Genomic DNA, 56,117 nt, shown 5'->3' with positions numbered 1-56,117 from the left:
CGGCAGGAACACGGGCTGGATGTCGGCGTAGGCAACGCCGGCCTTTTCCAGCGCTTTGAGTAACAGGTAATGCACGTTCGAGCCCTTGTTCAGGGCGACTTTCTTGCCCTTCAAGTCGGCCAGCGTGCGCAGGCCGGAAACCTTGGGCACGACGATGGCTTCGCTGGCGGGCGACGCCGGCTCATTGCCGACGTACACCAGGTTGGCGCCGGCCGCCTGGGCAAAGATCGGCGGCGCCTCGCCCACCGTGCCGAAGTCGATGCTGCCCACGTTCAGGCCTTCCAGCAGCACGGGACCGGCCGGGAACTCCGTCCACTTCACGCCCACGCCCTGCTCGGCCAGGCGTTTTTCCAGGGTGCCGCGCCCCTTGAGCAAGGTCAATGTGCCGTATTTCTGGTAGCCGATGCGCACCTCGCCCTTGGCTTGCGCCTGCGCCGCGACCGGCATGCCGGCCGCCATCACGCCGGCGACGGCAGAAAACAGCAAACCCAGGGTGGTGCGGCGCGAAAGTCGTTGTGCGTGGCGGTGTGTCATGGCAGTTCCTTGGTCGGTGAATAATCAGGCGGCTTGATACTGCGGCGCGTAAGGCTGGTCTTGCAGCGAACGCACGGGGACAGAAATATCGGCGGGCGCGGGCGGGCGCTGCCCCTGCAGCACGAACAGGCCGGTGGAGAGTTCCTCGATGCCCGCCTGCACGCGTTCGGCAATCGGCGCATCCAGGCTCAGGCCCCGTTCTTCGTGCCACGCCAGTTGCTGCGCATTCGCGTAGATGCTGGTGAAGACTTGCTTGGCGCCCAGCGCATGCAGCACGGGGCGCAGCGCGTAGTCGAGCGCCAGGGTGTGGGCATGGCCGCCGCCCGTGGCCAGCGGCAGCACCAGCTTGCCGGCCAGGCCATCTTGCGGCAGCAGGTCGAGGAAGGCTTTCAGCAACCCTGTATATGAAGCCTTGTAGATGGGCGTGGCGATCACGATGGCGTCGGCGTCGGCCACGGCGCGCACGGCGCGGGCAATCGCCGCATCGTCGTAGTCGGCCAGCAGCAAGGCGCGCGCCGGCAAATCGCGCACATGCAGCTTGGCGTAGCTGTGGCCCTGCAGCGCCAGCTGTTCGCCGATATGCAGCAGCAGACGGCTGGAACTCGATGGGAGTTGCGGGCTACCGCCCAATAACAAGATGCTCATGTGATGCCCGTCCCTGTACGTTGTCGGATTGGAGTTGCTCGGATGCTTGCAGCCTATCGCCATCAGCAGCCGTGTAAAACGAATGCTTTCGCGCTTCGATATGCGTTTTTCGACTATCCGGGCCTGACGCCCCGCAAGCGGAGGCGCCGGCTTCCGCGCGGCTTTTTTCGCATATGCATGCGCGGTTTTCTTCGTGTACGGCGCACGCCTGGCGGTGCAATATCGGCGTCATCGTCTTTCTGGAATGTCACCCATGTCTAGCGTTTTTCTCCATGCCGCCCGTCCCCAGCCGCCTGTGCCGGAACCCCTGCAGGACGCCATCCGCATCGCAACAAAGCTGGCCGCGCGCCTGGCCGAAACGGCCAATGCCCGCGATCAGGCCGGCGGGCACGCGGCGCAGGAACGCGAATGGCTGCGCGAGTCGGGTCTGCTGACTTTGTCCATTCCCGTGGAATTCGGCGGCCAGGGCGCGTCCTGGCCCCTCGTGTACCAGGTAATCCGCATCCTGGCGCGGGCCGACAGCGCGCTGGCGCATGTCTTCGGCTTCCACCATTTGCAGCTGGCCGGCCTGCAGCTGTATGGCAGCGCGCAGCAGCAGCGCCGCCTGCTCACCTTGACCGTCGACGAGCGCCTGTTCTGGGGCAATGCCTTGAATCCCCTCGACAAACGGGTCACCGCGACCGACAGCGACGACGGCTTCACCCTTGACGGCATCAAGAGCTTTTCTTCCGGTTCCGTGGGCTCGGACTGGCTGACCGTCTCGGCCTGGCACGCGCCCACGCAGACGGCGCTGATCGCCGCCCTGCCCACGCGCCAGGATGGCGTGACCGTGCAGGCGGACTGGGACGCTTTCGGCCAACGCCAGACGGATAGCGGCAATGTGCATTTCCAGGCGGTGGCCCTGCCGCGCGAACTGGTGCTGCAGGCGCCCGCGCAGGCCGCCACGCCGCAAGCCACCGTGCGCTCGCAGATCGCCCAGCTGATCATGGCCAACCTGTACCTTGGCATCGCCGAAGGCGCATTCGAGGCGGCGCGTCGCTATACGGACGAACAGGCGAAAGCCTGGTTTGCCTCGGGCGTGGACAAGGCAACGGACGACCCTCTGGTACAGCACCGCTATGGCCAGCTGTGGCTCTTGCTGCGCCCCGCGCAGGTGCTGGCCGACGCGGCGGCGCAGGAACTGGAAAAAGTATTCCGCAAGGGCGCGCTGGTAACGGCGCGCGAACGGGGCTTGCTGGCCGTCGCCGTGGCCGAAGCCAAGTGCCTTGCGCACAAGGCGGGACTGGAAATCAGCAGCCAGATGTTCGAACTGACCGGCGCCCGCTCCACCTCGGCCCAATACGGCTTCGACCGCTACTGGCGCAACGTGCGCGTGCATACCCTGCACGACCCCATCGACTACAAGCTGCGCGACCTGGGACGCTTTGCCTTGAATGGCACCGTGCCCGAGCCGACGGCGTATTCCTGATTCACCCACCAAGGAGCCACCATGACCATCGCCCGCCGCAGCATCCTCCTCACCGCCCTTACCCTGGCACTGTCCAGCGGTTTCGCTCACGCCAAGGACCCGAAAGACATCACCATCGGCACCAGCGCCGGGCCGTACGCGGACCAGATCAAGCTGGGTATCAAGCCTATACTGGAAAAGCAGGGCTACAAGGTCAAGCTGGTGGAATTCAACGACTATATCCAGCCGAACTTCGCGCTGGCCGAAGGTTCGCTGGACGCCAACGTCTTCCAGCACATCGTCTACCTGAAGAAATTCGCGCTGGAACACAAACTGGCCCTGACGGACCTGATCACGATACCCACGGCGCCGATCGCCATCTACAGCAAGAAGCACAAGACCCTGGACGACGTAAAGGAAGGCACGACGGTGGGCTTGCCGAACGACCCGACCAACCAGGCGCGCGCGCTGGTGCTGCTCGACCAGCTGGGATGGATCAAGCTGCGCGCCAGCTTCGACCCCGTGCGCGCATCGGAAAAGGATATCGCCGTCAACACGAAGAAAATCAAGCTGCAGCCGCTGGAAGCGGCACAACTGCCACGCTCGCTGGGCGACACCGATTACTCCTTCATCAACGGCAATTACGCGCTGGCGTCCGGGCTGAAGCTGACGGATGCGCTGGTGGCCGAGAAAATCTCGCCCAACTACATCAACCTGGTGGCCATCCGCACGGCGGACAAGGACAAGCAGTTCGCGAAAGACCTGGCGGCCGCCTACCGCTCGCGCGAATTCCTCGACATCACGAACAAGCACTTTGCCGGCTACTCGAAACCCGATTACCAGCAAGCCTTGCAGACGGCGGCCAAATAAGCCATGGCCAAGTCGATACGCTTCAACGCCTTCCAGATGAATACCGTCGGCCACCAGTCGCCGGGCCTGTGGACGCATGCGCGCGACCGCAGCCACCGCTACACGGACCCCGAACACTGGACGGAACTGGCGCAACTGCTGGAAGCGGGCCTGTTCGACGCGGTTTTCCTCGCCGACGTGCTGGGCGTGTATGACGTGTACCGGGGCAGCCTCGATGCGGCCCTGGAACACGGCGTGCAGGTGCCGCTGAACGACCCGCTGGCGCTCGTGCCCATCATGGCGCAGGCCACCACGCACCTGGGTTTCGGCGTCACCTGCGCCCTCACCTACGAGCACCCGTACACGTTCGCGCGCCGCATCTCCACCCTCGATCACCTGACGAAAGGGCGCATCGGCTGGAATATCGTCACCGGCTATCTCGATAGCGCGGCGCGCAACCTGGGCCTGAACCAGCAGCTGGGCCACGACGAACGCTACGACCTGGCCGACGAATACCTGGACGTCGTCTACAAACTGTGGGAAAAAAGCTGGGACGACGACGCCGTCGTCAACGACAAGGCGCGCGGCATCTATGCCGATCCGGCCCGCGTGCATCCGATCAACCATGCCGGGCGCCACTACCAGGTGCCCGGCATCCATTTGTGCGAGCCGTCGCCGCAGCGCACGCCGCTGCTGTACCAGGCGGGCACCTCGCCGCGCGGCACGCGCTTCGCGGCGCGCCATGCGGAAGCTACCTTTGTCAGTGGCCCCAGCAAGACGGTGGTCAAGCGTTACGCGGACGACTTGCGCGCCGCCGTGCGACAAAGCGGGCGCGATGGCGACGCATTGCTGATCTACGCGCAAGCGCTGGTCATCACGGGCGCCACGGAAGAAGAAGCGCGCGCCAAGCATGCCGATTACCTGCGCCACGTGAATATCGAGGCGGCCCTCGTGCTGCTGTCCGGCTGGACGGGCGTCGATTTCAGCCGCTACCCGCTTGACGCCACCATCGAGTACATCGATTCACCGGCCGGCCGCTCGGCGCTGGCCTCGTTCAGCCAAGCCGACCCGGACCGCCGCTGGACGGTGCGCGAAGCGGCCGAATACATCGGCCTGGGCGGACGCGGCCCAGTCATGGTCGGCGACGCGCGCCAGGTGGCAGACCAGCTGGAAAGCTGGCTCGATGAAACGGGCATCGACGGTTTCAATCTGGCCTTCGCCGTGGCCCACGACAGCATGGCCGACGTGGTGCAATACATCGTGCCGGAACTGCAGCGGCGCGGCCGCTACCGCACCCATTACGAGGAAGGCAGCTTGCGCCACAAGGTCTTCGGCCAGGGCCCGCGCCTGCCCGCCGATCACGCGGGCCGCCAGGTCAGCATCGCCCCCGCCGACGCCGCCCTGGCAGCGGCCTGACGCATCAGATTTCCCACTCAAGGACACCATGAAACGCAGAACCATCTTGCAACTGGCCGCCAGCGGCGCCACCATCGTCGCCTTGCCCGGCCTCGCCCGCGCCGCCACGCAAGCGCCTCTGAAGGAGCTGCGCCTCGACTACGCCTATTATTCGCCCACCAGCCTGGTGCTGCGCCGCTTCGGCTGGCTGGAAGACGCGTTCAAGCCGGACGGCACCAGCATCAAGTGGGTGCTCAGCGCGGGCAGCAACCGCGCACTCGAATACCTGAACGCCAACAGCATCGACATCGGTTCGAGCGCCGGCCTGGCCGCCCTGCTGGCGCGCGCCAACGGCAACCCTATCCGCGCGCCGTATATTTTTTCGCGTCCCGAATGGACGGCGCTGGTGGTGCGCAAGGATAGCCCCATCCGCAGCCTCGCCGACTTGAAGGGCAAGAAGGTAGCCGCCACCAAGGGTACCGACCCGTATCTGTTCCTGCTGCGCGAATTGAAGACGGCGGGCCTGAAACGCGGCGACATCGAACACGTCAGCCTGCAGCATGCCGATGGCCGCGCGGCGCTGGAACAGGGCAAGGTCGATGCCTGGGCCGGGCTCGATCCCCACATGGCCGCCAGCGAACTGGAAGCAGGGTCACGCCTGATCTACCGCAACGTGGCCTTCAACACCTACGGCTTCCTGAACGTGCGCGAGGACTTCCTGGCCAGCCGCCCCGCCGAAGTGGGCAAGGTGATACAGGCCTACGAGCGGGCGCGCGCCTGGATACGCGCAAATCCGGCAGAGGCGGCGAAAATCCTGTCGGAAGAAGCCAAGGTCAGCCTGCCGGTGGCGCTGCTGCAGGTGAAACTGCGCAGTGACTTCAGCAATCCGCAGCCGTCGAACGAGCATGTGAAAGCCCTGCTGGTGGCCGCGCCCATCCTCGCCGAGGAAGCGCTGGTCAAACCCGGCGCCGACGTGAACCGCGCCATCGCGGACCTGGTCGACACGCGCTTCGCCGCGCCCTTCATCAGCAAGGCGTAGACGCTCATGGCCAGAGACACGCTCGCCGCGCCGGCACCGGCCCACGACACGGGCGTCCGGCACAAGCTCTTTCGCCCGCCCTTGCCACGCGCGGCGCTGGGCCTGCTGCTGCCCGCCTTGGCGCTGCTGGCAGCGGAACTGGGCGTGCGCACGGGCGCCATCCCCGCCAACCTGCTGCCTGCGCCCAGCGACATCGGCGCCACCATCGCCGAACTGGCGCACCAGGGCCTGGCCGGCCATGTGCTGGCCAGCACCGCGCGCGTGGCCATCGGCTTTGCGGGCGGCGCGCTGCTGGCCATCGTGCTCGGTGCGGCGGTGGGCTTGAACCTCACTGCGGAGGCGCTGCTCGATCCCACGTTCCAGGCCCTGCGCGCCATTCCCTCGCTGGCCTGGGTGCCCTTGCTGCTGCTGTGGCTAGGCATCGATGAAGCGTCTAAACTGGTCCTGATCGGCATCGGCGCCTTCTTCCCCGTGTACATGGGCGTGGCGTCGGGCATCCGCGACGTGGACCGCAAGTTGATCGACGCGGCCCGTTTATACCGTTTGAGCCGCCCCGCGCTGGCGCGGCGCGTGCTGCTGCCGGCCGCGCTGCCGGCCATTTTCACGGGTTTGCGCAACGGTTTGAGCCTGGCCTGGATGTTCATGGTGGCGGCAGAACTGATCGCCGCCAGCCAGGGCCTCGGCTACCTGCTCAGCGACGGGCGCGAAACAAGCCGCGCCGACATCGTACTCGCGGCCATCGTGCTGCTGGCCGTGCTGGGCAAGGCCAGCGACAGCCTGATGCAGCGCCTGGAAACCCGCTTGCTCGCCTGGCGCGACAGCTATGCCACTTCCTGACGAAAGCCCCCACGCATGACTGCCCTGCTCGACATTGCCATCCATGACAAAGCCTATGGCCTGCGGCGCGTGCTGCATAACCTGCAATTGCAGCTGCGCCAGGGCGAGATCGTCAGCCTGATCGGCGCCAGCGGCTGCGGCAAGAGCAGCCTGCTGTCCATCGTGGCCGGTCTCGATACGGACTTTCGCGGCACCGTGCGCCTCGACGGCAAGCTGCTGGCGGGAGTGCATGCTGACATCGGCCTGATCTTCCAGGAACCGCGCCTGTTTCCCTGGCTGACAGTGGCGCAAAACATCGCCTTCGGCCTCGGTCCCAAAGGCGAAGACGATCCCAGGGTCGCGCAATTGCTGGAGGAAGTAGGCTTGCAGGGCCATGCGGACAGCCTGCCCAAGCAGCTGTCGGGCGGCCAGGCGCAACGCGCGGCGATTGCCCGCGGCCTATTTGGCCAGCCCCGCATCCTGCTGCTGGACGAACCATTTTCCGCCGTCGATGCTTTTACGCGCATGAAGCTGCAAGACTTGCTGACCGCCGTCACCGCGCGCCATGGCCTGAGCGTGCTGCTGGTGACGCACGATATCGATGAAGCGCTGTACCTGAGCGACCGCATCGTCATGCTCGACACGCGCGCCGGACCGCCACGCGCCCAATACGACGTGGCCGCGCCCCGGCCCCGCCTGCGCACACCAGCGGCGCAGGCGCAATTAAAAGAGGCCATCCTCGGCGAACTGCACGCCGCGCACGCGATCTGAGGCTTGCGCGGCGGCGCCAGTGACAAGTCTTGTCATTCATGTTAGCTTGCCATGTTGAAAACATACAGGCGGCGACGTGCACCTTCCTTCCCTTCCCATCCTCGCCATCCTGGCCCTCGGCCACCTCGCTGCGCACGCCGGCACGCAGGCTGACGCGGCGCCGGCGGAAACCGGCCAGTCCATCCACATCAACAGCATCCGCAATCCGGAACTGAAATCGTACCGCGTGATGGCGGCCGGCCTCGATGCCTTCGATGAATACCATGCGCTGGCGCCCGGGGCGCGCGAAGTGCGCTTCAAACTGGTCGCGGGCAGCCGCGCGCCGGCGGACGCCATGCAGGACCTGGCCTTGCGCATCGCCGGCAACGAAACCTCGATTGCGCTGCCCCTGGCCGCCGACGGCAGTTTCACGCTGCCGCGCAGCGCGCAGGCCGACAGCGAGGACGCGGACCTGGTCACCAACAAGAAAAAGGGCAATTACCGCTGGCAGCCGTCCATTCACAGCGACGGCGTGCCGGCCGGCATGCGCCGCCTGGGCGACCTGCGCCTGCAATGCCAGGTGACGATTGCCATCGCCAAGAAAGAGATACCGTTCTGGGTACGCACCCTGGTCGGCACCCTGCTGCGCACCACCGACTGGTGCTCCGCCGAGCAGCTCAAGTTGGGCACCCGCAGCGATGTGCCTCTCGCCAGCGCCACCCTGCTCGATGGCGAGCGCCGCATCGCCCTGAAGGTGGAAAAGGAAGGCCGCTCCTTCCTGTCGCCCATCGGCGACACCCGCTATGCGGACGATACCCTGATCGAACTGGTCTACCAGCAGGATGCCGCCGGCGCGCCGTCCGCCGCCCCTTAGGGTTTGCGTCCAGCCCCGTTCCATGTCAGCATATGCCACCCTGGCACCACGGATAAGGATCGCAATGCCCCCCACTCTTACGCGCGCGCTGGCACTGGCGCTGCTGGCAGGCCATGGCTCCCTGGCATCGGCGCAGGCGCCAGTCACGCCGCCGACGCCTGGCTGCGACATCTGCGCCACCTGGAATGCGGACCAGGCGCCGTTCCGCATCTTCGGCAATACCTATTATGTGGGCGTAAAAGGCCTCAGTTCCGTGCTGGTGACGTCGCCGCAGGGCCACGTGCTGATCGACGGCGGCTTGCCGGAATCGGCGCCCAAGATCATCGCCAATATCGGCACGCTGGGTTTTCGCATCGAGGACGTCAAGCTGATCCTCAATTCGCACGGCCATATCGACCATGCGGGCGGCCTGGCCGAACTGCAGCGGCGCAGCAATGCGCTGGTGGCCGCCAGCCCGTCGGCGGCGCTGGACCTGGCGTCGGGCGAAGTGGGGCCGGACGACCCGCAATACCACGCGCTGCCCAAGTACCCGCCCGTCAAGGACATGCGCCTGGCGCGCGACGGCGGCCAGTTCAACGTCGGTCCCGTCAACCTGACGGCGCACGCCACGCCTGGCCACACGCCCGGAGGCTTGAGCTGGACGTGGCAATCGTGCGACGGCCCCCGCTGCCTGAACATGGTCTATGCGGACAGCCTCAACGCCGTCTCGCGTCCCGGCTTCAAGTTCAGCGCCAGCAGCGAGTATCCGAACGCGGTGGCGGACTTGCGCCGCAGCTTCGAGACCCTGGAAAAACTGCCTTGCGACGTGCTCATTTCCGCGCATCCGGAGGCTGCACAGTTGTGGGAGCGGCTGGAGGCGAGCGCCACGGCCGGCAGCGACGCCTTTGTCGACCCGCAAGCCTGCCGCGCCTATGTGGCGGCGGCGCGCACCGTGCTCGACTCCCGGCTGGAACAGGAAAAGCAGCAGTGAACTTGCCAATGAGCTTGTCAACCGTGCACGCTGGCGCAGCGCCGATCTGCTACGCTGGCGCCATTCATTTAAAGAAGGAACCGCCATGTTCAAACTCGCCAGCCTGATTCCCCTCGCCGCCATCGTCGCCATCACCGCCGGCTGCGCGCAAACACCGGTGCGCAGCGACGCTGCCGCCGCCGCGCCAGGCGCCACCTCGCCAGCCAAGCCGGCACCCAAGCTGACGGGCACGCAGTGGAAGCTGAAGGAATTGAAGGGCAAACAAGTGGTGCGCAAGGCGCCCGAGCAGCGCGAAGTGACCCTGCTGCTGGCTGAAGGCCGCGCCAGCGGCAACAGCGGCTGCAACCAGATGATGGGCGGCTACACCAGCGATGGCGTCAGCACCTTGAACTTTGGACAACTGGCAGGCACCATGATGATGTGCCAGCCGCAGGACATGGACCTGGAACGCCTGCTGCTGACCACCCTGGGCGAAGTCAATGGCTACCGCTACGCCGACCAGGAATTGCTGCTGCTGAAGGATGGCGTGCCCGTGGCGCGCTATGAAGCGCTGACGGTGAAGTAAAACTGCTGCCTTCCCCCAAAGGCAAAGACTGGGGTCGTACCCTCAGGGTACGACCCCGGCATTTGTCAGGGGCTTGCTCCACCTCCACCGCACCTAATCATTGCGCATCTGCGCCTGCGATACATTGCTGTTCGCTGGCACGCTCTGCGTCAGCCACACATTCCCCCCGATGGTCGATCCCGCGCCGATGGTGATGCGCCCCAGCACGGTCGCGCCCGCATAAATGACCACGTCGTCCTCGACGATGGGGTGACGCGGCGTGCCCTTGATCAGCGCACCGCTGGCATCGGCTGGAAAACGCTTGGCGCCCAGGGTGACTGCCTGGTACAGGCGCACGCGCTGGCCGATGATGGCCGTCTCGCCGATCACCACGCCCGTGCCGTGGTCGATGAAGAAGGAGGCGCCGATGTGGGCGCCCGGGTGGATGTCGATGCCCGTCAGCGTGTGCGCGATGTCGGCGATCAGGCGCGCCAGGAAGGGCGCGCCGAGGGCGTGCAGCCGGTGCGCAAGGCGGTGGTACAGGATGGCGATGGTGCCCGGATAGCACAGCATGATCTCGGCCACCGAGGTGGCGGCCGGGTCGCCCGCGTAGGCGGCCTGCACGTCCGACACCAGCAGGGCGCGGATATCGGGCAGGCTGGCGGCAAAGGCGCGCGTGATGTCGCGCGCCCGCTGCGCCAGGGCCGCATCGTCGCTGGCGCCATCGCCTTCATCGCCGGCCGGCACGGAAAAGAGCAAGCCGCGCCGCACCTGTTCGCTGAGGCGGTTCAGGGTGGTGTTGAGGGTGTCGCCGACAAAATAATCGATGCTTTCATCCGTCAGGTTGGGCCGCCCGTAATGCGTGGGGAACAAGGCTGCCGACAGGCCGTTGACGATGGTGGTGAGGGCTTCGCGCGACGGCAGTTCGCGCACCCTGCCGTTATGGCGGATCTTGTGCTTGTCTTCGCGCGAGCTGCGCAAGGCCTGAATCACGGGCCCCAGGTTCCACTGGGCCGTGTCGTCGGCGGGCGCCGCGGGATAAATGCTGTGCATGGCGTATCACTTCCAGAAAAATGGCAAACAGGCCGGGTCGCCCCAGCTTAGCGGTGGTGACAAGCGATGCAAACGAAGAATTTCAAGATTCCATATACGAAAAACGCATATGGATGGCAAAAAGGCCGGCGCCAAACCTGATTCCGGTCACTAGCGTAAAATGACGGACTAACAAAAACACTGTTCAACATGACTAAATTATTAACATGGATTTTGGCGGGCCTGGCGATGGTCGGACCGCTTGCAATTGACACCTATCTGCCGTCTTTCCCCGCCATCGCGCATGATTTCAATGCCAGCCCCCTGCTGGTGCAGCAAACCCTGAGCTTTTTCCTGTTCACGTTCGCCTTCATGATGCTGTTTTACGGCACCCTGTCCGACTCGTTCGGCCGCCGTCCCGTCATTCTCGTCTCACTGGTGCTATATGTGATCGCTTCCGTGGGCGCCGCGCTGGCGCCGTCGCTGGGCTGGCTGCTGGCCTGGCGCGTGCTGCAGGGCCTGTCGGCGGGCGCCGGTTCCGTCATCGGCCGCGCCATCGTGCAAGACCGCTATTCGGGCGCCGCCGCGCAGAAAATCCTCTCGCACATCATGATGGTGTTCGCGCTGGCGCCGGCCATCGCCCCCGTTCTGGGCGGCTGGCTGCAGGTGGGCCTGGGCTGGCGCTGGATCTTCTGGTTCCTCACGGCCTTCGGCGTGCTGATGTTCGTCGTCGTCTGGCGCGCGCTGCCGGAAAGCTTGCCGAAAGAGCAGCGTCACGCCTTCCACCTGAGCGACATCGCCGTCAATTACTGGAAAGTGCTGTGCCACCGCCAGTTCCTGCTGCTGTCGACGGCCATCGGCGCCGCCTTCGGCGGCTTCGCCCTGTACATCGGTTCGGCCGCCTACTTCATCATCAACATCCTGCACCTGCCGGAAACGGCATTCGCCTGGCTGTTCATTCCATTAATTAGCGGCATGGTGTTCGGTTCGGCCCTGTCGGCGAAAATCGCCCACCGCTACAGCCAGCGCCAGATGATCTGGACCGGCTTCATCCTGATGCTCATCGCCGCGCTGGTCAACATCGGCTACAACTACTTCTTTGCCGCCGAAGTGCCGTGGGCCGTGCTGCCATTGTTCTTCTACTCATTCGCCCTGTCGATCGCCATGCCGCCGATGACCCTGATGGCCCTGAACCACTTCCCCAACAACAGCGGCCTGGCTTCGTCGATGCAATCGTTCATCCAGATGCTGCTGTTCGCGCTGGTGTCGGGCCTGGTGGCGCCGCTGCTGTTCGACAGCGCCCTGAACCTGGCGTATGGCGTGATGGCGGGGTTGCTGGTGAGTTTGCTGTGCTGGGTGTTTGCGCAGGGCAAGAAAGCGGAAGTGGTCAAGCAGTAGCTTTTACAGCGGATTTTTCAGGACGGGGGCACCTGAAAAACGTTCAGGACAAGGCGCCGTGCCGCAGGCAGTACGCTAGTACGGCCAGGCGCGGCAACGCAGTCATGGACGTTTTCTCAGGCGCTCCTCAAGGCCACGGCGCTGGCGTCACATCCAGATATTGCTCCCCACCCTGCTCCGGCTCAGCCGCATCGCGCGTAGTTGGCTGGTTCAGGGAACCGGCCGGCGAACGCAGGCTCAAGATTTCCTTGCGCGCCTCGACGAAGTCGGCGGAACTGAGCGGGTGTTCCTGGTCGGGCCAGTGGCTGACGGCCCATTCCTGCAAGGTTTCAAAGCGCCGCCACAGTTCCGCGATGAATTCGCGGCGCGCCTCTTCCAGCTGTTCCGGTGTCTTTTCAATTGCTTCGCTGATATTGACTTCCATGGCCGTTCCCTCGCTGACAAGTTGTCTTGCCAGACTACGCAGGGACCAGCCAGGCGTCTGTTCGCGAACGAACACAGGATTTACTCTGGCATCTTGCGGAAACCCACGGCCAGGCGGTTCCAGGTATTGATGGAGCCGATGGCCAGGGTCACGTTGACCATTTCCGCCGGCGTCAATTGTTCCGCCAGCGCCGCATACACGTCATCGGGCGCCTGGCTTTGCGGCAGCAGGGTCAGCGCTTCCGTCCAGGCCAGCACGGCCCGCTCGCGCGGCGTGAAGAACGGCGTTTCGCGCCAGACGGACACGGCATACAGGCGGCGCTCCGTTTCGCCCGCCTTGCGCGCGTCGCTCGTGTGCATGTCCACGCAAAAGGCGCAGCCATTGATTTGCGAGGCGCGCAGGCGGATCAGCTCGAGCAGCGAGTGTTCCACGCCCAGCCTGGCAATCGCCGCTTCCAGCGCGTACATGGCCTTGACGGCGTCCGGCGAAGCTTGTGTAAAATCGAGTCGTTGCTGTGTCATGATGCATTCCTTGAAGGAGTAGGGATGCACCATTGTAGTGGCCCAGGAACAGCGCGCGGCAGGCCAATCCCCCCGAAAAACAGCAGACCACCAGCAGATACTCCATGGAATTACATATCCTGATCGACGGCACGCGCGACCTGGGCGGCCAGCTGTACCGCCAGCTCAGCGAGGCCATCCGCTCGGGCCGGCTGACGGACGGACAGCAATTGCCGCCCTCGCGCCTGCTGGCCAGCCAGCTGGGCCTGTCGCGCAAGACGGTGTCCGACGTGTATGACAAGCTCGGTTATGAAAAGCTGCTGGTCGGCAAAGTGGGCGTGGGCAGCTTCGTGCAGACGCCGCACGCGTCGCCGCAGCGCCGCCACGCCAGCACGCCCCTGGCCAGCGCGCAGCGCATCGCCCGCTGGGAAGCGACGCCCACGCCCTTGCGCCGCGCCAGCCAGGAAGAGCCGGCGCGCTACGCCTTCATCGGCGGGCGCGCCACGCCCGCGCACTTCCCGCAGGATGAATGGCGTGCCTGCATGCTGCACGCGCTGCGCCAGGGTGGCCAGGCGCGCGGCCGCTATGGCCCTGTCGCCGGCTTGCCGGCCTTGCGCGCGGCGATCGCCGGCCATGCCGCTTTCAGCCGCGGCATCCATTGCACCGAGGAACAAGTGCTCGTCACCAGCGGCGCGCAGCAAGCCCTGCACCTGCTGGCGCTGACCTTGCTGGAAGCAGGCGACACGGTTGCCGTGGAAGAACCCGGCTACCCGGTGGCGCGCGCCGTGTTCGCCAGCCAGGGCGCCCGCGTGGTGGGCATCGACGTGGACGAGGATGGCCTCATCGTCGGGCAAATCCCGGACGGCACGCGGCTGATCTATGTCACGCCCGCGCATCAATTTCCGCTGGGCATGCCGATGAGCATGGCGCGCCGCCATGCCTTGCTGGAGCGGGCGCAGCAGCTGGGCGCCATCATCATCGAGGACGACTACGACAGCGCCTTTCGTTACGAAGGCCGGCCCGAAGATTCCCTGCAAAGCATGGACCGCTACGGCATCGTCGCGCACGTGGGCAGCTTTTCCAAGATCATGCTGCCAGAATTGCGGCTCGGCTATGTTGTGCTGCCGCAAGCTATCGTGGCCGCCGTGGAAACGGTGAAATACCTGAGCGATTGCCACACGGCCAGCCTGGGCCAGCATGCGCTGGCCAAGTTCATCGGCGACGGCCATCTGCTGCGTCATATCCGCCGCTGCCACGATATCTATGCGGGGCGGCGCGAACGGCTGCAGCACTGGTTCAACGGCCCGCTGGCGCCGTGGTTCCGCCTGGTGCCCGCCAGCGCCGGCTTCCACGTGGCGGCCCTGGCCCAGGCGCCGCTCGACATCGCCGAATTGCTGCGCCGCGCGCGCCTGGCCGACATCAGCCTGTATGCGCTATCGGGCTTTTATCACGGCGTGGCACGCCACGCAGGCCTGTTCCTCGGCTACGGCGCCATCGACAAGCTCGATATCGACACGGCGCTGGCCCAGGTGCTGGCGATCCTGCAAGAGATCGCTCCCCTGCCCCTCAGCGCGGTTGCCAACGATAGTGTCCCGTGATGGGATAGCTGAATAGAATATTTTCCTCGCGCGCGCCCTCGCCGATGTTGTGGATGATGAGCGGCACGCCGCCCCACGACTGCTTGTCGCTGACGATGCCGATGTGCGTAAGGTTGCCCGGCAGGCGCCAGGTGACGATGTCGCCCGCGCGGTAAGCGTTCGCTTCCTTGCTTGGCGGCAAGCTGGTGCCATGGCGGGCAAAGTAGGTGCCCAGGTTCGGCACGCGCCGGTGGTCGATATTGCGGTCCGGCCCCTTCATCTGCCAGCGCCCCTGCTGCTGGTACACCTGCCACGCCTTGCGCATGTCTTCGTGCACCAGCACCTGCAAATCCTGCCCCAGCTGGCGGTAGGCGCGCACCACCACGTCCGTGCACACGCCCCGTTCCATCGGCACGTCGCCGCCCGGATAGGCGAGCCGTTCGTAGCGCGAGTCGTACTGCAGGGTCACGCCCACCTGCTTGCGGGCGGCGACGACGAGGGCTTGCGGGGTGGCAGGAATGGCCGAGGCCAGCATGGGAGCCAGGGCAAGCATCAAAATGGACAGCTGTTTGATTGGCATCAACGTCAATGGTCGGATGAAAATGCCAACTTTACCGCAGCAGCAAGGAAAACGGCGTACGCTTAGACCCCGGCCAGTTGCGCCAGGTGGGCAGGAAAATCCACGGCCGGTCCCGCCGCATTGATGGTGTCGAAGTAATCATGCCAGCCCGTGGCGGCGATGCCGGCCAGCAAGGCGTCCAGTGCCGCCTCATCCGGGAAGCGCCAGACGGCATAAAATTGCTGGGCAGCCCCATGCAGCTTGCCGCCATCGACGGCGCCCATGGCCAGCGCTTCCGCGCCCGTGCCGGACAAGGCCGCCATGCCGGTGCCCACCGTGCCGAAATACGCCTGGCGCGCGGCGGCGTCGAGGGCCAGCCAGGCCGGTTTCGGGCTGTACAGTTCCAACAGATAATGCATGGTTTCTCCTTCAGTGATCAATCGTCAGACCAGCGAGCGCTGGGCCCGCTTGCAGATGCGTTGCGTGGCGGCATTGGCACTGTCCAGCAGCCATTGCGCGCACAGGCTGCGCACCCAGTCCGGCTGGCTCTTGGCCGCATCGTTGAGCCAGTTGGCCACGGAATCCTGTACGTAGACGGCCGGATCGGCGCGCAAGGCGTGCAACACGGGCAAGGCCAGCTGCGGCTGTTCTTTTAACCGGGCAATATGCGCGCACCACACGCCGCGCGGACGCAGCGCTTCGCAAGCGAAACGGCGCAGGTGTTCCGACGGGTCAGCCGTCCACGGCGCCAGCAAGGCAATGGCCTCGTCAAGGCTCTCCGCCAGATGGGGCCGCAGCGCCAGCCAGGCCCATTCGCGCACGCCGAAATGCCCATCGTCGGCCAGCGGTCGCATGGCCGCCAGCCGTTGCGGCAAGGTCAAGCCGGTTTGGGCGGCGATGGCAAAGCAGACCCAGCCCCGTACCGTGTCGGAAGCATGGGCTTGCAGCAGCGCCAGGTCGGCGTTGGCTTCCAGCAGCAATTGCGCCGCCAGCGCCATGCGCCGGGTGATACCGGCTGCGGCATGCTCATGCATCCGATCCAGCCGAGCGGCGCCAATAGCGGGCACGGCCGCAGCCAGCAGCACGCTGAAATCGATGGCCAGCCCTTCCGTCAGGGTGGTACTGGCCACACTTCCCTCGTTCAGCAAGGCCAGGCGCGCGGGAGCGATGTCGGCGACGCCGCGGCTCATGGCGCGCCCTGCATTTCACCTCTATCCGTCTTGCGCCAGGCTTTTTCCAGCAGCGCACTCAGCAACTGCATTTCTTGCTGCGTGAAGTCGGCAAACAGGCTGGCGATCCATTGCGCGTGCTCGTCGACCAGGGTGGCAGCGGCTGCTTCTCCCTTGGCACTCAGGCGCACCAGCAGCTTGCGCCGGTCAGCCTGGTCCGCGTGGCGCGCCAGGAAACCATCGCGTTCCAGGCCGTCGAGCAAGCCCGTGATGGTGCCGCGCGTCACGCCGGCCCGCTCGGCCAGCTCGTGCGGCGACAGTCCGCCGGGCACGTCGCGCAGCAGGGACAGCAAGACGAACTTGCCTTCCGATAGTCCATGCCGGCCCAGGCGCGCGGCACAATCGCCATCGATGGCGGAGGCCAGGCCCAGCACTTCAAAGCACAGGCGCAAGCGCGCCGTGGACTGCGCCATGTCGAGACCGCTGGCGCGGCGCTGCACGTCGCCCAGCAAGGCCGTGTATTTCTGTTCGAGCTTTATCATATGGCGCAATATAATATGGCGCCATATTAAATGTCAAATGGAAAACTGTGATGGTTTTCCTGTGCGTTTAGAAACGCGCCTTGTCGCGCGCCCAGGCGATGATGGCTTGCGCATCGATGGCGCCCGGCTGGCGCGCCACTTCCACGCCCCTGCGGAACAGGGCCAGCGTGGGAATGCTGCGGATATTGAAACGGCTGCCCAGGTCCGGCGACGCTTCCGTATTCACCTTGACGACGCGAAATGCGGGTTCCAGGGTCTTGGCGGCTTGCACATAGAATGGCGCCATGCTGCGGCACGGACCGCACCACGGCGCCCAGAAGTCGACCAGCACGGGAATGTCGCTGCGTTCGATATGCTTGAGGAAGCGGGCGCTGGCCAGGTCCACGGGCTGGCCCGTAAACAAATCCTTCTGGCACTTGCCGCAGGTGGGCTGTTCAATCAGGCGTGCCGCCGGCAAGCGGTTGACGGCGTCGCAATGGGGGCACACGATGTGCAGGGAGTCTGGCGTGGTCGAGGTCATGGCGTTCCTGGAAAGAGTAGCGTACAGTTGCCGGACATTTTACGGCGTATCGTGCAGCGCCGTCGGCACGCTGGCGGCACTTGTCCGCAGAGTCCACTATAGTGTGCTGAAACGTGTGATGAAACGGCGCGCACATTGCCGGGCCTGCCAAGGAAAACAATGCCTGATGTCGCAGAAAACATGGAATTGAGCACCGAACTGACTGCCGCCCTGCGCTTGCAGCGCGCCGCCTGCCTGGCCCACCCCGTGCCGACCCTGGCCGAGCGCAAACGCGACCTGCACACCTTGCAGCGCTTCATCCGCGACCATAAAGACGCGCTGTGCGCGGCGATCAGCGCCGACTACGGCAACCGTTCCCGGCACGAAACCTTGCTGGCGGAGATTTTTCCCGCCATCGACGGCATAGCCCATGTATTAAAACACTTGAAAAAATGGATGCGGCCGCAGCGCCGCGGCGTGGACTGGCGCAGCTTTCCCGGCGCCCGCAACCGCGTGATGCCGCAGCCGCTGGGCGTGGTGGGCGTCATCGTGCCGTGGAATTTTCCCGTGAACCTGAGCCTGGTGCCCTTGACCTATATCTTCGCCGCCGGCAACCGCGCCATGGTCAAGATGAGCGAAAACTCGCGCCACCTGGCGCGGCTGCTGATCGACACCATGCCTGCCTACTTTCCAGCAGAAAAGCTGCAGTTCTTTGACGAAACGGGCGGCGTGGGTATGGAATTTTCGCAACTGCCGTTCGACCACCTGCTGTTTACGGGTTCCGGCCAGACGGGCCGCGCCGTCATGGCGGCCGCCGCGCGCAATCTGTGCCCCGTCACCTTGGAGCTGGGCGGCAAGGCGCCGGCCATCGTCTGCGCCGATTTCGACGTGCGCACGGCAGCCGAGCGCATCCTGTTCGTCAAGTTCCTGAACGCGGGGCAAATCTGCACGTGCGTCGACCACGCCTGGCTGCCCGAGGCCAGCATTCCTGCCTTCGTCGAACACGCACGCGCCATCGTGCCCACGCGCTACCCGCGGCTGGACACGCCCGACTACACCTCCATCATCGACGAGGCCGCCTTTGAGCGCCTGCTGCAGGCGCTCGACGAAGCGCGCGCACGGGGCGCGCAAGTGATTTCGCTGTTGCCGGGGCCCGCCTACGACCGGGCCACGCGCAAGATCGCGCCGCACATCGTGCTCGACGCGCCCGAGGACAGCCTGCTGCTGACGCGGGAAATCTTCGGCCCCATCCTGCCGCTGCGCGGCTATGCCAGGCTGGACACCGTGATCGACAGCATCAATACGGGACCACGGCCGCTGGCCATCTATCCATTCAGCAACAAAACAGACACGGTGCAGCTGCTGATCGACCGCGTGATGTCGGGCGGCGTGTCCGTCAACGACGCCCTGTACCACGTAGGCCAGCACGACCTGCCCTTCGGCGGCGTGGGCGAGTCCGGCATGGGCCACTACCACGGCGTCGAAGGCTTTCACACCTTCAGCAAGCTGCGGCCCGTGTTTTACCAGGCCCGCTACAGTGCGTTGAAACTGCTGTGGCCGCCGTATGGCCAGCTGGCCAGCCGCGTGCTGGCCTTCCTGACCCGCTGATTACAGAAACAGCGAGGCGGCGATGGCCCACATGACGAGAGCGATGATGCCGTCGAGCACGCGCCAGGCCATGGGCTTGGCAAACACGGGCGCCAGGTAGCGGGCGCCAAAGCCCAGCAGGAAGAACCACAGGGCCGAAGCCATGATGGCGCCGCCGGCGAAGTAAAAGCGTCCCACGCCTTCATGCTGGCCGCCGATCGAACCGAGCAGGATGACCGTATCGAGGAAGGCGTGCGGGTTCAGCAGGCTGAACGCCAGCGCCGCGCCGATCACGGCCCAGTAGCCTTCCGGCGACTTGGCGGCCGACACCGTCAAGGCCGTTGGGCGCCAGGCGGACTTGGCGGCACGCAAGCCATACGCGATCAGGAAGGTGGCGCCGCCGGCCTTGGCCCACAGCAAGAAATTGGGGTTGTCTGCAATGAAGGTGCCCATGCCGGCCACGCCGGCCGTGATCAAGATCGCATCGCACACCAGGCAGACCAGGATGCAGGTAAGCACGTAATGGCGCTTCAAGCCCTGTTTCAGCAAGAAGGCGTTTTGCGTGCCGATGGCAACGATCAGGCTCGCTCCGAGCCCCATGCCTTTCAAGAAGATTGCGCTGTCCATATCGATTCCTTTATTGCTTTCCATCACGCGCACGGCCGCCCACGCTCTGCCGGCAACGGCAAAGTCATCAAAGGTAGGTGGAGGGTGTAGCGGTACCAGCAGGACCGCGCGGGAGAGTGGAGTTGTTACCCTATTTCAACAGTGTAAAGAAAAAGTAAATATAAGTATAATGAATGATTCTAACCATATATAAGAGAAACTTATGCGCGTCGTCGATTACCGTGGATTGGCCGCCCTCGACGCCGTGATCGGCCTGGGCAGCTTTGAAAAGGCCGCGCAAGCGCTGGCGATCAGCCAGCCGGCCGTGTCGCAGCGCATCCGCACCCTGGAAAACCTGGAAGGCACTTTATTGATCATCCGCAGCCACCCGCCCCTGCCCACGGAAGCGGGCCAGCGCCTGATCGCCCATTACCGGCAAGTCAAGCTGCTCGAAGCGGCGCTCGACGCCCAGCCCGGCCCCACCACGCATTTGCCGGAACTGGCCATCGCCGTCAACGCCGACAGCGCCGCCACCTGGATCCCGGAAGCGCTGGGGCCGCTGCTGTCGCCGCCGTCCTGCCTGCTCGATATCCGCCTCGACGACCAGGACCACACCCTGAGCCAGTTGCGCGAAGGGCGCGTATTTGCCTGCGTCACCAGCGCCAACGACCTGGTGGCCGGCACCACGGCCACGCCGCTGGGCGGCATGCGCTACCTGTGCGTGGCCTCGCCCGCGTTCGCGCAGCAATGGTTTCCCCATGGATTTACGGTGGATGCCGTCAGCCAGGCGCCCGCCATCACGTTCGGCAGCAAGGATGCGCTGCACGAGCGCTACCTGCAGCACCGGCTCGGCTACACGGGCCGCTATCCGCACCACGTGCTCGGTTCGGCGCGCGACTTCGTGCGCTTCATCGAAGCGGGCTATGCTTACGGCATGGTGCCCCTGCTGCAGGCGGAAACGGCGCTGGCCGCCGGCAGGCTGGTCGACGTGGCGGCCGGACAGGCGCTCGACGTGCCCCTGACCTGGCATGCCTGGGATATCCAGACCCCGCTCACGCGCACCCTGTCGGACGCCGTCATCGCCACGGCGCGCAAATGGCTATTGCAGGATTGATTGACGCATGCCACATTTATCTATGCTATACAGCAACTTCCCCGTGTGCGCCCTGCCCTGCCTGGCCTACACTGCAAGCATCAACCCTCACCATCAGGAGCTGGCATGACGATCCTGCGCACCACCCTGCTCGGTTTGCTGGCGGCCATCCCGCTGGCTGCCGGCCTTGCCGCCTGCTCGCCCTTGATGGCCATCAATGCCTTTTCGTCCGGCAGCGCCTCGCACGTGACGCGCGGCCTAGCTTACGGCCCCCTGCCACGGCAAAAGCTCGACGTGTACGCCCCCAAAATCCGCACGGGCCCCGTGCCCGTGGTGGTGTTCTTTTATGGCGGCAACTGGACAACGGGCGAGCGCGCCGACTATGCCTTCGTGGGCCATGCGCTGGCGGCGCGCGGCTATCTGGCCGTGATCGCCGACTACCGGCTGTATCCGGACGTGCACTATCCCGAAATCCTGCAGGATGCGGCCCGCGCCGTGGCCTGGGCCGCGATGGAATCGAGCCGCCACGGCGGCGACCCGACGCGCCTGTTCGTCATGGGCCATAGCGCCGGCGCCTACAATGCGGCGATGGTAGCGCTCGACGCCAGCCTGCTGGCGCGCCATGGCATGCACCCGCACGACTTGCGGGGCTGGATAGGCCTGGCCGGCCCCTATGATTTCTTGCCGATCGAAAACACCACCACCCGGCCCGTTTTCTTTTACCCGGACACGCCCGCCGCGTCGCAGCCCATCCACCACGTGACGGCAGAAGCCCCGCCCGCCCTGCTGATCGCCCCCCTGCCCGGACAGGATAAACTGGTCGATCCGCGACGCAACACGGGCGGTCTGGCCAAGGCCTTGCGGACGCTTGCCAGGCCCGTGACGGAAACGTATTTCGACCACGTGGGTCACGCCACCCTGGTCGCCACGCTGGCAGCGCCCTTGCGCAGGCTGGCGCCCACCCTGGACGCCGTCAGCGCCTTCATCGACGCCAACAGCGGGAGCGGTGACGCGGTCTTGTCCGCCGTCTCGCCGAAGACAGCCGTGCCGGCAAGCATCACCGTGCCCACCCGCTCACCTGGCGCGGCCACGCCGGCCTCTGAACTGCACGCATACGACAAAACACCCGCCCCGTGAAGGGCGGGCGCTCTGCCCAAACCAGGAGGCACGATGCTGCGTACCGGCTGGCCGCAGCTCAAGGCTCGGCCCTCGCGAAGCGGCTCAGCCGCAAGCAGCCGCGTGCTTACTCTTTACGGCTGGCGCTGCTGCTCTTGCTTTGTGCGGAACCCGCTTGCGATACGCTGCCGCTGGCCGAGCCTTCGCTGCCGGCCGACTGCTGGCTGCCCTGGTGGCTGCCGCTTTGCAGGCTTTGGCCGTCACGGCTTTGCGCGCCCCGTTGCTGGTCGCGGCTGGCGCCGTTTTGCTGATAGGCCTGGAACGGTTCAGCGATGCGCTGCATGGCTTCCTGCTGCTTGCGCACGTTTTTCTCCGTTTCTTCCGACGCCGTGCGGGCCACTTCTTCGGCCAGCGCCTTGGCAGTACGGCTCGTTTCATTCACATGACGCTCTGCCACGTTGGCCAGTTCGACCTGCGTATCGGCTGCCAGGCGCGACACCTGTTGCTGGTACTTGCGCAGTTGCTCGGCGGCTGGCTGGCCCGCCGCGGCAGCCACCTGGAACACATCTTCAGCGCGCTCGACCGTCAGCAGGTTCTGGCTGGTGACTGCGGTTTCTTCCAGCAAGCCTTGCGCCAGTTGCATGTTCAGGTCGCTGAAGTGCTGCACCGACTGGAACAGCGACTTCGACAGTCCATTGAAAAAAGCCAGTTGCGCTTCCAGGTGGTTTTTGGCGGCGGGGGTAACACTACGGGAATATGGATACATGGAGTTCCTCATTAGATAGCGGTTGGGTGGACATAAACAGATGGCGACACCACCGGCTGTCGAACGGTGAGGAAGACGGCCGGGCTACGCCACGAAACGCGAAAAAACATATCCGATTGGTGGGACGATGCTTTGCAACGCGAGTCCCAAGGCTACGTGAGCACCGCAGTTGAGGGATGATCTGGATCAAAGGTGCGCTAGGCTGCGCAGAAAGTTTTGGCTGGACGGCTTGCCTTTGGCAAACGTCAGTGACGTGACGGGAAATCTGTGCCAGGCACGCTCAGCCCGGCAAGACGGGCTTGTAGCCACGGCTGCGCAGCGAAGCTTCCAGCCAGCGGTTGCCATACCAGCCGCGCGCCAGCAGGTAACTGAGCTCCGCGGCAGCCATCAGCAGCATCATCGGGCCGATGCGCAGTTCGGTGGCCAGGTGGCTGCCAAACCACAGGCAGGCATCCATGACCAGCATGAGCAGCAACAGCCACCAGCGGCGCTTGGCGACGGCCCAGAACGAGCCCAGCAAAAGAGCCGGCCAGGAAAAGCCCGCTTTCACGTAGGCATAGTGGCCGGCATCGTCGGCAAACAGGGTGGCGCTGTGCTTCATGCTGCTCTCTTCAGGTAATGACCGGCGTCAAGGTTCGGGACGGTGGCAGACGGCTTCGACATTGTGACCGTCGGGGCCCAGCACGAAGGCGCCGTAGTAATTCGGGTGATAGATTTCGCGGATACCGGGGGCGCCATTGTCCTTGCCGCCCGCGGCCAGCGCGGCCTGGTAAAACGCGTCCACCTGGGCGCGGTTGTCCGCCGCGAAGGCGAGATGCATGCCGGCATGCGGCGCGCCGCCCACGCCGAACCAGAAATCGGGCTTGCCATCCTTGCCCAGGCCGACCCAGCCCTGCACTTCCATCACCACCGATACGCCCAGAGGCGCCAGGGCGGCCGAAAAGAAGGCCTTGCTGGCCTGTGCATCGCTGACATTCAAACCGATGTGATCAAGAATCATGCTGGTGCTCCCTGAAGGTAGTGGAATGGGGAATACAGTATGCGCCAACATTGCTTTTTAGGCAAGCATAACTGCAGACCCGGCACCGCGGCTCCAGGGAGCGCCACGCGCCTCGCCTAGCGCAGGTTGCCAGTATGGCCCAGCGAATAGCGGCCCGGCTGCGGCCACACGGTCAGGCCGTGCGGCTCCTGGCCGACTTTCACTTTGGAAACGTCGCCACTGTTGGTATCGATGCGGTACACCACGTCGTCGAAACGGCCGGACAGCCACAGGTATTTACCATCGGCACTCACATTGCCCATGTCGGGGCTGCCGCCGCCGGGGATCGGCCAGTTCGACACGACTTTTTCCGTGGCGAAGTCGATCACGCTGACGCTGCCCTTGCCCTTCGGCTTGCCATGGATGCGGTGCGTGCCGCGGTTGGCCACGTACAACTTTTTACCATCACGGCTGGGGTACAGGCCGTGCGCGCCCACGCCCGTCTGGATGAAGCCGATTTCCTTCAGGGTGGCGCCATCGACGATGTGTACGCCGTCGGCGTCCATGTCGGCGATAAAGAATTTCTTGCCGTCCGGCGAGATGCGTATGTCTTGCGGCATGCCCTTCTTGACGCTGCAGATTTCATTCGCCGGGCCGCCCACGGGGCCGGACTCGGCAAAGCGCTTGGCCGGCATCTGCAGTTTCAAATAACCGTCGACCTTGCGGCCCACCAGGTCGATCTTGGCGATGGTGCCGTCGAATTCGCAGGTGAACATGGCGTAGCGGCCGTCATTGGAAAAATCGGCATGGTTGATGCCGCCGCACTGGGGCGTGTCGATCGAATACTGCACGGCCATGGTCTTCGGATCGCGGAAATCGAGGCGGTGGCGCGCTTCGGCCACGACGATGGCCGACTTGCCGTCCGGCGTGTAATACATATTGTAGGGATCATCGACGGGCACTTCCTTGCCCGGCTTGCCCGTCAACGGGTCGATCGGCGTCAAACTGCCCTTGTCCGTGCGCTCGGCATTGTTCGCCACCCACAGGGTGCGCAAGTCCCACGACGGCACCACGTGCTGCGGGCCGCTGCCGACCTTGAACTTGTCCACCACTTTCAGGCTGTCCTGGTCGATCACATACACGTCGTTCGAGCGCAAGTTGGGCACGTACACCCGACGCAAGTGATCCTTGACGACGGGGCTCATATTGCTGCTGGCAATGCTGCCATACACGTTTTTCGGGTCCACCAGCGGCGGCATGCCCGGCAGCGGCGAATAGGCGGCGGCCGGCGCTGCGGCGGCCGGGGCCGGCGTACTGGCGCCGATGACCTGGCTGGCCACGCCCAGGCCGGCCAGTGCGGCAGCCAGGGCGGACAAGGTGACGATGGTGCGTCGTTGAGATTTTTTCATGTGATTTCGCGTCGTTTCGTTGCAAAAGCCGGAAGTTCAGCACTTCCAGCGGAATTATTTAGGTCGTTGCAGCAGTTGCCTGATGGCAGCCACCGAGGTGTCCACCTGCAGCTTGATACCGATCTGACCCAGTTCAGCCGTGGCACGGGTCGCGTCGCCGCGCACGCCGTCCGCCACGCCAGGCTTGGGTCCGTGGGCCATGGCCTCGCTGCGCACGAGCGACGGGTCCGTCGCCAGCATCAGCGCCGCGTCCGCCAAACCGGCATGCAGGCCGATCTCGGCGCTGCTGTGGCCGCGCTTCTGCAATTCGGCAATATAGGCCGATTGCGTGATGTCATAGTAATCGAGCAAGGCATAAGCGCGCGCTTCCTTGCCGGTGGAAGCCTTGCCCCAGGCGCGGTTGAGCTTATTCGCCACGTTCTGCTCGTTCTTTTGATAGCCGCCATGGTCGCCAAGAAAAATGATGTCGCGGAAACCATGCTGGCGCAGGCTGGCGGCCGCCCCTTCCAGCACGGCTTCGAAGGCGGCTGGCGGTATCGAGATCGTGCCGGCAAAGCGCATGTGGCCGGCCGGCGGAGCAATACTGCCTTCCGGCACGTAGGAAACGACGGGCGCGACGATGGTATTGCCCAGCTTTTGCGCAATCTGCCGCGCCAGCAGCCCGGCGCGCACATTGTGCTTGCCCAGCGCGATGTACGGCCCGCTCTGCTCGACGCCGCCAATCGGCACCAGCACAGTGGTGGCGCCATGGTCGATACGGCTGCGCAACTCCGTGCTGGTCAGTTCTTCCAGCATGACGCTGCCGCTGGCTGGCGTGGCCGCCGTGACGGGCGCCGTAAGCAGCAGGCACGAAAACGTCAGGACGAACAGGGAAACGAGGGGCTTGCGTGAAAGGCGGAGCGTGGATGGCGCGCAAGGCGCCGTTCGCTGGGGGAACTGCAGAGTCATAAGCCAACATCTTTCCGAGGTCAAAGCGTGGTGCCGTGCCCGGCCTTGCCAGGCAAGCTGGCTGCCACGCAAGAATTGTATTCCATCATGACGGGAACGGCACGTTAATTTGCTGCAGTGCTTTGCAAGGAATTGACGAGGGGAAACTATCTATCAGGCTGTAGTCGCATCCGCCCTGCCCGCCTCGCCATCATGGAGTGTTTCGTTGCGCTTCTCGGCATAGGCCTTCAGCGAAAGCATCGTCTTGGGAAGCCCGTCCCTGACTTGCCTGGCAACGCCTGGTCCGAACAGAAAGGCAAGCGCTCCCGTAAACCACACGCGGTGAACGACTTCCGATCCGCCATTGACGGCGGCAACCGTGTGTTCGAAGTGGATGCGGAACAGGGGGATGTGGCCCTCAACGGTGAACGAGCGGCCGGCAGTGCGCTCCGTGACCAGCAGCGGAATGCCCATGCCCTTGCTGGGAACGATCCTGCCATGCGTCCCCACCGCGAACGGCCCATTAAGCCGGGCTTGCTTTGTGTCCGGATCCCACAGGTGCCATCGGTCGACCTCGCTCCAAATCTGGTCGACGACCTTGGGCGGGACTGCAATGTGGATGCTTTCTTTGATTTGCATCAATTGGGAATCTCCCTATCATTGTGTAAAAGTAACTGGGTCTGCTATCCGGCGCCGCGCGGTGTCTGCATATTGGCCTGCGGCATAGCATTCATCACGCAATATCGCCATGCCATTGCGCCAATTCAAAGATACTCCGCCAGCAGGAACAAATGCCGCAGCTTTTTCTTTGCCTCGACAAAAAATATATCTGCTGGAATTGAAGGATACACTGTTTTTTTATCATGCCAATAGAATTAGATTCTGGTTATACTGGTCGCAGATAAAGCCGGGCCATGACGACAGCCTTGTTTGGTGCCAGGATCAAGCGATGCACCGGATTCGACCGCGCTGCTCGCCATAACCACGAGCATATGAAACTTTGAGAAATGATGAACACAGCACATTGGCGGGTTCAAGAACTACAGCATCACTCAGCGGATATCGCCTGGCTGAATGCCGAGGATGCCCGCCGCGCCTATGAGATAGCAGGCCTTCACGACTCGAAGACGCATCTCGGCCTGAACGCTAACACCGTTGACGCGATCGAGCGGTTCGCATCCGGAGAGGATGCGGCCATCGCAAGCAAATGGTTACGTGCCCGTGTGCCGGGAAACCAGCAAGTCGTGGTGGTATTTGGAGAAGACGAATGTTTCTTGTGCAGCAGTGTGTTCCTGGTCGAGAATTGGTCGGATATTTTTGTCCCTTCACGTGACGACGCGATGGTTTATTCGAACGACACGCCGCTTATCCTGTTTTACTGCCACGAAAATGAATTCGAAGTGGGACAGCGAATTATCTTTGATTAACAACCGAGTCAGGCCAAGAGCAGCCTCTCAAAATTGAATACGAAAAACACATGGAACCAAAAGCTGCCACCACCTTATTAATGTTTCTGACGCCGTTTGTTGCATGGGCCTTCCATGGCTTGGGAGAAGTGCTAAACAAGCACTTGGGAAGAAACGCTGTAAACGGCGCCTCTGTCTACAACTGGCTATCGCTAGCCATTGCCGCTCTGCCAGCATTGGCAAATAACCCTCAGGCCTTTGGAAGGCTTTTAGCGGCATTTTCCATATCCTGGATTGTGGGTGTGTCGCTCTCAAAAAAACATAAACGAAGCCACTTGGCAAATGCTGTGAAGACAACTGACGCTTAGAACTATGCCGCCTTCGGGTGATTCAGTCAGTAACCGGCCAAAAGCGGCCATTCACGTTGCGGTGACAATGCGTGATTTTTTCCACTTGGTAATTTATTATTCTATTGGACTGCTGTTGGCGATCACCACCGTTCATTCATCTCGTCAGCAGGTTAGCTTGACATCAACTGGACAGGCGAGACTAATCTCGGGAAAGTATGATATTTTTTAAAATTGCTGTGTTGTTGTTTGCTATCGTTTTTGGAATACCGAACCAAATCATCGACTACAAGCATCGAAAGAAAAAGGCATATGAACCAGGCGATGCCTGGGCATATTATTCGAAGCTCAGCAAGGAAGGGAGCGCTGAGGGCAAGTTCATGATGTACTCAACTTACTGTGGAATCGGCCTCATCGTCGCAGTCATTGTATTCCTCGCATATCGGCTGTTCACGGCTTAGGCGCTCGTCCGCAATCGGCCACAAGCGGTCATTCACGGCAGCGTGACAATTTGTGAGTCTTTCTGCTTAGCAATCCGCTATGCTCTGGTGCCGCTATCATCCAGAAGCAACCGTTCAGGAGCATTAAAGTAGGTTGCTCGGACGTATCGCTAAGTCGACTTCCCAACGTATTTAAACCATCCAACCTAGATAAAACTCATGGAAAACAACGCCCCAAACGTGCTTGTCTCATTTCTTCCGCTAGTATTCATGTCGCTAATGATGGCAGTTTCTGCTTATCTTCTAGCAAAGGATAAAGGACGGAACGCAGTGCTTTGGACAGTTCTATCGTTGATTCCAATCGTGAACTTCGCTTGCATCTGGTATTTCATTGGGGCGTCTAATTTGAAGCTTGAGCGTAAGCTCGATGCATTGATGGTCCAGCTCAACGGAACGGCGATGAAATCGTAGGTGTGGAATCGGCCAATACCAGACGTTACGTGATGGAGAAATACACTCATACGCTTGTGACTGGGCTATTCGTAGCTGGCTTTTTGACGTTGGGGCAAGCTACAAGAAGTTGGTAGTAGGCCCACTAGATGTCTCAATCCGCTTCAATCCAACATTCAAGACAGAAATGCGAAAAATAAATTTGCCTATGGCCTGCATCAAGTTGATAAGCCTCCTGCTTTTGGCCGCCGTTGCCAGCTGCGGCGGCGGTGGTTCCGCTCCCACCAATACCCCCGCGGCGTCAAACGCGCCATCTATTTCTGCCCAGCCATTGAGCATTTCTGCCCCTGAGGGCGGCAGTGTTACTTTTTCCGTGACTGCCACCGGCACAGCGCCCCTTAGTTACCAATGGCAGCGTAACGGTAGCAACGTGGTTGGCGCCACCTCCGCGCAATACATGCTGCAAGTGCAGGTGAGTGATAATGGCACCCTGTGGACGGTTATCGTGCGAAACAGCGCGGGAAGCATCACCAGCTCCGCCGCCAAACTGACCGTGGCAAGCAAGTCATTGCTGGCGGGCGCCATAGCAGGTAACAGCTTCAATGACCACGTCGAGATCAAAGGTATCGCTGTGGATGACAATGGTGCCATCTACTTATCCGACCGAGCAGACGACAGTCATTTGCGGGTGGTGACACAACAAGGCGTGTCACACATGCTGACATTGACAGCCGCCGCCGGTGATGCCACTGCGCAGCTGTCGCGGGTGGTCTCGCTGACACGTGATGCCATGGGAAACTTTTACGCGACCGACCAAGGCTGCGCGATACACAAGATCAGCCCCGCAGGTCTGTTGACTACGCTGGCCGGCAGTTCCAGCTGCGGCGCGGCAGATGGCAAAGGAACAGCCGCCAGCTTTGACTCCATGCTGGCGATTACTGTGGATGCCAGCGGCAGTGTCTATGTGGGCGGAGGGACCTCCATCCGCAAAATCACTCCTGACGGCACTGTCACCACCTTGGCTGGCATCTCGCGGACATATGGTACGTCCGACGGCGATGCCAAGTCCGCGCGTTTCGGCGGCATCAGTGGCATCGCGGTGGATACCGCCGGAGCGATTTATGTCGCCGATGCCGGCAGCAATATCAATGGCATCGTTGGCAGCCGGATCCGCAAGTTGACCCCTGCCGGGATCGTATCTACGCTGGCTGGCGGCAGCGCCTACGGCTTCGCCGACGGCGCGGGTGCGGTGGCCACCTTCAGCTCCCTGAACGGCTTAACCATCGATAAGCAGGGCAATCTGTTTGTCGCTGACGAGGGAAATCATACGATCCGAAAAATTACCCCGGCAGGCGTCGTATCGACGCTGGCAGGCACCGCCTCACAACTGCGTCCTGCCGTGGCTGATGGCATCGGTGCGGCTGCGCGATTCAACTTGCCATACGGGCTGGCCGTGGACGGCGCTGGCAATGTATACGTGTCAGATTCCAATCCCGGCCTGCAGCTCAATGGCGTGCGTAAGATTACCCCAGCGGGGGAAGTCACCACCATCACCGGCAGCAATGCTGGCATTGGAGTCACAGACGGCTTGGCCAGCGAGGCCCGCTTCGCCGGGCCACAAGCGATCGCTTTGCACAGCGACGGCACCCTCTTTGTCGCTGATACCGGCAATCAGTTGATACGCAGGGTCAGCGCTGTCGGGGTCACTAGCACCTTGGCAGGCAACCCGGGCCATGGCTCCTTCCTGAGTTCGGGCGATGGCACCGGCGCGCAGGCGACATTTGCACAGCCCGCCGGTATCGTTGTAGGCAGTGATGGCGTCGCCTACATAGCCGACGCCATTCGTAACACCATCCGCAGGGTCGGCAATGACGGAGTCGTGACCACTTTGGCCGGTAGTTACGAAAACAGGAGCCGGCCCACTGATGGCCAGGGCGCCAAAGCAGGATTCTCCAGCACCAACGGGATTGCGATTGATGGCAACGCTACTTTATACGTCGCAGACTATCAATCCGTCCGCAAGGTCGATGCCAACGGCAACGTCACTACGCTGACAGGCACTCTGGGGAGCGGGAGCGGAGGCACTGCCGACGGCAGCTTGGCACAGGCGCGCTTCGGCTACCTGAGGGCGATAGCCTTTGACGCCAGCGGCAATTTGTACCTGACGGATTCGCTCAATCACAATGTGCGCAAGATCACGCCAGCCGGTGTCGTGACCACGCTGGCCGGAACAACTGGCGTCGCCGGCGACGCGGACGGCAGAGGCAGCGCTGCAAGCTTCAACGGGCCGCATGGCATCGCACTTGATAAGGCTGGCAATGTATATGTCGCCGATACGAAGAACAACCTTGTACGGAGAATTAGTACCAGCGGCGAGGTCACCACGGTGGCTGGCACGCGTGGATTGACCGGCAACACGCTCGGCACCTTCGCTGGTGCCCTGAATCGGCCGATGGGGCTGGCATTCGACGCCAACGGTGCCTTGCTGGTGACATCAGCGAATGGCGTCTTCAAGCTGCCACTTTAAGGAAGTTATAGGGCCGCCGCCCTTGTGCATTGGCGGCGTCAGGTTCGGCCTTAAAAGGTGGCGTTGCGATCATTTTGACACGCGGGACAGTGTCAGCTTCGAAGGATACGCGACAGGCGGCTTTTGGGCGGCTTCAGGCGAGAGTGAGAGTCTGTGATTTTTGCAGTTGGACAAGCTGCTATGCTGAGCGCTGTCGACCGAGTTCGGCCAAAAGCCGACATTGGCGAGTGCAAGACACATTGCAAGACTAGTGCAAATAAGGCAACCTTAGTAAATCTTTGCGCTTCATGTTTATTTGCTTCAATTGGTTGCCGCGCGAACGTTCCTTCTATCCAATCCCGTGGAACCTGATGAAGAAAATACTGCTGTCCATTGCACTACTGTTCTTTTCCTGTACCGGCAACACACAAGAACCTCGTCCTTTGACGATCGGTTTTACCCAAACGATTCCCTCCGCCATCCTGAAGGCCGAGCGCACGATATGGGTTCATCTACCTGAAGGCTACAAGGCCGATGGCGCCGAACGTTATCCGGTGATTTATGTGCTGGATGGGAAGGATCAATTTCAAGCACTGGTAGCGGTGATCGAACACCTGAGTGGCGAAAACCTGATGCCCAAGATGATTGTCGTTGGCATCCTGCAGGACGACAGGCTGGCGGAGCTTACTTTCGGCAAGGATATGGAATTTCCGGACTCCGAAGGCAAGGGGGAGCAATTTCTCGACTATATAGAGAAAGAGCTGATCCCCCATATTGACGCGAAGTTCCGTAGTGCACCGTATCGCACATTTGTCGGGCACTCCGTGGGCGGTTTGACTGTGGTGCATACTCTGGTGCATCGTCCGCAGCTGTTTAACAGCTATATCTCGCTGGAAGGCGCGCTCTGGTGGAACAAACATCATGTTGTTAAAGAGGCAAAAAACGTGCTGGGCCAGCCGTCCTACGAAGGCAAGACCCTGTTCATTGCCATGGCCAATCATCTGGAAACCAAACCCAGTCTCCAGCAGGTGCGCAGGGATAAAAGCAGCGACACCGAGCTGATTCGGGCCAATCTCGAACTGATCGATGATTTTGCCAAACACAAAGGTACGGCTTTGCGCCTGGGGCAACAGTATTATCCGGACGATTCACACAGTTCCCTGACGCTACAGGCGCAGTATGATGCCTTGCGATTCACTTTTGACAACTACCGCTTGAAATTCTATAGAAGCCAGGTAGACAATCCTGGCTTTGACGTGGTACAGCGCCACACCGCCCATTATCAGGCGCTGGCGAAAAAGATGGGCTATCGCATCCAACCGGACAGTGCTGAGCTGGTCAAGAACGGATATGCTTTCTTGAATCGCAAACAATATGAGCGAGCCGCCTACTTTTTCCAACAGCTGGAGCAATACTATCCGAATGATCCCAATACCTATGACTGCCTGGGCGATCTATATTCCGCCATGGGCGACAAGCCAAAAGCCGTCGAAAGCTTCAGGAAAGGGCTGAGCCTGGGTGACATGAAGGAAACTCGGGACAAGCTCGGCGCGCTGCTGAGCGGGAAATAATCGTTTGAGGCGGCATGACCCCAACAACGTTGACCTGGGGTTGGCAGAGTAACGCGGCCGACTTCGGCCAAAACCGGACGTCCTTTAAAAGCATAGTCTTACAGACGTTTCTGAATACTTCCGAGAGATACTGATGGGTAGTTCACTACATGAAGAGGTCGCTCGATTTAAGGCATGGGCCGCCAATTATCATCCTATCGAAGGGCGATCCGGTGAATGGGAATGTAACTATGCCCATTGGCAACAACTGAACCAGTCTTTTACGACTCATCTGGACTCTTGCCCACCACAAACGTCGGGCGCTACAGACATCTTAGACATTCTGTATGCAATCGGTCGCGATAATGAGATGGAAGAACTAGTCGAGGAACTGGCCAACCGCAGCGAATGGTTTATGTTCTTGCTTCCCCATGCGCTGTTGTCTGACGACGCTGACGTTAGGTGGCAGTTTGCGAAACAGTTGGGTAACGGCAATTTCGAATTTATTGACGCTGAGTCAGCTTTGATGAAGTTTGTCGAGGACGATAAGGAATACGTCAGCCGCATGGCTCTACGGGCGTTGGGTCAGATTGGATCCAGCCATGCGGAAGACCTATGCGAGCGTGCTTGGGAATCCGGCCATGAGTATCAAAGAATCATGGCACTTTGGGTGCTCAAGGATATCAAGTCACCCAAATTGGCAAGATATCTTTCTTACGCAAAGGAAGATGGCCGAAATTATGTTGTCAGTAACGCCGCCGAGATCGCCCAAGGTACTGTTGCGTCCTAATGCATACCTAGCCCGTTGGTTTTGCTTCAAGCTGAACGACCGCAATGGGGCGAAAGCAGACTCACACTCGTAAAAGGCAAGCATACTCCCAGACTGCCGCGGAACCAGGCGGCGCCCTGCCCTTGCCATCCCAACATCAACATTCCCCATGGAACAGCACCGTCACCTAAGAAAAACCCCGGCGTACCGGGGTAATTTCCAAGCTTAAGCGCGGGCGCTGCGGCCTGGCAGCGCCAGGCGCCGGCTGGCTGAGGCGGAAGCCGGGGCCGGCAAGCCGCCTGCCACTTTCAACGGTTTTGCCTGGGCGTCGCCACGCAGGCGGAACACGGCCACCACGTCGACCAGCTCGACGGCGCGGTCTTGCAGCGAGGAGGCGGCGGCGGCAGCCTCTTCCACCAGGGCCGCGTTCTGCTGGGTGACCTGGTCCATTTGCGAGATGGCCTGGTTCACTTGCTCGATGCCGGCGCTTTGCTCGTGGCTGGCGTTGGCGATGTCGCCCATGATGTCCGTAACGCGGCGGATGCTGGCGACGATTTCTTCCATCGTCGCACCCGCCTGGTCGACCAGCGCGCTGCCCGTGTTGACCTTGTCGACGGAATCCTCGATCAAGCCCTTGATTTCCTTGGCGGCAGCCGCCGAGCGCTGCGCCAGGTTGCGCACTTCCGTGGCCACCACGGCGAAGCCGCGGCCTTGTTCGCCCGCGCGGGCCGCTTCGACGGCCGCATTCAACGCCAAAATGTTGGTTTGGAAGGCAATGCCGTCGATCACGCCGATAATGTCGGCGATCTTCTTCGCCGATTCGTTGATCGAGCCCATCGTGCCCACCACTTGCGCCACCACGGCGCCACCCTTGCGGGCCACGTCCGAAGCGGACACGGCCAGCGAGTTCGCCTGGCGTGCATTGTCCGTATTCTGGCGCACGGCCGAGGTCAGCTCTTCCAGGCTGGATGCAGTTTCTTCCAGGGAAGACGCCTGCTGCTCCGTGCGCACGGACAAGTCCGCGTTGCCGGCGGAAATCTGCGCGGCCGCCACGCTGACCGTATCGGCCGACGTACGCACGGTGGCGATCACACCGACGATGCGCTCGAGGAATTTGTTGAAGGCGGTGGCCGTGCGGCCCACTTCATCCATGCGCTCGACGGGCATGGCGGCGGACAGGTCCAGCGAAGCGCTGACACGCTCCAGCGTGTGTTCGATATCGCCCAGGCCGCCGCTGATGGTGCGGTAGATATGCCAGGCCAGCGCGCCCGTCAGCAGCACGGCCACGCCCAGCACGGCCAGCATGGTGTTGAACGCCGTATCGTAGGCTGCCAGGCTTTCCGCCTTCACATCATCGACCAGCTTGTTGTTGTAGGCGATATGGTCATCCATGCTTTTCTTGGCGGCCGCGGCAGTGATGGCCAGCGGCGTGCCGGCCAGCAAGGTGGCACGCACGCCATCCATGTCGCCTGCGTAGGCGGCGGCAAAGAATGGCACGAGCGCGCGGCGGTAGGCTTCCATGGCGGCCTGGTCGGCATCGAGCATCTTGCTGTCCGTCGCGTCGTACAGGCGCTCGGCGCGGTAGGTGGTGATGACCTTGTCGAAATTCGTGTTGGCATCGGCCACGGCCTTGTCCAGCGCCGTCTTGTCGGCCAAATTCGAGAACACGGACAGGCGGTAGCCGGCCAGACGCGAATCGGCCAGGAAACCCTTGGCCGCATTCAAGCCCTGGATGCTGGGAATGATGCGGTTTTGCACCGTGTCAAAACGCTCCTGGGCGCGCTGCAGCTGGATGGCGCCGCCGGCGCCCAGCAATAGCAGGGCCAGCAAGGCGATGGTGAGAGTCAGAATTAATTGCTTGGTGATATTCATGGTGTTTCACAGTAAAAAGAGTGGCCTGGCAAGGCCAGGCAGGATAAATAGCTGCCGATCAGGTGGCCGGGGATCGGTGGCTAGGCCGCCAGCGGGGAAGCGTCAGGCGTGCGGCGCAGCAAGTCGCCATGCTGGCGGCAAAACGCCAGGCCCGCCTTGTGGCCCACGTCGAACAGCAATTGCATGTTCGAACTGGACCAGTCCAGGGTATCGGGCCAGTGCTGTTCCGGGATGCCGCCCATCAGGTCGAGCTTGAGCAAGCGCCGCTTGGGCTGGCCCGTGCGCGCGTCCGTGTTGTGCTCGAGTTCGAACAGGCGCAGCTCGCTCTTGGAAATCTTCACCAGCGGCGTGATGATGGAGCGCACCCAGGCGTCGTACAGGTTGCGCGGCTTGCGCAGCAAGCGCTCGTCACCGAGGATATCGAGGATGACCAGGGTGTCGGCGTCATGGTGCTCGCCCTTGCCTTCGATAAACGGGTCGAAATTGAGCGTGTCGAGCGCCGCGCCTTCGATGTAATCGTCGCCCGCGATGGTCGTGGGCGCATACAGAAACGGGAACGACAACGCGGCGCGCACGTGGATGGCTTCGATTTCGTGCTTGCCCCAGATTTGCATGCGATGTTCGCTGAGGTTGTAGGCATTGATGTAGAAATCGGGGCGCATGCGGGCCACGCCCGAGAAATCCACGGCCTTTTCCAGGAAGGGCAAGTGCGCGCACAGGCCCAGGCTTTTCGCCGACAGGTCCGACGGCGACAGCGACGACACCATCAGCTTGCCCCAGTCCGACCAGGCCGTGGGCACGCCCGCAAACGTTTGCTGGAACGCCTGAAAAAAAGGATTGTTGGCCGGCGGCTGGAAGGCGTCGCGGAAAGTACTCGCGTGCATGCCCGGCTTCTGGAACACCTTGTAGTTGATCGGGATCATCTTGTAAATGCTGTCGGCCACGCCCGTGTCGGCCCAGCTTTGCAAGGCCTGGCGCGGCGTCGCCTCGTGCGGCGTCGTGTAAAGCAAACCCATCAACACACCGGCGCCCGAGGCGGAAATGACGTCGAACTCGATGCCTTCGTCGAGGAAAGCGGCCAGGGCGCCGGCGATCAAAGTGGAATTTGGTGCGCCGCCACCAAGCAGCAGACCCGTTTTACGGGCCGGTTTCGCTGGCGCGGCTGGCGCCAGATCCGGCGATGTCGTAGTGACTGTCTTCATGCACACTCCCTGAACGGAACGGGGTTACCATCCCTTAATTGTTGGTTACTACACGCTTATGGCGCCTAATCCTGCACATGTTCCCGCAAGCGACCAGCCGATGCAATGTTGCAGAAACAGATATGAAATTAACATAAATAAATTCCTTATGGCAATTTCCATAACGAATGACCGGTATTCAGGAAGGGTATAAGTTGATGCCGTGCGGCATTGCCTGATGCGGTGCAGCAAATATAAATTCCGCGGTGTTAGGAATAATCTCTTTGGGGTAGGAATATTCCCCAACCAGCCGCCGGCGCGGCGGCCAGGGGCATCAAGGGAAAGATGCAGGGTCGGCAGGGGGCGCGGAAAAATGCAGGTGGGTACACAAATGGTCAACAAAGACGCGAATTTTGGGCGACAGGTGGCGGCTCGATGGCCACAGCACCCAGAACTTGCTTGAGTGCAGCAGGTAGCCGGCCAGCACGGCTTGCAATTCGCCGCGCGCGATGGCGTCGCGCACGATAAAGTCAGGCAGGTAAGCGAGGCCCACGCCCTGCGTGGCGGCGCCGATCAAGGCTTCGATGTTGTTGCAGGTCAAGGCGGTCGGCAAGCGCAACTCGCCGCCGCTGTCGCCCCCGGCCCGCTGCAGCGCCCATTCCTGCAGTTTTCCCGTGGTGGGGAATTTATAGCGCACGCAAGCGTGCCCTTCCAGCGCGCGCGGCGTGGCCGGCACGCCATGGCGGGCGAAATATGCGGGCGAGCCCACGATGGCGAAGGCAAACGGCCCCAGCTCGCGCGCCATCAGCCGCGAATCCGTCAAGGTGCCGCTGCGCACGGCCACGTCGACGCCTTCTGCCACCACGTCGACGAGGCGGTCGTTGAAATCGAGGTCGAGCTCGATTTCCGGATACTGGCGCGTAAAGTCGGCCAGCAGGGGCAGGATGATGCGGTAGCCGATCACGGGCAGGCTGACCTTGAGCTTGCCGCGCGGCGCCTCGGCCAGGTGCGACAGTTCCGCCTCGGCATCACCGAGGTCGGCCAGGATGCGCTGGCAGCGTTCGAAAAACAGCGCCCCCTCGTTGCTCAGGCTGATGCGCCGCGTGCTGCGGTTGAGCAGGCGCACGCCCAGCTTTTCTTCCAGCCGCGCCACGCTCTTGCCCACGGCCGAGGCCGACACCCCGAGCAGCCGCCCGGCCGCCACATAACTGGACGTTTCCGCCGCGCGCACGAAGGCGGCAATGCCGTTCAGATTATCCATGTCATCTCGCCATCCTGATTGGGGAATATTTGTCCGTTATGAGTGGATTTTGAGCCACTTTTTCATTGATTACGTCCATATTATCATCGGATTCCCTCTTTCTGGAATCATTCCCATGGATACCAATCAACGTATGAAGCCGGCCTCCCCGGCCCGGCGCGCCTTCGTGCTGGCGGCCGTCTGCCTGGCCGCGCTATGCATGCCGCTCAGTTTTACGGGGCCGGCCATCGCCATTCCCGCCATCGCCGCCGACCTGCACGGCACGCCGCTGGCGCTGGCGTGGATCACGAATGCCTTCATGCTCAGCTTTGGCGGCTGCCTGATGGTGGCCGGCGCGCTGGCCGACCGCTATGGCCGCAAGCGCGTGTTCTTGCTGGGCATGGGCGTGTTTTCCGCCGCAGCCCTGGCGCTCTCGGCCGCGCCCGGCATCCTGTGGCTCGACGTGCTGCGCGCCGTGCAGGGCCTGGGCTGCGCCATGGCCCTGTCGAGCGGACTGGCGGCCCTGGCGCAGGAATTCGACGGTTCCGCCCGCGCGCGCGCCTTCAGCCTGATCGGCACGGCCTTCGGCGTGGGCCTCGCCTTCGGTCCCTTCCTGGCCGGTACCTTGATCACACACACGGGCTGGCGCGCCATTTTTGTCGCCACGGCCGCGGCCGGACTGGCCGCCCTGCTGGCCGCCGCGCGCGCCATGCGCGAATCGCGCGACCCGCAAGCGCAGGGCGTCGACTGGCCCGGCGCCCTGACGTTTACGGGCGCATTGTCCCTGTTTACCTATGGCTTGCTGCAGGCGCCCGACAGTGGATGGAACAGCGCCGCCAGCCTGGGTTTGTTCAGTGCTGCGGCCTTGCTGCTGGCCCTCTTCATCCGCGTGGAGCGGCGCGCGGCGCGGCCCATGCTGGATTTATCCCTGTTCCGCCTGCCCGCCTTTGCCGGCGTGCAACTACTGGCAGCCGCGCCCGCGTTTTCCTTCGTCGTACTGCTGGTGCTGCTGCCGGCCCGCTTCATCGGCATCGAAGGCTACAGCGCGCTGGAAGCGGGACGCATGATGATCGCCCTGTCGGCACCCATGCTGGTGCTGCCGATCCTGGCCGGCATGGCGGCGCAGCGCCTCGCCGCCGCGCACATCTGCGCCAGCGGATTACTGCTGGCGGCGGGTGGCTTGCTGTGGCTCTCCACCTGCGCGCCGGGCCAGTCGCCCGCCACCTTGCTGGGGCCGCTACTGCTGATCGGCTGCGGCATCAGCCTGCCCTGGGGCTTGATGGACGGCCTGGCCATCAGCGTCGTGCCCGTCGAACGGGCCGGCATGGCGGCCGGCATCTTCAATACGACGCGCGTGGCGGGCGAAGGGCTGGCGCTGGCCATCGTCAGCGCGCTGCTGGGCACCTTCACCATGGCGGCGCTGGGCGGCGCCGGCCTTGCTGGCATCGGCGCGGAGCAGGCGGCGCCCTTCCTGGCGCTGGGCGAGCTGCGCCATGCGGGCGCGTTGTTGCCGCAGGCCGGCGCCGCCGAACTGGCGCAAGCCTATGGCGCCGCCTTCCGCCACTTGCTGTATGTTCTGGCCAGCATCACCACGGCGTCGGCCCTGCTGATCCTCGCCTTCCTGCGCCATCCGGCGAATGCAGCCGACGCCGCGCGGGACACGGCCGCCCTGCCCGCCTGCAAGACGCCAAACTAAGCGGCCCGGCTTTCCCACGACAACCATCTCCTTCCCCGCCATACCCGGCGGCGCCCACGCGCCGCCGCCCGCCTTTGATGCTTCTCCGCAACACCTAAAAAGTTTTCAAAGATAAAACTAGTTTACTCATCAAAGCGCTTTGAACTATACTCAAAGCGCTTTGAACCATAACTAAAGCGCTTTGGTTGTGCGAAGTTATGCGCACCGATCCCACACCTATAAAAACACTGGAGACGCAATGAACAAACATTTCTTGAAAACTTTGCCTGCCGCCGTGGCGTTGGCCTTGAGCGCTTCGGCCGCCCAGGCCGCCCTGCCGATCGATTTCGGCGGCTACATCCGCTCGGGCTTCGGCACCAGCAGCGAAGGCGGCAAGGAAGCGTGTTTCGGCCTGGCCGGCGCCTCGTCCAAGTATCGTCTGGGCAATGAGTGCGAAACCTACGGCGAGCTGAAATTCGGCGGCGAAGCCTTCAAGGCAGCCAACGGCACCACCTTCCGCATCAATACCCTGGTGGCGTTCTCCGTCAACCAGAACCAGGACTGGGAGCAATCTGACCCGTCGTGGCGCGAAATGAACGTCGTCGCCGACAAGATCGGCACGGGCGCCTTCGCCGAAGCGCGCGCCTGGGTCGGCAAGCGCTACTACGACCGCCAGGACGTGCACATCACCGATTACTACTTCTGGAATAACAGCGGCCCTGGCGCCGGCCTGGAAAACATCGACCTGGGCGCCGCCAAACTGGCCTACGCCATCGTGCGCACGGCCGATGACGGCGACAGCAAGCGCATGGGCCTGTCCCACGACTTGCGCTTCTCCGGCATCAAGGTCAACCCGGATGGCGAACTGACCCTGGGCCTGCAATTCAACCAGAAACGCAATGCGCAAGGCGCGGCCCCCATCGCCAGCGGCCACTTGCTGACCATCATGCATACGCAAGGCAATCTGCTCGGCGGCTTCAACAAGGTGGCATTGCAGTACGGCAAGGGCAGCGCCGCCAACACGGGCGGCTTCAGCCTGGGCGCCAACAAGGATGACAAGGTCGTGCGCCTGACGGAACAGATCATGATCCAGCCCAAAGGCGCCTGGTCGGGCATGGGCACCTTCGTCTACGAAGACAAGGAATCGGCAGGCGTGAGCAGCAAGTGGACGTCGATCGGCGCGCGTCCCGTCTACCACTTCACGGACAACTACAGCCTGGCCGTGGAACTGGGCCATGACATCGTCAAGCCGGAAGGCGGCGAAAGCCGCAACCTGACCAAGCTGACCTTCGCGCCGCAACTGTCGGCCGGCAACAGCTTCTGGTCGCGCCCCGTGCTGCGCGCTTTCTACACCTACGCCAAATGGAACAAGGCAGCCCAGTCGGCCGCCGCCGCGGAATCGGCGCTGTCGTCGACCGGCGTGTTCGGTGGCAAGACCAACGGCAGCTCCGTCGGTTTCCAAGTGGAATCCTGGTGGTAATCGCAGGCCGCTAGAACGTTGGCAAGCGTCCCCGGACGCTTGCCGGTGGCAGCAACACCGCCCGCTTATCCAGGGGCAAGTAATATCCGGACCCACCATTTCGCCGCTGCACGCGATGGCCGGCAGCTTCAATGTAGTGATTCAGCAGTATCCTCTTTTAGCGCGGGCGCCCCTGGGTTTGCCCGCGTATTTTTTTGGGCGCCGCCGCCGCTTGTCATGACCCTGATCAATCCGGCATTTATCAGATAAACTACCCGTCATCGCACGGCACCGCTCCCGACCCACCCTGGATAGACCCCAACCGCAGCATCCATGAACCTCAAAAATCTCGCCAAAACGCTAGGAATATCCGAAACCACCGTCAGCCGCGCCTTGAATGGCTATCCGGAAGTGAGCGAACGCACGCGCGAGCGGGTGCTGGCCGCCGCGCAGGCGGCCGGCTACCGCCCCAATCCCATGGCGCGCAGCCTGGCCGTGGGACGCACGAATATAGTCGGCATCATCTACCCGCTGATGCCGAACGACCTGGCCGACCCCATGTTCATCGACATCGTGGGCGGCATGTCGGAAGCGCTGGAAGCGCAGCAGATGGACATGATGATCGCGCCCGCCTCGGCCACCAACGAATTCCACACCTATGAACGCATGGTCAAGGGCCGCCGCATCGATGGCCTGATCGTCGGCCGCACCAAACCGTTCGACGAGCGCATCGCCTACCTGGCGCAGCAGGGCATGCCGTTCGTCGCGCATGGCCGCACCCAGCTGAACCAGCCGCACGCGTGGTTCGACTACGACAACGAGGCCGGCATGCGCCTGGCCGTCGAGCGCCTGGCGCAGCTGGGTCACCAGCGCATCGGCCTGATCAGCGCCACGCCGGACCTGAACTTCGTGCGCCAGCGCGTCGAGAGTTTCCAGCACGCCATGCAGGCGGGCGGCCTCGCCGTCGACCCGGACAACCTGGTCGACAACGCGCACGACCGCCGCGCCGGCTACCAGGCCATGCAGCGCCTGCTGGCCCGCTCGCCCCGCCCCACGGCCGTCATCGTCGACAACCACATGTCGGGCGTGGGCGCCGTGCGCGCCCTGCTCGACGCGGGCATCGCCATCGGCCGCGACATGTCGCTGATCGTCTGGGGCGTGATGGAGGATTCCCTGGCCGGCCACAACGTCACCACCGTCGTCCAGCCCGACCCGCGCGGCGCCGGCGCGAAGATGATCCACATGCTGCTGGCCCTGATGGATGGCACGCCCGTCACCGACCTGCAGGAACTGTGGCCGTGCGAACTGTTACCGGGCGAGTCCGCCGGCCCCGTGCCGCACTAGACGTTTTCCGCTGTCCCCATGCCGCCGGCCGCCTGGCCGGCGCTCGCGCCTCGCCCTCCTGAATCACCCTCATAAAAAAATCGTATGTCTGGCGCGTGTATCGCTTTACTTTTCAAAGCGCTTTGAACTATACTCATTTCATACCCAAAGCGCTTTGAATTTTAAAATAAGACGTTCGCCTACCAACCAGCAGCGCCGCCCTGATAGCCAAGGCTACAGGCAACTTTTAAGAAATCATTCATGCCGACCATCCAGAACAATCTCGCCCACCTGCCCGCCGACTGGTGGCGCAGCGCCGTCATCTACCAGGTTTATCCACGCAGCTTCCTCGACAGCAATGGCGACGGCATCGGCGACTTGCCTGGCATTACTTCCAAGCTCGATTACATCGCCGCCCTGGGCGCCGACATCGTGTGGATTTCCCCCTTCTTCACGTCGCCGATGAAGGACTTCGGCTACGACGTGGCCGACTTCTGCGACGTCGACCCCATGTTTGGCACCCTGGCCGATTTCGACCGCCTGGTGGCGCGCGCCCATGAACTGGGCTTGAAAGTGATGATCGACCAGGTGCTGTCGCACTCGTCCGACAACCACCCGTGGTTCGTGGAAAGCCGCTCCAGCCGCGACAATGCCAAGGCCGACTGGTATGTGTGGGCCGACCAGAAACCGGATGGCACGGCGCCGAATAACTGGCTATCCGTGTTCGGCGGTTCCGCCTGGCAATGGGAGCCGCGCCGCGGCCAGTATTACCTGCACGATTTCCTCGCCAGCCAGCCCGACCTGAATTTCCACAATCCGGCCGTGCAGCAGGCGCAGCTGGACAACCTGCGTTTCTGGCTCGAGCGCGGCGTCGATGGCTTCCGCTTCGATTCCTGCAACTTCCCGTATCACGACCAATTGCTGCGCGACAATCCCCCCGCCGCCCAGCGCGACGCGAGCAGCGTGTCCGCCATCAACCCGTACGGCATGCAGGCGCACGTGTACGACAAGACGCAGCCGGAAAACATCGCTTATTTGCAGCGCGTGCGCGCCATACTTGACGAATATCAAGCCATTTCCATCGGCGAAGTGGGCGACGATAATGCGCTGGCCACCATGGCTGCCTACACGGGCGCCGACAAGCTGCACATGGCCTACAGCTTCAATTTGCTGACGGCCGAGTTTTCGGCCGCGCACATCCGCACGCAAGTGGAAGAGTTCGAGGCGCAAGTGGCCGACGGCTGGGCGTCCTGGTCCGTGGGCAACCACGACAGCGTGCGCGTCATGACGCGCTGGGGCGGCGAAAACCCGTCGCCATCGCTGGCCAAGGTGGTGCTGGCCGTGCAGGCGGCGCTGAAAGGCACGCCGTGCCTGTACCAGGGCGACGAGCTGGCCCTGACGGAAGCGGATATTCCTTTCGAAGCGCTGCAAGACCCGTACGGCATCCCGTTCTGGCCCCAGTTCAAGGGCCGCGACGGCTGCCGCACGCCGATGCCTTGGGTGGCCGACGCGCCGCACGGCGGTTTCAGCACGGCAAAACCTTGGTTGCCCGTGCCGCCTGAACACCTGGCGCGCGCCGTTGATGTCGAAGAAAACGATGCCGCTTCACCATTGCAGTTTGCGCAAAACATCCTCGCCTGGCGCCGCACCCTGCCGCAATTGTTGCGCGGCGACATCGTCTTCTTCGATGCGCCGGAACCCGTGCTGGCCCTGCGCCGCGACTTGCCAGGCCAAGCGCCCGTGCTGGCCGCCTTCAACCTGGGCACGCAAGCCGTCACGTTTGCCTGGCCTGATGCGGCGCCCGCGGCCGACCTGGCCGGTCACGGCTTGCCAGGCAGCAAGGATGGCCAACAGCTCACCCTGCCCCCGCATGGCGGCTGGTTCGGCACCCTGGCGTAAATCGCAGGCTTTGGCGGCCATGCCGCCAATTACAATAACGAGCCCCGCGCATCAGCGGGGCCGAACAACAGAGTATCAGTGCTTGGCAAAATCGTAGCGAGCGGATGAAAGTTGTGGCTGAGAAGCGCAGCTGTGCGAATGCACAGTGAGCATCGCCAGCCGCAAGTTCGACGCGCAGTAGATTTGGCCAGGCACATTCAGTGAGAATGAGGACGACAGACATGGCTGGACTGAAGTTAACAGGCCTGAAGAAGGCATATGGCGACGTGCAAACCCTGCACGGCATCGACCTGGAGATCGCCGACGGCGAATTCATGGTCTTCGTGGGCCCGTCGGGTTGCGGAAAATCCACCTTGCTGCGCAGCATCTGCGGCCTGGAAGAAATCAGCGGCGGCGACTTGTATATTGGCAAGACCCGCATGAACGACGTGCCGCCCGCCAAGCGCGGCATCGCCATGGTATTCCAGAGCTACGCCCTGTACCCGCACATGAGCGTGGCGCAAAACATGGCCTTCGGCCTGAAACTGGCCGGCATGAACAAGGTGCAGATCGCCGACGCCGTACAGCGCGCCGCGCAAATCCTGCGCATCGAACCTTTGCTGGAACGCAAACCAAAAGACTTGTCGGGCGGCCAGCGCCAGCGCGTGGCCATCGGCCGCGCCATCGTGCGCAAGCCCGACGTCTTCCTGTTCGACGAACCGCTGTCCAACCTGGACGCCTCGCTGCGCGTGCAGATGCGCATCGAACTGGCGAATCTGCACCGCGAATTGCGCTCGACCATGATCTACGTCACGCATGACCAGGTCGAAGCGATGACCCTGGCCGACCGCATCGTCGTGCTCAACGCGGGCCGCATCGAGCAAGTGGGCGCCCCGCTGGAGCTGTACCACCACCCCGCCAACCTGTTCGTGGCCGGCTTCCTCGGTTCGCCCCGCATGAATTTCCTCAAAGGCAAGATCCACAGCTATGCGGACGGCGTGGCCACCATCGCCACCAACGCGAAAGGCATGCTGCAAGCCGTGTTGACGCAGCCGCTGGCCAGCGGCACCCCCGTCACCGTCGGCGCGCGTCCAGAACACGTGCAGGCGTGCGCACCCGGCGCCACCGCCGCCCTCACGGCCACCGTGCAAGCGGTGGAAAAACTGGGCGACATCAGCTATCTGTATGTGCAGGTACCGGGCGGCGACGAGCCGCTGGTGGTGCGCGCCGATGCGGAAACGGACTGGGCCATTGGCCAATCCGTGGCGCTGCAGGTGGCGCCCGCCCGCGTCCATGTGTTCGACGAGCATGGCCAGACGCGTACCTGATTCCGGATTTAAGGGCCAGGCGCTACAGGCGCCGCCTGGCCTGGTTGCATCGTTTCAGCCTTGATATTCAACATAAACTTAGCATAAAAAAAGATACTGGAGATTGACATGTCCTTCACGCACCCGAAACGCAGCTTCATCAAAACCAGCCTGATCGCCGCCGCCCTGGCCGGCATCGGCAACCTGGCCGCCGTCAGCATGGCGAACGCGGCCGAAGCAGGCACCCTCTTGATCTGGATCAACGGCGACAAAGGCTACAAGGGCCTGGCCAAGGTCGGCGAGGAATTCACCAAGAAGACGGGCATCAAGGTCGTCGTCGAGCACCCGGAAGATGCGCCAAACAAATTCCAGCAGGCAGCGGCCGCCGGCAAGGGCCCGGACATCTGGATCTGGCCGCATGACCGCATCGGCACCTGGATCGACGCCGGCTTGCTGCAACCATTGACGCCAAGCAAGGAAGCGCGCGCCGCCATCCTGCCGCTGGCCTGGAACGCCTTCACCGTGGGCGGCAAGACGTGGGGCTACCCGATCTCCATCGAAGCCGTCGCCCTCGTCTACAACAAGGACCTGGTGCCGACCCCGCCAAAAACCTTCGAAGAAATCGCCGCACTGGACAAGAAATTGTCCGCGCAAGGCAAGAAAGCCATCCTGTGGGATTACACGAATACCTATTTCACCTGGCCTTTGCTGGGCGCGGGCGGCGGCTTCCCGTTTGAAGTCAAGTCCGACGGCCGCTACGATGCGGCGAAAACGGGCGTGAACAATGCCGGTTCGCAGGCTGGCGTGAATGCGCTGATGACCCTGATCAACAGCGGCGCCATGCCGAAGGGCGCGGGCTATGCCGAGATGGAAGCCGGTTTCAACCAGGGCAAGATCGCCATGATGATCAACGGCCCATGGTCGTGGGACAATGCGCGCAAGTCGAAGATCAATTTCGGCGTGGCAACGATCCCTACCGTCGCCGGCAAGACGGCCACCCCATTCGTGGGCGTGCTGGGCGCGATGATTTCGAAAGCCAGCCCGAACAAGGACCTGGCCACGGAATTCCTGGAAAACCAGATGCTGCAGATCAATGGCCTGAAAACCATCAACGCCGACGTCCCGCTGGGCACGCCAGCCAACAAGGTGCTGTTCGCGGAATTGAAAGCCAATCCGAACATCCAGGCGACGATGGAAAGCGCGCAGGCGGGCCGCCCGATGCCGAACAACCCGGAAATGGGCCGCTTCTGGTCGTCGATGCAATCGGCGCTGGAAAACATCACGCAAGGCCGCCAGACGACCAAGGATGGCCTGGATGCGGCGGCAAAGCGGATTACGACGGCGAATTAATAAACGTTGGTTAGGCGAAATCTAATTTCGACCATCAGCAGAAATCTGGGGTCAGACCCGGCGGGTCTGACCCCGGCTCTCCGTTGCGTCCATCCCGACGCAAACAGCACCATTTTCACAGGTATCCCATCGTGCGCAAGTTTATCGGCCCTACGGTATTGACCATCAGCATGGCGCTGGGTCTGTATCTGCTCTTCATGTTGTACATTTCCGGCCAGACCATGCTGGCCGCCGTTTTCCTCGGCTTGCTGACCCTGACGACGTTTGTCTTCACGTCGCCGCGCGCCTATGCCTACCGCTATCTGTTTCCCGGCATTACGGCGGTGATCGTCTTCGTGCTGCTGCCGATGGTGTACACGGTGTCGATCGGCTTTACCAATTTCAGTTCGCGCAACCTGCTCACCTATGAGCGCGCCACGCAATACCTGCTGGACGAGACGCAGCGCGTGGAAAGCGCCGGCTATGCCATGACCGTGCATGCCGACAACAAGGAATACCGCTTGCGCCTGGAAAGCCCGGACACGGGCGAAGTGCTGCTGACGCAGCCGCTGGCCCTCAAGCGCGCCGTGCCCCTGAACGTGGAAGTGACGCCGCTCGACCCCGTGCAGGCGCCCGTGCTGGCTCCGCCGCTGCCCATCAAGGACATCATCGCCCTGCAAAAGGATTTGAAGTTGCTCACCTTGATCTTGCCGAACAGGATAGAGCTGCGCATGGTGGGCTTGCGCGAATTCGGCCCCGTCGCGCACGTCTACAAGCAGTTGCCGGACAAAACGCTCAAGAAAATAGCCACGGGCGAACTCGTGACACCGAACTTCAAGACGGGTTTTTATGAAATGCCGGACGGCACGAAACTGGAGCCGGGCTTCAAGGTCAACGTCGGCTTCGCCAATTTCGTGAAAATCTTCTCCGACGAAGCGTTCCGCGGCCCCTTCCTGCGCATTTTCGTGTGGACCATCGTTTTCGCCCTGATCAGCGTGGCCACCACGACGGGCCTGGGCATGGTACTGGCCGTGCTGCTGAACTGGGATGCGCTGCGCTTCCGCGGCCTGTACCGTACCCTGCTGTTCCTGCCGTACGCCGTGCCTGGATTCATTTCCATCCTGGTATTCAAAGGTTTATTTAACAACAACTTCGGCGAAATCAACCTCGTGCTCGACGCCTTGTTCGGCATCAAGCCCGCCTGGTTCTCCGACACCACCCTGGCCAAGGCCATGATTTTGATCGTCAACACCTGGCTCGGCTACCCCTACATGATGGTGGTGTGCATGGGCCTGATCAAGGCGATTCCATCCGACCTGTACGAAGCGTCGGCCCTGGCCGGCGCGGGACCGCTGACGAACTTCTTCAAAATAACGTTACCCCTAATCATCAAACCGCTGACGCCGCTGATGGTGGCCAGCCTGGGTTTCAATTTCAACAATTTCGTGCTGATCAGCTTGCTGACGGGCGGACGTCCCGATTTCCTCGACACGACGTTACCGGCCGGCACGACGGACTTGCTCGTGTCCTACACCTACCGCATCGCGTTCGAGGATTCCGGCCAGAACTTTGGCCTGGCCGCCGCCATCTCGACCCTGATCTTCTTCCTCGTGGCCGCGATTTCGCTGGTCAACATGCGCCTGACGCGCATGAACAAAGCATAAAGGACCGACCATGGCTATCGTTGTCGACCGTTCCAACCGCTGGCGCATCCTGGCGGCCCACGTCGCCGTGATCGCGCTGATCGCGCTGGTGATGTTTCCCTTCCTGATGATCTTGTCGATCTCATTGCGCCCTGGCAACTTCGCCTCGGGCAGTTTGATACCGCCCGAGATCAGCTTCGAACACTGGCGCCTGGCGCTGGGCATGTCTTACCAGGCGCCCAACGGCACCCTGGTCGAGCCGGACTTCCCCGTGCTGCTGTGGCTATGGAATTCCATCAAGGTGGCCAGCATGAGCGCCACCGTCACCGTGCTGCTGTCGACCACCTGCGCGTACGCATTCGCGCGCATGCAGTTCCGCTTCAAGTCGCAGACCCTGTCCGCGCTGATGCTGCTGCAGATGTTCCCCGCCGTGCTGGCCCTGGTAGCCATCTACGCCATCTTCGATGTGCTGGGCAGCTACGTGCCGTGGCTGGGCATCGACCACCACGGCAGCCTGGTGCTGGCCTACACGGGCGGCATCGCCCTGCATATCTGGACCATCAAGGGCTACTATCAAACCATCCCCATCGAAATCGAGGAAGCGGCCAAGGTCGACGGCGCCACGCAATGGCAAGCGTTTGTCTATGTGCTGCTGCCGATGACGGTGCCCATCCTGATGGTGGTGTTTTTGTTGTCGTTCATCGGCGCCATCATCGAATACCCGATCGCTTCCGTGCTGCTGCATGAACAGAACAACCTGACCCTGGCCGTCGGCTCGAAACTGTTCCTGTACGAGCAAAAATACCTGTGGGGCGACTTCGCCGCGGCAGCCATTTTGTCCGGCTTGCCCATCACGGCCGTGTTCCTGCTGGCGCAAAAATGGATGATCTCCGGCCTGACGGCTGGCGGCGTGAAAGGCTGACCATGCGACGCTCCCTGACTGCGCTGGCCGCCCTGTTACTCAGCGCTTCGGCGCAGGCAGGGAGCGTCAGCTTCGCTGACAACCCCATCGTCTACTTCGCCGTGACGGACCGTTTCGCCAACGGCAATCCCGGCAACGACCACAGTTATGGCCGCGCCGCCGACCCGCAAGGCGGCGACGTCGGCAGCTTTCACGGCGGCGACATCGCCGGCCTCACGCAGCAGCTCAAAGCTGGCTACTTCAAGGAACTGGGCGTCAACGCCCTGTGGATCACGGCGCCGTACGAGCAGATCCACGGCTGGGTGGTGGGCGGCAAGCAGCAATTCCAGCATTACGCCTACCACGGCTACTGGGCGCTCGACTACACCACGATGGATGCCAACATGGGCACGCGCGAGGAATTGCGCGAAATGATCGATATTGCCCACGCGCAAGGCATCCGCGTGCTGTTCGACGTGGTGCTGAACCACCCGGGTTACGCGGACTTGCGCACCCTGTCCGAATATAAAGTGCCCGTGCTGTGGCCAGGCCATGAAAAAGCCACCCTGCGCGACTATCATAGCTACATCGACTACAACAACTTTGATTTCGCACAATGGTGGGGTCCGGACTGGGTGCGCGCCGGCTTGCCAGGCTATCCCGACGGCGGCAAGGACGATTTCACCATGCAACTGGCGTATCTGCCCGACTTCCGCACGGAAAGCAGCAAGGCCGTGGGCTTGCCGCCCATCCTGCAGCGTAAAAGCGATACGCGCGCCGTGGCCCTGCCCGATGCGACTGTCCGCACTTACCTTGTCCACTGGCTGGTCGACTGGGTGCGCGAATTCGGCGTCGACGGTTTCAGGGCCGACACCGTCAAGCACGTGGAGCCGGCCAGCTGGCTGGCCCTGCGCGCGGCAGCCACCGATGCCCTCAAGGATTGGAAAACCCGCCACCCGCAGCAGAAGATCGACGACGCACCGTTCTGGATGACGGGCGAAGCGTGGGGCCATGGCCCCGAGCGCAGCAGCTGGCATGACGCGGGCTTCGACTCGATGATCAATTTCGATTTCCAGAATCGCGCGGGCGGCGACTGGAAAAGCATCGATGGCGTGTACCGCCAGTATGCGGGCTTGCTGGGCAAGCGCATCGGCAATGCACCCCGCTACGACATCCTGTCGTACATCTCCTCGCACGACACCAGCCTGTTCCCGCGCGACCGGCTGAAACATGGCTTGTCCGCCCTGCTGCTGGCGCCCGGTGGCGTGCAGCTGTTCTATGGCGATGAAAGCGCGCGCCAGCCTGGCGCGGCGCCCGTCGGCGACGAACAGCAGGCCACACGCTCCGACATGAACTGGTCGTCGCTCGATGCGGCCACCCTCGCCCATGCGCGCAAGCTGGGCCAGTTCCGCCTGCGCCACCCTGCGCTGGCGCGCGGCGAACACCGCTTCATCGACGACAAGCCGTACGCGTTCGCCCGCGCGATGGATGGCGACGCCGTCATCGCCGTGCCCGAAGCGCAAGGCGCGCTCGAACTGAAGGTGCACGGCGTCTTCGCCGATGGCGCCCTGCTGCGCGACGCCTACACCAATCACACTTACACCGTCAGCAATGGCGCCGTCGCCGTGAATGCGGCCGGCACCGTCCTGTTAGAAAAGGCAGCACCATGAGCAGCTATGACATTTTAGTGGTCGGCGGCGCCGGCATCGACACCATCGTGCGCGTCCCCGACCTGCAATTGCCCGTCACCGATTCGCTGCACGTGCCGCCCATCCGCGACTACGTGGCGCACACGGGCAATGGCGTGGCGCTCGGTTGCCACGCGCTGGGACTGCGCTGCAAGTTCATCGACTTCATCGGCGACGATGCGCAAGGCGCGGCCATCCTGCAGCGCTACAAGGATGCCAGGCTCGATTTCTCGCACATCGTCGAGCCGTCCGGCACGCGGCGCAGCGTCAACCTGGTCGACCCGCAAGGGCGCCGGCTGTCGCTGTACGACGGCCGCCACCCGGAAGACGTGCGCATGCCCGCCGCTTTTTATCTTCCCTACCTGGGCCCGGCGCGCCACGCGCACTTTTCCATCATGGGCTGGGTGGCCGCGCTGTTTGATGATGCGCAAGTGTGCGGCACCACCGTGTCGACCGATTTGCACGACTGGGATGGCGTCAACCCGCACCACAAGGTGTTCGCCCTGCGCGCCGACCTGGTCTTCCTCAGCACGGCGGCGCTGGGCGAGCGCACGGAGTCCGTCATGCGCGCGATTGTCGCGGAAGGCCGCGCGCAGGCGGTGATCGCCATGGCGGGCGCGCACGGCGCCTACCTGCTGGAACGGGGCAGCGAGACCGTGCGTCACACTCCGGCGGCTGGCTTGAAGCTGCCCGTGGTGGACACGAATGGCGCAGGCGACTCGTTCGTGGCCGCCTTCCTGCACGCCTGGCTGGGCGGCGCGGGCCTGGACGACGCCATGCGCCGCGGCGCCATCGGCGGCGCGTTTGCCTGCGCCCAGCATGGCACGCATGAACGGTTTATCGGCAAGGCAGAGCTGAATGACTTATATCAAGACAGCACTAGCTTATGACTTAAAATTCTATCAAGCGTGATAACTTGGTAACGGGCGCATGGCACAATGGCTGCGGATTTCACCATTGCAGACCATTCGAACCGGAGACCACATGAGAATCGAAACCCTGGCCGTGCACGCCGGCTACACCCCCGACCCGACCACCAAGGCTGCCGCCGTCCCCATCTACCAGACGGTGGCCTACGCCTTCGACAATGCCCAGCATGGCGCAGACCTGTTCGACCTGAAGGTCGCCGGGAATATCTACACGCGCATCATGAACCCCACGCAGGACGTGCTGGAAAAGCGGGTCGCGGCGCTGGAAGGCGGCGTGGCCGCGCTGGCCGTGGCGTCGGGCATGGCGGCCATCACCTACGCGATCCAGACCATCGCCGAAGCGGGCGACAATTTCATCTCCGCCAGCCAGCTGTATGGCGGCACCTACAACCTGTTTGCCCACACCCTGCCGCAAATCGGCATCGAAGTGCGCTTCGCCGACGCGCGCCAGCCCGAGACCTTCGCCGCGCTGATCGATGCGCGCACCAAGGCCATCTTCTGCGAATCGATCGGCAACCCGCTGGGCAATGTGACGGACGTGGCCAAGCTGGCCGAAATCGCGCACGCTCACGGCATCCCGCTGATCGTCGATAACACGGTACCCAGCCCCTACCTGTTCCGCCCCATCGAGCATGGCGCCGACATCGTCGTGCACTCGCTGACCAAATACCTGGGCGGCCACGGCACCACCGTGGGCGGCGCCATCGTCGACAGCGGCAAATTTCCATGGGCCGAACACAAGGAGCGCTTCAAGCGCCTGAACGAACCGGACGTGTCGTATCACGGCGTCGTCTACACGGAAGCGTTCGGCCCCGCCGCCTTCATCGGCCGCGCGCGCGTCGTCCCGCTGCGCAACATGGGCGCGGCCATCTCGCCCTTGAGCGCCTTCCAGCTGATCCAGGGCATCGAGACCCTGGCCCTGCGCATGGACCGCATCTGCGACAACACGCTGGCCCTGGCCAAACACTTGAAAAACCATCCGAAAGTCGCGTGGGTCAATTACGCGGGCCTGGAAGACCACCCGGACCACGCGCTGGTGAAAAAATACATGCACGGCCGCGCCTCGGGCATCCTGTCCTTCGGCCTGAAGCTGGCTGCAGGCGAAGACCCGCGCGCGGCCGGCGCCCGCGTGCTCGACGCCCTGCAACTGTTCACGCGCCTGGTCAACATCGGCGACGCCAAGTCGCTGGCCACCCACCCGGCCTCCACCACGCATCGCCAGCTCAATCCCGAAGAACTGGCCAAGGCGGGCGTGTCCGAAGACATGCTGCGCCTGTCCGTGGGCATCGAGCATATCGACGACTTGCGCGAAGACCTGGAGCAGGCATTGAACGCGGCGTAAGCCTCTTTTCCACGCCGGCCGGAGGGGACTTCATGCCATAATCGGCGGCATGTCTTCCCCTCCTACTCCCCCTGAGCAGCCGGCATCCGGCCATTTCCGCGCCGAATACGCGCGGCGCATGAATGCCGTGCTTGACCATATCGACCGCCACCTCGACACGCCGCTGGAGCTGGCGCAGCTGGCCGACGTCGCGCATTTTTCCCGTTTCCACTTTCACCGCGTGTTCGCCGCCTGGATGGGCGAGACGCTGGGCGACTATGCGCGCCGCCGGCGCCTGGAAACGGCCGCCCTGCGGCTGGCCTGCCGCCCCGGCGAAGCGATACTGGACATCGCGCTGGCGACGGGCTTCGGCTCCGGCGAAGCGTTCGCGCGCGCCTTCAAGCTGAAATTCGGCTGCACGCCGACGGCCTGGCGCGCCGGCGTCGCCGCAAAAAACGCTGCCATGCTCGCAGCCATGCGCCTGCGCCGGCAAGATAGCAATCCAGATCAGGCCATGCGCAATCCCGGTCAGGAAAACGGGCCGAATTTCCAGCACCATGGGCACTCCAATCCACTTCATAGAGAGAGTCCCATGCAAGTCACCATCCTCGACCTGCCGCCCGCCACCGTGGCGTGCCAGCGCCATATCGGCCCTTACGGCCCCGCCATCGGCGCCTTCTGGCGCGACACTGTCGCGCCATGGATGCAATCGCACGGCCTGGACGACGCGACGTGCTACGGCATCGGCCATGACGATCCCAGCATCACGCCGCCAGAAAAATGCCGCTACGACGCCTGCGTCGCCGTGCCCGATGCATTCCAGTCGGGCGGCCGGGCCAGCATCACCACCCTGCCGGGCGGGCGCTATGCGGTGGCGCAATTCAAGGGGCCGTCCGGCGCCATTGCCGAAACGTGGACGCGCATGACGCGCGAATGGCTGCCGGCCAGCGGCCTGCAGTGGGATGAGCGCCCGTGCTTCGAGCGCTTTTCCGCGGCCACGGCGCTGGATCCGGCCACCGGCGAATTCTCTTGCGACATCTGCATCCCCGTACGGCCGCTGTAGCTTCCTCTTTCGCGTGTATCAGCCCGCGATACCATAGCGCGATGCCGGCTTGCCGCGCATCGCGCCTGCGAACAGGGCCAGGCGGGCAGAGTCAAACTGCTCCCACAATGCCTGGTCTTCGACGGAAGGCAAGGTCACCAGTTCGCCCTGGTCCAGGCCCGCCAGCGCCGCATCGACACAGTCTTCGGCGCGCATGATGGTGGCCTGGTCCAGCTGCGCCAGCGGCACGCCGCTCAATTCCCAGATTTCCGTCGCCGTCGATGCGGGCAGCACCAGCTGCACCACGATGCCCGTGCCGGCCAGCTCCTGCTGCAAGCCGCGCGTGAAATTCATCACATAGCCCTTGGTGGCGCTGTAGATCGTGCTGACGGGCAAGATGTGGAAGGACAGCACGGAGCCGATATTGATGATGGTGCCGCTGTTGCGCTGCTTGAACTGCGGCAGCACGGCGTAGCTCAGCTCCGCCACGGCCGTCACGTTGACCTTGTCCATGGTGGCGATGCCCGCTTTCGGCGTATCGACGACGGGCGCCAGGGTCGACGCGCCCGCATTATTGACCAGCATGGTGATGGCCGGATTGCTGGCCAGTTCATCGGCCACGCGCTGCAGGTCGGCCGGTGCGGACAAGTCCGCCGCCATGGCGCGCACGGACACGCCATACTTTTCCGCCAGCGACCTGGCCAGCACATCCAGGCGTTCAACCCGGCGCGCCACCAGGATCAAATCGAAGCCGCGGCTGGCCAGGCGGTCCGCATATACGGCGCCCAGGCCCGACGACGCGCCGGTGACGAGGGCCGTGCCCGGTGTATTGACTGTACTCATGATGGTTCCTTTGCAATTGGTAAATTCGAATGAATGGCTTTCAGCAGGACGGATCAAACATGACAGCCATCATGTTTTGACGCGACGCTAAACATGACGATCATCATGCTTAGCGTCGCAAGCATGACGCACGTAATGTATGATGTCAACAGAAATTATTTGATGATCGGGAGAACACCATGCGATACCCTGCGGCCGAGACGGCAGAAAAACACCAGCGCATCCTGCAGGAAGCGGCGCGGCTGTTCCGTGAACAGGGCTTTGACGGCGTCAGCGTGGGACAGATCATGAAGGCGACAGGACTCACGCATGGCCCCTTCTACAACCACTTTGCCTCGAAGGAAGCGCTGATGGCGGAAAGCACGCTGCACGGCTCGGAGCACTCGCGCGCGGCGCTCGATGCGGCAACCATCAGCCCGGAAGCCATGCGCCAGTATGTGCGCGACTATGTGAGCGCGGCCCACCGCGATGCGCCGGGAAACGGCTGCTTGCTGGCGGCGCTGGCCGGCGACGCGCGCAAGCAGCCGGCAGTGCTGCCCGCCTTCACCTTCCACCTGAAATCCATCATCGGCAAGCTGACCACGCATTTTCCGTGGCAGAAAAAACGCCCCCCCCGGCAGGAAGCCATCGTCATGCTGTCGGCCATGGTGGGCGCCGTGGCGCTGGCGCGCGCCGTCGACGATGCCGCGTTTTCGGACGAGATACTGGCGGCGGTCAGCACGGCATTCGCGCCGCCAGCACTTGCGCCACCTGCCTGATCCTGTCGTCCACCGAACCTGACACATCGACAAAGGCGATCCCCCGCCGCGCCAGCTCCGCCTGATACCACGCATGCTGGCGCGCGCGGAAATCCTCGTCGCGGCGCGTGCCGTCCTGGATGAAGGGAAAATCAGGGGCGCACAGCAGCACCAGGTCGTAGCCGTGCTCGGCCAGCCGCGCCAGCTCCGGCTCGGCCTTGCCAAACATCTCGAC

General features: G+C 63.0%; 54 protein-coding genes (2 of these 54 only partly in view). 32 read left to right on the top strand and 22 right to left on the bottom strand.

Translation table 11 applies throughout. The annotated features are described in order from the left end of the window. Window positions 1–534: the 5' portion of a sulfonate ABC transporter substrate-binding protein gene (locus O3299_RS03170; RefSeq protein ID WP_305061489.1), read on the bottom strand. 465 nt of this gene lie to the left of the window's left edge; only the first 534 of its 999 coding nucleotides appear in the window; it begins with the start codon at window positions 532–534; its stop codon lies off the left edge, out of view. A 24-nt stretch (window positions 535–558) separates the two neighbouring features. Continuing rightward, window positions 559–1,179 carry an NADPH-dependent FMN reductase gene (gene ssuE / locus O3299_RS03165; protein WP_099664566.1) on the bottom strand — a complete coding sequence of 207 codons (621 nt, stop codon included), beginning with the start codon at window positions 1,177–1,179 and terminating at the stop codon, window positions 559–561. 253 nt (window positions 1,180–1,432) lie between these two features. Between ssuE and O3299_RS03160 the strand changes: the two genes are divergently transcribed. The 9 genes from O3299_RS03160 (at window position 1,433) to O3299_RS03120 (ending at window position 9,884) form a co-directional block, all read left to right on the top strand. After that, on the top strand, window positions 1,433–2,647 hold the full coding sequence (locus O3299_RS03160; RefSeq protein ID WP_305061488.1) for an acyl-CoA dehydrogenase family protein: 1,215 nt from the start codon (window positions 1,433–1,435) through the stop codon (window positions 2,645–2,647). A 21-nt stretch (window positions 2,648–2,668) separates the two neighbouring features. After that, window positions 2,669–3,496: a MetQ/NlpA family ABC transporter substrate-binding protein gene (locus O3299_RS03155; protein WP_305061487.1), complete on the top strand. Its 828-nt coding sequence runs from the start codon at window positions 2,669–2,671 to the stop codon at window positions 3,494–3,496. A gap of 3 nt (window positions 3,497–3,499) precedes the next feature. Then, entirely contained in the window at window positions 3,500–4,891 is a 1,392-nt protein-coding gene (locus tag O3299_RS03150; RefSeq protein ID WP_305061486.1) for an LLM class flavin-dependent oxidoreductase, read from the top strand. Between the two features lie 28 nt (window positions 4,892–4,919). After that, window positions 4,920–5,909, top strand: coding sequence for an aliphatic sulfonate ABC transporter substrate-binding protein (locus O3299_RS03145; protein WP_305061485.1), 990 nt, complete (start codon window positions 4,920–4,922; stop codon window positions 5,907–5,909). 6 nt (window positions 5,910–5,915) lie between these two features. Further along, window positions 5,916–6,746 carry an ABC transporter permease gene (locus tag O3299_RS03140; RefSeq protein ID WP_305061484.1) on the top strand — a complete coding sequence of 277 codons (831 nt, stop codon included), beginning with the start codon at window positions 5,916–5,918 and terminating at the stop codon, window positions 6,744–6,746. Window positions 6,747–6,761: 15 nt separating this feature from the next. Continuing rightward, window positions 6,762–7,496, top strand: coding sequence for an ABC transporter ATP-binding protein (locus O3299_RS03135; RefSeq protein ID WP_305061483.1), 735 nt, complete (start codon window positions 6,762–6,764; stop codon window positions 7,494–7,496). 76 nt (window positions 7,497–7,572) lie between these two features. Beyond that, complete coding sequence (locus O3299_RS03130) at window positions 7,573–8,349, top strand: hypothetical protein (protein WP_305061482.1); 777 nt, start codon at window positions 7,573–7,575, stop codon at window positions 8,347–8,349. 64 nt (window positions 8,350–8,413) lie between these two features. Continuing rightward, window positions 8,414–9,319 carry a subclass B3 metallo-beta-lactamase gene (bla, locus tag O3299_RS03125; RefSeq protein ID WP_305061481.1) on the top strand — a complete coding sequence of 302 codons (906 nt, stop codon included), beginning with the start codon at window positions 8,414–8,416 and terminating at the stop codon, window positions 9,317–9,319. An 85-nt stretch (window positions 9,320–9,404) separates the two neighbouring features. Next, entirely contained in the window at window positions 9,405–9,884 is a 480-nt protein-coding gene (locus tag O3299_RS03120; RefSeq protein WP_289915858.1) for an META domain-containing protein, read from the top strand. A gap of 93 nt (window positions 9,885–9,977) precedes the next feature. On the opposite strand, the gene epsC is transcribed toward O3299_RS03120, so the two are convergent. Next, a complete protein-coding gene (epsC, locus tag O3299_RS03115; RefSeq protein ID WP_305061480.1) occupies window positions 9,978–10,916 on the bottom strand; it encodes a serine O-acetyltransferase EpsC in 939 nt (312 codons plus the stop codon). A gap of 189 nt (window positions 10,917–11,105) precedes the next feature. Between epsC and O3299_RS03110 the strand changes: the two genes are divergently transcribed. Continuing rightward, a complete protein-coding gene (locus tag O3299_RS03110) occupies window positions 11,106–12,293 on the top strand; it encodes a multidrug effflux MFS transporter (protein ID WP_305061479.1) in 1,188 nt (395 codons plus the stop codon). A gap of 127 nt (window positions 12,294–12,420) precedes the next feature. On the opposite strand, the gene O3299_RS03105 is transcribed toward O3299_RS03110, so the two are convergent. Next, window positions 12,421–12,717 (bottom strand): hypothetical protein, encoded by a 297-nt coding sequence (locus O3299_RS03105; protein WP_305061478.1) that lies wholly within the window; start codon window positions 12,715–12,717, stop codon window positions 12,421–12,423. Between the two features lie 80 nt (window positions 12,718–12,797). Continuing rightward, on the bottom strand, window positions 12,798–13,238 hold the full coding sequence (locus O3299_RS03100) for a carboxymuconolactone decarboxylase family protein (protein WP_035817618.1): 441 nt from the start codon (window positions 13,236–13,238) through the stop codon (window positions 12,798–12,800). Between the two features lie 104 nt (window positions 13,239–13,342). Between O3299_RS03100 and O3299_RS03095 the strand changes: the two genes are divergently transcribed. Then, window positions 13,343–14,815 (top strand): PLP-dependent aminotransferase family protein, encoded by a 1,473-nt coding sequence (locus O3299_RS03095; protein WP_305061477.1) that lies wholly within the window; start codon window positions 13,343–13,345, stop codon window positions 14,813–14,815. On the opposite strand, the gene O3299_RS03090 is transcribed toward O3299_RS03095, so the two are convergent. From O3299_RS03090 to trxC, 5 genes are all read right to left on the bottom strand, one after another. Next, window positions 14,784–15,374 carry a DUF1287 domain-containing protein gene (locus tag O3299_RS03090; RefSeq protein ID WP_305061476.1) on the bottom strand — a complete coding sequence of 197 codons (591 nt, stop codon included), beginning with the start codon at window positions 15,372–15,374 and terminating at the stop codon, window positions 14,784–14,786. The genes O3299_RS03095 and O3299_RS03090 overlap by 32 nt on opposite strands. Before the next feature lie 62 nt (window positions 15,375–15,436). Continuing rightward, window positions 15,437–15,772 (bottom strand): DUF6616 family protein, encoded by a 336-nt coding sequence (locus O3299_RS03085; protein WP_305061475.1) that lies wholly within the window; start codon window positions 15,770–15,772, stop codon window positions 15,437–15,439. 24 nt (window positions 15,773–15,796) lie between these two features. Beyond that, window positions 15,797–16,543, bottom strand: coding sequence for a HEAT repeat domain-containing protein (locus O3299_RS03080; RefSeq protein WP_305061474.1), 747 nt, complete (start codon window positions 16,541–16,543; stop codon window positions 15,797–15,799). Then, window positions 16,540–17,061, bottom strand: coding sequence for a MarR family winged helix-turn-helix transcriptional regulator (locus tag O3299_RS03075; protein ID WP_370385296.1), 522 nt, complete (start codon window positions 17,059–17,061; stop codon window positions 16,540–16,542). The genes O3299_RS03080 and O3299_RS03075 overlap by 4 nt, the downstream gene beginning before the upstream one ends. Window positions 17,062–17,131: 70 nt before the next feature. Next, entirely contained in the window at window positions 17,132–17,584 is a 453-nt protein-coding gene (trxC, locus tag O3299_RS03070; RefSeq protein WP_099664582.1) for a thioredoxin TrxC, read from the bottom strand. A gap of 159 nt (window positions 17,585–17,743) precedes the next feature. Here trxC and O3299_RS03065 point away from each other — a divergent pair, with 159 nt between their 5' ends. Then, the gene (locus O3299_RS03065; protein ID WP_305061472.1) at window positions 17,744–19,171 is read left to right on the top strand and encodes a coniferyl aldehyde dehydrogenase; all 1,428 of its coding nucleotides are present in this window, start codon (window positions 17,744–17,746) and stop codon (window positions 19,169–19,171) included. On the opposite strand, the gene O3299_RS03060 is transcribed toward O3299_RS03065, so the two are convergent. Beyond that, the gene (locus tag O3299_RS03060) at window positions 19,172–19,777 is read right to left on the bottom strand and encodes a LysE/ArgO family amino acid transporter (protein WP_034785705.1); all 606 of its coding nucleotides are present in this window, start codon (window positions 19,775–19,777) and stop codon (window positions 19,172–19,174) included. 202 nt (window positions 19,778–19,979) lie between these two features. Here O3299_RS03060 and O3299_RS03055 point away from each other — a divergent pair, with 202 nt between their 5' ends. Then, window positions 19,980–20,870, top strand: coding sequence for a LysR family transcriptional regulator ArgP (locus O3299_RS03055; protein WP_305060071.1), 891 nt, complete (start codon window positions 19,980–19,982; stop codon window positions 20,868–20,870). Between the two features lie 105 nt (window positions 20,871–20,975). Further along, window positions 20,976–21,986 (top strand): alpha/beta hydrolase, encoded by a 1,011-nt coding sequence (locus O3299_RS03050; RefSeq protein ID WP_305061471.1) that lies wholly within the window; start codon window positions 20,976–20,978, stop codon window positions 21,984–21,986. A 106-nt stretch (window positions 21,987–22,092) separates the two neighbouring features. Here the strand turns inward: O3299_RS03050 and O3299_RS03045 are convergent, their stop codons facing one another. The 6 genes from O3299_RS03045 to O3299_RS03020 form a co-directional block, all read right to left on the bottom strand. Further along, window positions 22,093–22,731 (bottom strand): phasin family protein, encoded by a 639-nt coding sequence (locus tag O3299_RS03045; protein ID WP_099664585.1) that lies wholly within the window; start codon window positions 22,729–22,731, stop codon window positions 22,093–22,095. A 280-nt stretch (window positions 22,732–23,011) separates the two neighbouring features. Further along, on the bottom strand, window positions 23,012–23,332 hold the full coding sequence (locus O3299_RS03040; protein ID WP_305061470.1) for a hypothetical protein: 321 nt from the start codon (window positions 23,330–23,332) through the stop codon (window positions 23,012–23,014). A 27-nt stretch (window positions 23,333–23,359) separates the two neighbouring features. Then, window positions 23,360–23,731, bottom strand: coding sequence for a VOC family protein (locus O3299_RS03035; protein WP_289905571.1), 372 nt, complete (start codon window positions 23,729–23,731; stop codon window positions 23,360–23,362). 116 nt (window positions 23,732–23,847) lie between these two features. Continuing rightward, a complete protein-coding gene (locus O3299_RS03030; RefSeq protein ID WP_099664588.1) occupies window positions 23,848–25,119 on the bottom strand; it encodes a YncE family protein in 1,272 nt (423 codons plus the stop codon). 54 nt (window positions 25,120–25,173) lie between these two features. Further along, window positions 25,174–26,067: a creatininase family protein gene (locus O3299_RS03025; protein ID WP_305061469.1), complete on the bottom strand. Its 894-nt coding sequence runs from the start codon at window positions 26,065–26,067 to the stop codon at window positions 25,174–25,176. Window positions 26,068–26,220: 153 nt separating this feature from the next. Beyond that, window positions 26,221–26,685, bottom strand: coding sequence for an SRPBCC family protein (locus O3299_RS03020; protein ID WP_289911657.1), 465 nt, complete (start codon window positions 26,683–26,685; stop codon window positions 26,221–26,223). Window positions 26,686–27,056: 371 nt separating this feature from the next. Between O3299_RS03020 and O3299_RS03015 the strand changes: the two genes are divergently transcribed. The 5 genes from O3299_RS03015 to O3299_RS02995 all read left to right on the top strand — a co-directional run bounded on the left by O3299_RS03015 (window position 27,057) and on the right by O3299_RS02995 (window position 33,535). After that, window positions 27,057–27,473: a hypothetical protein gene (locus O3299_RS03015; RefSeq protein WP_305061468.1), complete on the top strand. Its 417-nt coding sequence runs from the start codon at window positions 27,057–27,059 to the stop codon at window positions 27,471–27,473. Window positions 27,474–27,523: 50 nt separating this feature from the next. Next, window positions 27,524–27,820 (top strand): hypothetical protein, encoded by a 297-nt coding sequence (locus O3299_RS03010; protein WP_143451332.1) that lies wholly within the window; start codon window positions 27,524–27,526, stop codon window positions 27,818–27,820. A gap of 1,056 nt (window positions 27,821–28,876) precedes the next feature. Further along, the gene (locus tag O3299_RS03005; protein WP_305053273.1) at window positions 28,877–31,216 is read left to right on the top strand and encodes an SMP-30/gluconolactonase/LRE family protein; all 2,340 of its coding nucleotides are present in this window, start codon (window positions 28,877–28,879) and stop codon (window positions 31,214–31,216) included. Between the two features lie 350 nt (window positions 31,217–31,566). Further along, complete coding sequence (locus O3299_RS03000) at window positions 31,567–32,766, top strand: alpha/beta hydrolase-fold protein (RefSeq protein WP_305061467.1); 1,200 nt, start codon at window positions 31,567–31,569, stop codon at window positions 32,764–32,766. 133 nt (window positions 32,767–32,899) lie between these two features. Then, window positions 32,900–33,535, top strand: coding sequence for a HEAT repeat domain-containing protein (locus O3299_RS02995; RefSeq protein WP_305053275.1), 636 nt, complete (start codon window positions 32,900–32,902; stop codon window positions 33,533–33,535). A 204-nt stretch (window positions 33,536–33,739) separates the two neighbouring features. On the opposite strand, the gene O3299_RS02990 is transcribed toward O3299_RS02995, so the two are convergent. The 3 genes from O3299_RS02990 to O3299_RS02980 all read right to left on the bottom strand — a co-directional run bounded on the left by O3299_RS02990 (window position 33,740) and on the right by O3299_RS02980 (window position 37,828). Beyond that, complete coding sequence (locus O3299_RS02990) at window positions 33,740–35,386, bottom strand: methyl-accepting chemotaxis protein (RefSeq protein ID WP_099664592.1); 1,647 nt, start codon at window positions 35,384–35,386, stop codon at window positions 33,740–33,742. A gap of 80 nt (window positions 35,387–35,466) precedes the next feature. Beyond that, complete coding sequence (locus tag O3299_RS02985; protein ID WP_305061466.1) at window positions 35,467–36,588, bottom strand: patatin-like phospholipase family protein; 1,122 nt, start codon at window positions 36,586–36,588, stop codon at window positions 35,467–35,469. A gap of 313 nt (window positions 36,589–36,901) precedes the next feature. Further along, window positions 36,902–37,828, bottom strand: coding sequence for a LysR family transcriptional regulator (locus O3299_RS02980; protein WP_305061465.1), 927 nt, complete (start codon window positions 37,826–37,828; stop codon window positions 36,902–36,904). Between the two features lie 115 nt (window positions 37,829–37,943). On the opposite strand from O3299_RS02980, the gene O3299_RS02975 reads away from it, so the two are divergent. The 12 genes from O3299_RS02975 (at window position 37,944) to O3299_RS02920 (ending at window position 54,323) form a co-directional block, all read left to right on the top strand. Next, the gene (locus O3299_RS02975; RefSeq protein ID WP_305061464.1) at window positions 37,944–39,503 is read left to right on the top strand and encodes an MFS transporter; all 1,560 of its coding nucleotides are present in this window, start codon (window positions 37,944–37,946) and stop codon (window positions 39,501–39,503) included. A 238-nt stretch (window positions 39,504–39,741) separates the two neighbouring features. Next, window positions 39,742–40,962 (top strand): carbohydrate porin, encoded by a 1,221-nt coding sequence (locus O3299_RS02970; protein WP_251351138.1) that lies wholly within the window; start codon window positions 39,742–39,744, stop codon window positions 40,960–40,962. Between the two features lie 312 nt (window positions 40,963–41,274). After that, window positions 41,275–42,285 (top strand): substrate-binding domain-containing protein, encoded by a 1,011-nt coding sequence (locus O3299_RS02965; RefSeq protein WP_305061463.1) that lies wholly within the window; start codon window positions 41,275–41,277, stop codon window positions 42,283–42,285. A gap of 240 nt (window positions 42,286–42,525) precedes the next feature. Continuing rightward, window positions 42,526–44,163 carry an alpha-amylase family glycosyl hydrolase gene (locus O3299_RS02960; protein ID WP_305061462.1) on the top strand — a complete coding sequence of 546 codons (1,638 nt, stop codon included), beginning with the start codon at window positions 42,526–42,528 and terminating at the stop codon, window positions 44,161–44,163. Between the two features lie 221 nt (window positions 44,164–44,384). Further along, window positions 44,385–45,470 (top strand): ABC transporter ATP-binding protein, encoded by a 1,086-nt coding sequence (locus O3299_RS02955; protein ID WP_305061461.1) that lies wholly within the window; start codon window positions 44,385–44,387, stop codon window positions 45,468–45,470. A gap of 108 nt (window positions 45,471–45,578) precedes the next feature. After that, window positions 45,579–46,799 carry a maltose/maltodextrin ABC transporter substrate-binding protein MalE gene (malE, locus tag O3299_RS02950; protein ID WP_305061460.1) on the top strand — a complete coding sequence of 407 codons (1,221 nt, stop codon included), beginning with the start codon at window positions 45,579–45,581 and terminating at the stop codon, window positions 46,797–46,799. A 131-nt stretch (window positions 46,800–46,930) separates the two neighbouring features. Continuing rightward, entirely contained in the window at window positions 46,931–48,442 is a 1,512-nt protein-coding gene (malF, locus tag O3299_RS02945) for a maltose ABC transporter permease MalF (protein WP_099664600.1), read from the top strand. A 10-nt stretch (window positions 48,443–48,452) separates the two neighbouring features. Next, a complete protein-coding gene (gene malG, locus O3299_RS02940) occupies window positions 48,453–49,343 on the top strand; it encodes a maltose ABC transporter permease MalG (RefSeq protein WP_077402472.1) in 891 nt (296 codons plus the stop codon). A gap of 2 nt (window positions 49,344–49,345) precedes the next feature. After that, on the top strand, window positions 49,346–50,992 hold the full coding sequence (locus O3299_RS02935; protein WP_305061459.1) for an alpha-amylase family glycosyl hydrolase: 1,647 nt from the start codon (window positions 49,346–49,348) through the stop codon (window positions 50,990–50,992). Then, a complete protein-coding gene (locus O3299_RS02930) occupies window positions 50,989–51,900 on the top strand; it encodes a carbohydrate kinase family protein (RefSeq protein ID WP_305061458.1) in 912 nt (303 codons plus the stop codon). The genes O3299_RS02935 and O3299_RS02930 overlap by 4 nt, the downstream gene beginning before the upstream one ends. Before the next feature lie 94 nt (window positions 51,901–51,994). Further along, entirely contained in the window at window positions 51,995–53,281 is a 1,287-nt protein-coding gene (locus O3299_RS02925) for an O-acetylhomoserine aminocarboxypropyltransferase/cysteine synthase family protein (protein ID WP_251351131.1), read from the top strand. A gap of 49 nt (window positions 53,282–53,330) precedes the next feature. Next, complete coding sequence (locus O3299_RS02920) at window positions 53,331–54,323, top strand: GyrI-like domain-containing protein (RefSeq protein ID WP_305061457.1); 993 nt, start codon at window positions 53,331–53,333, stop codon at window positions 54,321–54,323. A gap of 18 nt (window positions 54,324–54,341) precedes the next feature. On the opposite strand, the gene O3299_RS02915 is transcribed toward O3299_RS02920, so the two are convergent. Then, entirely contained in the window at window positions 54,342–55,145 is an 804-nt protein-coding gene (locus O3299_RS02915; protein WP_289915901.1) for an SDR family oxidoreductase, read from the bottom strand. A 179-nt stretch (window positions 55,146–55,324) separates the two neighbouring features. Here O3299_RS02915 and O3299_RS02910 point away from each other — a divergent pair, with 179 nt between their 5' ends. Next, window positions 55,325–55,903 (top strand): TetR/AcrR family transcriptional regulator, encoded by a 579-nt coding sequence (locus tag O3299_RS02910; RefSeq protein WP_289911676.1) that lies wholly within the window; start codon window positions 55,325–55,327, stop codon window positions 55,901–55,903. Here O3299_RS02910 and O3299_RS02905 read toward each other — a convergent pair. After that, a protein-coding gene (locus O3299_RS02905; protein WP_305061456.1) for an AAA family ATPase crosses the window boundary here: on the bottom strand, window positions 55,860–56,117 show its 3' end. 786 nt of this gene lie beyond the right edge of the window; 258 of the gene's 1,044 nt are visible here — the last part of the coding sequence; its start codon lies beyond the right edge, outside the window; its stop codon occupies window positions 55,860–55,862. The two genes, O3299_RS02910 and O3299_RS02905, sit on opposite strands and share 44 nt — an antisense overlap.

This window comes from Janthinobacterium sp. SUN176 (assembly GCF_030587335.1).
Classification (GTDB): Bacteria; Pseudomonadota; Gammaproteobacteria; order Burkholderiales; family Burkholderiaceae_D; genus Janthinobacterium; species Janthinobacterium kumbetense.
Note: the sequence above shows the minus strand (reverse complement) of the source record. Positions and strands in the feature narration are given on the sequence as shown.

Bases quoted from the DNA above. Each gene is read 5' to 3' on its own strand.
- ssuE (WP_099664566.1), bottom strand. From the start codon at position 1,179: ATGAGCATCTTGTTATTGGGCGGTAGCCCGCAACTCCCATCGAGTTCC.
- O3299_RS03160 (WP_305061488.1), top strand. From the start codon at position 1,433: ATGTCTAGCGTTTTTCTCCATGCCGCCCGTCCCCAGCCGCCTGTGCCG.
- O3299_RS03155 (WP_305061487.1), top strand. From the start codon at position 2,669: ATGACCATCGCCCGCCGCAGCATCCTCCTCACCGCCCTTACCCTGGCA.
- O3299_RS03150 (WP_305061486.1), top strand. From the start codon at position 3,500: ATGGCCAAGTCGATACGCTTCAACGCCTTCCAGATGAATACCGTCGGC.
- O3299_RS03145 (WP_305061485.1), top strand. From the start codon at position 4,920: ATGAAACGCAGAACCATCTTGCAACTGGCCGCCAGCGGCGCCACCATC.
- O3299_RS03140 (WP_305061484.1), top strand. From the start codon at position 5,916: ATGGCCAGAGACACGCTCGCCGCGCCGGCACCGGCCCACGACACGGGC.
- O3299_RS03135 (WP_305061483.1), top strand. From the start codon at position 6,762: ATGACTGCCCTGCTCGACATTGCCATCCATGACAAAGCCTATGGCCTG.
- bla (WP_305061481.1), top strand. From the start codon at position 8,414: ATGCCCCCCACTCTTACGCGCGCGCTGGCACTGGCGCTGCTGGCAGGC.
- O3299_RS03120 (WP_289915858.1), top strand. From the start codon at position 9,405: ATGTTCAAACTCGCCAGCCTGATTCCCCTCGCCGCCATCGTCGCCATC.
- epsC (WP_305061480.1), bottom strand. From the start codon at position 10,916: ATGCACAGCATTTATCCCGCGGCGCCCGCCGACGACACGGCCCAGTGG.
- O3299_RS03110 (WP_305061479.1), top strand. From the start codon at position 11,106: ATGACTAAATTATTAACATGGATTTTGGCGGGCCTGGCGATGGTCGGA.
- O3299_RS03105 (WP_305061478.1), bottom strand. From the start codon at position 12,717: ATGGAAGTCAATATCAGCGAAGCAATTGAAAAGACACCGGAACAGCTG.
- O3299_RS03100 (WP_035817618.1), bottom strand. From the start codon at position 13,238: ATGACACAGCAACGACTCGATTTTACACAAGCTTCGCCGGACGCCGTC.
- O3299_RS03095 (WP_305061477.1), top strand. From the start codon at position 13,343: ATGGAATTACATATCCTGATCGACGGCACGCGCGACCTGGGCGGCCAG.
- O3299_RS03090 (WP_305061476.1), bottom strand. From the start codon at position 15,374: ATGCCAATCAAACAGCTGTCCATTTTGATGCTTGCCCTGGCTCCCATG.
- O3299_RS03085 (WP_305061475.1), bottom strand. From the start codon at position 15,772: ATGCATTATCTGTTGGAACTGTACAGCCCGAAACCGGCCTGGCTGGCC.
- O3299_RS03080 (WP_305061474.1), bottom strand. From the start codon at position 16,543: ATGAGCCGCGGCGTCGCCGACATCGCTCCCGCGCGCCTGGCCTTGCTG.
- trxC (WP_099664582.1), bottom strand. From the start codon at position 17,584: ATGACCTCGACCACGCCAGACTCCCTGCACATCGTGTGCCCCCATTGC.
- O3299_RS03065 (WP_305061472.1), top strand. From the start codon at position 17,744: ATGCCTGATGTCGCAGAAAACATGGAATTGAGCACCGAACTGACTGCC.
- O3299_RS03060 (WP_034785705.1), bottom strand. From the start codon at position 19,777: ATGGACAGCGCAATCTTCTTGAAAGGCATGGGGCTCGGAGCGAGCCTG.
- O3299_RS03055 (WP_305060071.1), top strand. From the start codon at position 19,980: ATGCGCGTCGTCGATTACCGTGGATTGGCCGCCCTCGACGCCGTGATC.
- O3299_RS03050 (WP_305061471.1), top strand. From the start codon at position 20,976: ATGACGATCCTGCGCACCACCCTGCTCGGTTTGCTGGCGGCCATCCCG.
- O3299_RS03045 (WP_099664585.1), bottom strand. From the start codon at position 22,731: ATGTATCCATATTCCCGTAGTGTTACCCCCGCCGCCAAAAACCACCTG.
- O3299_RS03040 (WP_305061470.1), bottom strand. From the start codon at position 23,332: ATGAAGCACAGCGCCACCCTGTTTGCCGACGATGCCGGCCACTATGCC.
- O3299_RS03035 (WP_289905571.1), bottom strand. From the start codon at position 23,731: ATGATTCTTGATCACATCGGTTTGAATGTCAGCGATGCACAGGCCAGC.
- O3299_RS03030 (WP_099664588.1), bottom strand. From the start codon at position 25,119: ATGAAAAAATCTCAACGACGCACCATCGTCACCTTGTCCGCCCTGGCT.
- O3299_RS03025 (WP_305061469.1), bottom strand. From the start codon at position 26,067: ATGACTCTGCAGTTCCCCCAGCGAACGGCGCCTTGCGCGCCATCCACG.
- O3299_RS03020 (WP_289911657.1), bottom strand. From the start codon at position 26,685: ATGCAAATCAAAGAAAGCATCCACATTGCAGTCCCGCCCAAGGTCGTC.
- O3299_RS03015 (WP_305061468.1), top strand. From the start codon at position 27,057: ATGAACACAGCACATTGGCGGGTTCAAGAACTACAGCATCACTCAGCG.
- O3299_RS03010 (WP_143451332.1), top strand. From the start codon at position 27,524: ATGGAACCAAAAGCTGCCACCACCTTATTAATGTTTCTGACGCCGTTT.
- O3299_RS03005 (WP_305053273.1), top strand. From the start codon at position 28,877: ATGCGAAAAATAAATTTGCCTATGGCCTGCATCAAGTTGATAAGCCTC.
- O3299_RS03000 (WP_305061467.1), top strand. From the start codon at position 31,567: ATGAAGAAAATACTGCTGTCCATTGCACTACTGTTCTTTTCCTGTACC.
- O3299_RS02995 (WP_305053275.1), top strand. From the start codon at position 32,900: ATGGGTAGTTCACTACATGAAGAGGTCGCTCGATTTAAGGCATGGGCC.
- O3299_RS02990 (WP_099664592.1), bottom strand. From the start codon at position 35,386: ATGAATATCACCAAGCAATTAATTCTGACTCTCACCATCGCCTTGCTG.
- O3299_RS02985 (WP_305061466.1), bottom strand. From the start codon at position 36,588: ATGAAGACAGTCACTACGACATCGCCGGATCTGGCGCCAGCCGCGCCA.
- O3299_RS02980 (WP_305061465.1), bottom strand. From the start codon at position 37,828: ATGGATAATCTGAACGGCATTGCCGCCTTCGTGCGCGCGGCGGAAACG.
- O3299_RS02975 (WP_305061464.1), top strand. From the start codon at position 37,944: ATGGATACCAATCAACGTATGAAGCCGGCCTCCCCGGCCCGGCGCGCC.
- O3299_RS02970 (WP_251351138.1), top strand. From the start codon at position 39,742: ATGAACAAACATTTCTTGAAAACTTTGCCTGCCGCCGTGGCGTTGGCC.
- O3299_RS02965 (WP_305061463.1), top strand. From the start codon at position 41,275: ATGAACCTCAAAAATCTCGCCAAAACGCTAGGAATATCCGAAACCACC.
- O3299_RS02960 (WP_305061462.1), top strand. From the start codon at position 42,526: ATGCCGACCATCCAGAACAATCTCGCCCACCTGCCCGCCGACTGGTGG.
- O3299_RS02955 (WP_305061461.1), top strand. From the start codon at position 44,385: ATGGCTGGACTGAAGTTAACAGGCCTGAAGAAGGCATATGGCGACGTG.
- malE (WP_305061460.1), top strand. From the start codon at position 45,579: ATGTCCTTCACGCACCCGAAACGCAGCTTCATCAAAACCAGCCTGATC.
- malG (WP_077402472.1), top strand. From the start codon at position 48,453: ATGGCTATCGTTGTCGACCGTTCCAACCGCTGGCGCATCCTGGCGGCC.
- O3299_RS02935 (WP_305061459.1), top strand. From the start codon at position 49,346: ATGCGACGCTCCCTGACTGCGCTGGCCGCCCTGTTACTCAGCGCTTCG.
- O3299_RS02930 (WP_305061458.1), top strand. From the start codon at position 50,989: ATGAGCAGCTATGACATTTTAGTGGTCGGCGGCGCCGGCATCGACACC.
- O3299_RS02925 (WP_251351131.1), top strand. From the start codon at position 51,995: ATGAGAATCGAAACCCTGGCCGTGCACGCCGGCTACACCCCCGACCCG.
- O3299_RS02920 (WP_305061457.1), top strand. From the start codon at position 53,331: ATGTCTTCCCCTCCTACTCCCCCTGAGCAGCCGGCATCCGGCCATTTC.
- O3299_RS02915 (WP_289915901.1), bottom strand. From the start codon at position 55,145: ATGAGTACAGTCAATACACCGGGCACGGCCCTCGTCACCGGCGCGTCG.
- O3299_RS02910 (WP_289911676.1), top strand. From the start codon at position 55,325: ATGCGATACCCTGCGGCCGAGACGGCAGAAAAACACCAGCGCATCCTG.